Origin of the sequence: Thermithiobacillus tepidarius DSM 3134 (genome assembly GCF_000423825.1) — a bacterium.
In the GTDB taxonomy this organism is placed as follows: Bacteria; Pseudomonadota; Gammaproteobacteria; order Acidithiobacillales; family Thermithiobacillaceae; genus Thermithiobacillus; species Thermithiobacillus tepidarius.
Map to the genome: position 1 here is coordinate 1 of NZ_AUIS01000015.1, position 57000 is coordinate 57000.

The 57000-nt window shown below is 67.9% G+C and carries 50 protein-coding genes and 1 CRISPR repeat array (1 of these 51 only partly in view); of the genes, 31 read left to right on the forward strand and 19 right to left on the reverse strand.

Going from position 1 to position 57000, the window contains the following annotated elements; translation table 11 throughout:
* The 7 genes from G579_RS0108625 to G579_RS0108655 all read left to right on the forward strand — a co-directional run.
* A partial coding sequence (locus G579_RS0108625; RefSeq protein WP_028989864.1) for an IS5 family transposase occupies window positions 1-316 on the forward strand: 316 nt, incomplete at its 5' end.
* A 43-nt stretch (window positions 317-359) separates the two neighbouring features.
* The gene (locus G579_RS0108630; RefSeq protein WP_051181253.1) at window positions 360-1655 is read left to right on the forward strand and encodes a carbohydrate porin; all 1296 of its coding nucleotides are present in this window, start codon (window positions 360-362) and stop codon (window positions 1653-1655) included.
* Between the two features lie 53 nt (window positions 1656-1708).
* The gene (locus G579_RS0108635; protein WP_028989866.1) at window positions 1709-3682 is read left to right on the forward strand and encodes a hypothetical protein; all 1974 of its coding nucleotides are present in this window, start codon (window positions 1709-1711) and stop codon (window positions 3680-3682) included.
* Window positions 3683-4042: 360 nt separating this feature from the next.
* Window positions 4043-4408, forward strand: coding sequence for a DUF2325 domain-containing protein (locus tag G579_RS16715; protein WP_051181254.1), 366 nt, complete (start codon window positions 4043-4045; stop codon window positions 4406-4408).
* Window positions 4378-4917: an FMN-binding protein gene (locus G579_RS0108645; protein ID WP_028989867.1), complete on the forward strand. Its 540-nt coding sequence runs from the start codon at window positions 4378-4380 to the stop codon at window positions 4915-4917. The genes G579_RS16715 and G579_RS0108645 overlap by 31 nt, the downstream gene beginning before the upstream one ends.
* Window positions 4914-5654 (forward strand): PepSY domain-containing protein, encoded by a 741-nt coding sequence (locus tag G579_RS0108650; RefSeq protein ID WP_028989868.1) that lies wholly within the window; start codon window positions 4914-4916, stop codon window positions 5652-5654. The genes G579_RS0108645 and G579_RS0108650 overlap by 4 nt, the downstream gene beginning before the upstream one ends.
* Window positions 5651-6562, forward strand: a complete 912-nt coding sequence (locus G579_RS0108655; protein WP_028989869.1) for a lysophospholipid acyltransferase family protein — start codon at window positions 5651-5653, stop codon at window positions 6560-6562. The genes G579_RS0108650 and G579_RS0108655 overlap by 4 nt, the downstream gene beginning before the upstream one ends.
* A gap of 85 nt (window positions 6563-6647) precedes the next feature.
* Here the strand turns inward: G579_RS0108655 and adeC are convergent, their stop codons facing one another.
* From adeC to G579_RS0108670, 3 genes are read right to left on the reverse strand one after another with little or no spacing between them, the layout of a single operon-like run.
* Window positions 6648-8099 carry an AdeC/AdeK/OprM family multidrug efflux complex outer membrane factor gene (adeC, locus tag G579_RS0108660; protein ID WP_028989870.1) on the reverse strand — a complete coding sequence of 484 codons (1452 nt, stop codon included), beginning with the start codon at window positions 8097-8099 and terminating at the stop codon, window positions 6648-6650.
* Window positions 8096-11242, reverse strand: coding sequence for an efflux RND transporter permease subunit (locus tag G579_RS0108665; protein WP_028989871.1), 3147 nt, complete (start codon window positions 11240-11242; stop codon window positions 8096-8098). The genes adeC and G579_RS0108665 overlap by 4 nt, the downstream gene beginning before the upstream one ends.
* 15 nt (window positions 11243-11257) lie before the next feature.
* Entirely contained in the window at window positions 11258-12463 is a 1206-nt protein-coding gene (locus G579_RS0108670) for an efflux RND transporter periplasmic adaptor subunit (RefSeq protein ID WP_028989872.1), read from the reverse strand.
* Window positions 12464-13262: 799 nt separating this feature from the next.
* Between G579_RS0108670 and cas9 the strand changes: the two genes are divergently transcribed.
* Genes cas9 through cas2 form a run of 3 tightly spaced genes read left to right on the forward strand, consistent with a single transcriptional unit; the run spans window position 13263 to window position 17725 of the window.
* Entirely contained in the window at window positions 13263-16451 is a 3189-nt protein-coding gene (cas9, locus tag G579_RS0108675) for a type II CRISPR RNA-guided endonuclease Cas9 (protein ID WP_028989873.1), read from the forward strand.
* Between the two features lie 4 nt (window positions 16452-16455).
* Window positions 16456-17400, forward strand: a complete 945-nt coding sequence (cas1, locus tag G579_RS16720) for a type II CRISPR-associated endonuclease Cas1 (RefSeq protein ID WP_038019099.1) — start codon at window positions 16456-16458, stop codon at window positions 17398-17400.
* A 16-nt stretch (window positions 17401-17416) separates the two neighbouring features.
* Window positions 17417-17725, forward strand: coding sequence for a CRISPR-associated endonuclease Cas2 (gene cas2, locus G579_RS0108685; protein ID WP_028989874.1), 309 nt, complete (start codon window positions 17417-17419; stop codon window positions 17723-17725).
* Window positions 17726-17787: 62 nt separating this feature from the next.
* A CRISPR array of direct repeats spans window positions 17788-18219; the repeat unit is 36 nt; unit sequence ATTGTAGCTTTCCGGGGTGAGAGAGGGAACTACAAC.
* A gap of 29 nt (window positions 18220-18248) precedes the next feature.
* Here the strand turns inward: cas2 and G579_RS0108690 are convergent.
* The 11 genes from G579_RS0108690 to def all read right to left on the reverse strand — a co-directional run bounded on the left by G579_RS0108690 (window position 18249) and on the right by def (window position 30338).
* A complete protein-coding gene (locus G579_RS0108690) occupies window positions 18249-18815 on the reverse strand; it encodes a class I SAM-dependent methyltransferase (RefSeq protein WP_028989875.1) in 567 nt (188 codons plus the stop codon).
* A gap of 96 nt (window positions 18816-18911) precedes the next feature.
* Window positions 18912-19439, reverse strand: a complete 528-nt coding sequence (moaB, locus tag G579_RS0108695; protein ID WP_028989876.1) for a molybdenum cofactor biosynthesis protein B — start codon at window positions 19437-19439, stop codon at window positions 18912-18914.
* 44 nt (window positions 19440-19483) lie between these two features.
* Window positions 19484-20941: a TrkH family potassium uptake protein gene (locus G579_RS0108700; RefSeq protein ID WP_028989877.1), complete on the reverse strand. Its 1458-nt coding sequence runs from the start codon at window positions 20939-20941 to the stop codon at window positions 19484-19486.
* An 8-nt stretch (window positions 20942-20949) separates the two neighbouring features.
* Window positions 20950-22326 carry a Trk system potassium transporter TrkA gene (gene trkA, locus G579_RS0108705; protein ID WP_028989878.1) on the reverse strand — a complete coding sequence of 459 codons (1377 nt, stop codon included), beginning with the start codon at window positions 22324-22326 and terminating at the stop codon, window positions 20950-20952.
* A gap of 85 nt (window positions 22327-22411) precedes the next feature.
* A complete protein-coding gene (locus tag G579_RS0108710; protein WP_230973828.1) occupies window positions 22412-23800 on the reverse strand; it encodes a sigma-54-dependent transcriptional regulator in 1389 nt (462 codons plus the stop codon).
* Complete coding sequence (locus tag G579_RS16725) at window positions 23797-26100, reverse strand: sensor histidine kinase (RefSeq protein WP_051181259.1); 2304 nt, start codon at window positions 26098-26100, stop codon at window positions 23797-23799. Before G579_RS16725 ends, G579_RS0108710 begins: the two co-directional genes overlap by 4 nt.
* Complete coding sequence (locus G579_RS19175; protein WP_028989880.1) at window positions 26073-26627, reverse strand: DUF4390 domain-containing protein; 555 nt, start codon at window positions 26625-26627, stop codon at window positions 26073-26075. The genes G579_RS16725 and G579_RS19175 overlap by 28 nt, the downstream gene beginning before the upstream one ends.
* Window positions 26624-27916: a 16S rRNA (cytosine(967)-C(5))-methyltransferase RsmB gene (rsmB, locus tag G579_RS0108725; protein ID WP_028989881.1), complete on the reverse strand. Its 1293-nt coding sequence runs from the start codon at window positions 27914-27916 to the stop codon at window positions 26624-26626. The genes G579_RS19175 and rsmB overlap by 4 nt, the downstream gene beginning before the upstream one ends.
* A gap of 56 nt (window positions 27917-27972) precedes the next feature.
* Window positions 27973-28845 (reverse strand): zinc metalloprotease HtpX, encoded by an 873-nt coding sequence (htpX, locus tag G579_RS0108730; protein WP_211218695.1) that lies wholly within the window; start codon window positions 28843-28845, stop codon window positions 27973-27975.
* Between the two features lie 13 nt (window positions 28846-28858).
* The gene (gene fmt, locus G579_RS0108735) at window positions 28859-29830 is read right to left on the reverse strand and encodes a methionyl-tRNA formyltransferase (RefSeq protein WP_028989883.1); all 972 of its coding nucleotides are present in this window, start codon (window positions 29828-29830) and stop codon (window positions 28859-28861) included.
* Between the two features lie 4 nt (window positions 29831-29834).
* Window positions 29835-30338: a peptide deformylase gene (gene def, locus G579_RS0108740; protein ID WP_028989884.1), complete on the reverse strand. Its 504-nt coding sequence runs from the start codon at window positions 30336-30338 to the stop codon at window positions 29835-29837.
* Window positions 30339-30475: 137 nt separating this feature from the next.
* Between def and G579_RS0108745 the strand changes: the two genes are divergently transcribed.
* From G579_RS0108745 to topA, 7 genes are all read left to right on the forward strand, one after another.
* The gene (locus G579_RS0108745; protein ID WP_230973829.1) at window positions 30476-31168 is read left to right on the forward strand and encodes an ABC transporter ATP-binding protein; all 693 of its coding nucleotides are present in this window, start codon (window positions 30476-30478) and stop codon (window positions 31166-31168) included.
* Entirely contained in the window at window positions 31165-33696 is a 2532-nt protein-coding gene (locus G579_RS0108750) for an FtsX-like permease family protein (RefSeq protein WP_038019107.1), read from the forward strand. The genes G579_RS0108745 and G579_RS0108750 overlap by 4 nt, the downstream gene beginning before the upstream one ends.
* Window positions 33696-34790: a lipocalin-like domain-containing protein gene (locus tag G579_RS0108755; protein WP_051181261.1), complete on the forward strand. Its 1095-nt coding sequence runs from the start codon at window positions 33696-33698 to the stop codon at window positions 34788-34790. Before G579_RS0108750 ends, G579_RS0108755 begins: the two co-directional genes overlap by 1 nt.
* A 97-nt stretch (window positions 34791-34887) precedes the next feature.
* Window positions 34888-35955 carry a LysM peptidoglycan-binding domain-containing protein gene (locus G579_RS16730; protein ID WP_051181264.1) on the forward strand — a complete coding sequence of 356 codons (1068 nt, stop codon included), beginning with the start codon at window positions 34888-34890 and terminating at the stop codon, window positions 35953-35955.
* A 5-nt stretch (window positions 35956-35960) separates the two neighbouring features.
* Window positions 35961-37070, forward strand: a complete 1110-nt coding sequence (gene dprA / locus G579_RS0108765) for a DNA-processing protein DprA (protein ID WP_028989888.1) — start codon at window positions 35961-35963, stop codon at window positions 37068-37070.
* A 92-nt stretch (window positions 37071-37162) separates the two neighbouring features.
* Window positions 37163-37642 (forward strand): DUF494 family protein, encoded by a 480-nt coding sequence (locus G579_RS0108775; RefSeq protein WP_028989889.1) that lies wholly within the window; start codon window positions 37163-37165, stop codon window positions 37640-37642.
* A gap of 72 nt (window positions 37643-37714) precedes the next feature.
* On the forward strand, window positions 37715-40228 hold the full coding sequence (gene topA / locus G579_RS0108780; protein WP_028989890.1) for a type I DNA topoisomerase: 2514 nt from the start codon (window positions 37715-37717) through the stop codon (window positions 40226-40228).
* Window positions 40229-40512: 284 nt separating this feature from the next.
* On the opposite strand, the gene G579_RS0108785 is transcribed toward topA, so the two are convergent.
* Entirely contained in the window at window positions 40513-42045 is a 1533-nt protein-coding gene (locus tag G579_RS0108785) for a SulP family inorganic anion transporter (RefSeq protein ID WP_028989891.1), read from the reverse strand.
* An 856-nt stretch (window positions 42046-42901) separates the two neighbouring features.
* On the opposite strand from G579_RS0108785, the gene G579_RS0108790 reads away from it, so the two are divergent.
* From G579_RS0108790 to G579_RS0108810, 5 genes are all read left to right on the forward strand, one after another.
* Window positions 42902-43600, forward strand: coding sequence for a pirin family protein (locus tag G579_RS0108790; RefSeq protein ID WP_028989892.1), 699 nt, complete (start codon window positions 42902-42904; stop codon window positions 43598-43600).
* Window positions 43601-43621: 21 nt separating this feature from the next.
* On the forward strand, window positions 43622-44251 hold the full coding sequence (locus G579_RS0108795; protein WP_028989893.1) for an FMN-dependent NADH-azoreductase: 630 nt from the start codon (window positions 43622-43624) through the stop codon (window positions 44249-44251).
* A gap of 699 nt (window positions 44252-44950) precedes the next feature.
* Entirely contained in the window at window positions 44951-45919 is a 969-nt protein-coding gene (locus G579_RS0108800) for a glutathione S-transferase family protein (protein WP_038019111.1), read from the forward strand.
* Between the two features lie 45 nt (window positions 45920-45964).
* Window positions 45965-46948: a DedA family protein/thiosulfate sulfurtransferase GlpE gene (locus G579_RS16735; RefSeq protein ID WP_051181266.1), complete on the forward strand. Its 984-nt coding sequence runs from the start codon at window positions 45965-45967 to the stop codon at window positions 46946-46948.
* A 66-nt stretch (window positions 46949-47014) separates the two neighbouring features.
* A complete protein-coding gene (locus tag G579_RS0108810; protein WP_211218696.1) occupies window positions 47015-47398 on the forward strand; it encodes a PaaI family thioesterase in 384 nt (127 codons plus the stop codon).
* A gap of 411 nt (window positions 47399-47809) precedes the next feature.
* Here G579_RS0108810 and G579_RS19605 read toward each other — a convergent pair whose 3' ends face one another.
* Together G579_RS19605 and G579_RS16745 are read right to left on the reverse strand one after the other, a co-directional pair.
* Window positions 47810-48289: a phosphate-starvation-inducible PsiE family protein gene (locus G579_RS19605; protein WP_211218697.1), complete on the reverse strand. Its 480-nt coding sequence runs from the start codon at window positions 48287-48289 to the stop codon at window positions 47810-47812.
* 109 nt (window positions 48290-48398) lie between these two features.
* A complete protein-coding gene (locus G579_RS16745; protein ID WP_081662686.1) occupies window positions 48399-48794 on the reverse strand; it encodes a winged helix-turn-helix transcriptional regulator in 396 nt (131 codons plus the stop codon).
* A gap of 324 nt (window positions 48795-49118) precedes the next feature.
* On the opposite strand from G579_RS16745, the gene G579_RS0108825 reads away from it, so the two are divergent.
* From G579_RS0108825 to G579_RS0108835, 3 genes are read left to right on the forward strand one after another with little or no spacing between them, the layout of a single operon-like run.
* Window positions 49119-50228, forward strand: coding sequence for an S-(hydroxymethyl)glutathione dehydrogenase/class III alcohol dehydrogenase (locus G579_RS0108825; RefSeq protein ID WP_028989896.1), 1110 nt, complete (start codon window positions 49119-49121; stop codon window positions 50226-50228).
* A 9-nt stretch (window positions 50229-50237) separates the two neighbouring features.
* Complete coding sequence (gene fghA, locus G579_RS0108830) at window positions 50238-51086, forward strand: S-formylglutathione hydrolase (RefSeq protein WP_028989897.1); 849 nt, start codon at window positions 50238-50240, stop codon at window positions 51084-51086.
* 15 nt (window positions 51087-51101) lie between these two features.
* Complete coding sequence (locus G579_RS0108835) at window positions 51102-51857, forward strand: SDR family oxidoreductase (RefSeq protein ID WP_028989898.1); 756 nt, start codon at window positions 51102-51104, stop codon at window positions 51855-51857.
* Window positions 51858-51991: 134 nt separating this feature from the next.
* Here the strand turns inward: G579_RS0108835 and G579_RS0108840 are convergent, their stop codons facing one another.
* The gene (locus G579_RS0108840; RefSeq protein WP_230973830.1) at window positions 51992-52651 is read right to left on the reverse strand and encodes a cupin domain-containing protein; all 660 of its coding nucleotides are present in this window, start codon (window positions 52649-52651) and stop codon (window positions 51992-51994) included.
* A gap of 88 nt (window positions 52652-52739) precedes the next feature.
* Here G579_RS0108840 and G579_RS0108845 point away from each other — a divergent pair, with 88 nt between their 5' ends.
* The 3 genes from G579_RS0108845 to G579_RS0108855 all read left to right on the forward strand — a co-directional run bounded on the left by G579_RS0108845 (window position 52740) and on the right by G579_RS0108855 (window position 54156).
* Window positions 52740-52952, forward strand: coding sequence for an outer membrane protein (locus G579_RS0108845; RefSeq protein WP_028989900.1), 213 nt, complete (start codon window positions 52740-52742; stop codon window positions 52950-52952).
* A gap of 127 nt (window positions 52953-53079) precedes the next feature.
* Window positions 53080-53520, forward strand: a complete 441-nt coding sequence (locus G579_RS18280) for a hypothetical protein (RefSeq protein ID WP_051181270.1) — start codon at window positions 53080-53082, stop codon at window positions 53518-53520.
* A 117-nt stretch (window positions 53521-53637) separates the two neighbouring features.
* Entirely contained in the window at window positions 53638-54156 is a 519-nt protein-coding gene (locus G579_RS0108855) for a DUF1104 domain-containing protein (RefSeq protein WP_028989901.1), read from the forward strand.
* A gap of 252 nt (window positions 54157-54408) precedes the next feature.
* Here the strand turns inward: G579_RS0108855 and dusB are convergent, their stop codons facing one another.
* Window positions 54409-55380, reverse strand: coding sequence for a tRNA dihydrouridine synthase DusB (gene dusB / locus G579_RS0108860; RefSeq protein ID WP_028989902.1), 972 nt, complete (start codon window positions 55378-55380; stop codon window positions 54409-54411).
* A gap of 182 nt (window positions 55381-55562) precedes the next feature.
* Here dusB and G579_RS0108865 point away from each other — a divergent pair, with 182 nt between their 5' ends.
* From G579_RS0108865 to parS, 3 genes are all read left to right on the forward strand, one after another.
* Window positions 55563-55967, forward strand: a complete 405-nt coding sequence (locus G579_RS0108865) for an MbcA/ParS/Xre antitoxin family protein (RefSeq protein WP_028989903.1) — start codon at window positions 55563-55565, stop codon at window positions 55965-55967.
* On the forward strand, window positions 55964-56653 hold the full coding sequence (locus G579_RS0108870; protein WP_081662687.1) for an RES family NAD+ phosphorylase: 690 nt from the start codon (window positions 55964-55966) through the stop codon (window positions 56651-56653). The genes G579_RS0108865 and G579_RS0108870 overlap by 4 nt, the downstream gene beginning before the upstream one ends.
* Window positions 56654-56756: 103 nt before the next feature.
* Window positions 56757-57000, forward strand: the 5' portion of a protein-coding gene (gene parS / locus G579_RS16755; protein WP_051181272.1) for a type II RES/Xre toxin-antitoxin system antitoxin. 197 nt of this gene lie beyond the right edge of the window; only the first 244 of its 441 coding nucleotides appear in the window; it begins with the start codon at window positions 56757-56759; its stop codon lies beyond the right edge, outside the window.

Below are 57000 nucleotides of genomic sequence, written 5' to 3' on the forward strand. Positions count from 1 at the left end.
GGTCGCCGACATCGAACAGGCCGCAGCACTGATCCAGGATCAGCCGGCCGAATTCATCGTGGCCGACAAGGGCTACGATTCGGATGCCTTCGTCGAAACAATTACGACGCAGGGCGGTCAGGCGGTAATCCCGCCGCGTTCCAACCGACTCAACCCCCGCTCGTTCGACCGGCATATCTACAAGAGCCGCAATCTGATCGAGCGTTTCTTCGCTCGCATCAAGCAATTCAGACGCATCGCCACGCGTTACGACAAGCTCGCCCACTCCTTCCTGTCGTTCGTCCATCTGGCTTGTTCCATCGTCTGGTTGGCTTGATTGAGAACAGACCCTAATAACTTTTTCATGTGAGGAAATGCTAATGAAGAAACGTGCCATTGTGGCCGCCATCGGCCTGGCGCTCGGCAGCCAAGGCGCGCTGGCGGCCGATGCCAGCGTGGAGCAGAAGATCGAGATCCTGCAGCAGGAAATCGAAGCCCTGAAGGCCCAGCTCAACACCAGCGCCCAGCCCGCCGCCGGCGCGCCGGCCGCACAGCCGCAAGCTGCCGCTGCCGCTGCCGGCACCGGCCCGAGCCTGCCCGGCCATGCCGCCGGAGACTACTGGGAGCCGCGCCTGCAGCAAAGCCGCACCGTCATCGGCGGCTACGGCGAGATCAACTACAACAATTACCGCGACTCCAGCAAGAACGACGTCCTTGACCTGAAGCGCTTCATCCTCTTCTTCGGCCACAACTTCAACGACTGGATCAGCCTGCGCTCCGAGCTCGAAGTGGAGCACGCCTTCGTCGAGGGCGGCGAGGACAGCGGCGAGGTGGCCATGGAGCAGGCCTACCTGAACTTCCATTTCAGCGACCGCTTCAACCTGCGCACCGGCTTGCAGCTCATGCCCCTGGGCTTCCTGAACGAGACCCACGAGCCGCCCACCTACTACGGCGTGGAACGCAACGAGGTGGAAACCCGCATCATTCCCTCCACCTGGCGCGAATTGGCCGTCGGCCTGCAGGGCGAGGCGGTGCCGGGGCTGGAGTACAACGTGGGCGTGAGTACCGCGCCCGACGCCAGCAAGTTCGGCAATCCCGCCAACGGCTTCCGCTCCATGCGCCAAAGCGGCGGCCAGGCCAACGCCAACGAGTTCGCTGTCTACGGCGCCCTCAACTACCGCGGCCTGCCGGGCCTGCTGGTGGGCGGCGGCGTGTTCACCGGCAACACCGGCGGCCGCAAGGACGCGGCCGGCAACTCGCTCGTCGGCGGCGACGCCCGCCTGACCCTGTGGGATCTGCATGCCCAGTACAACTGGCAGAACCTGCAGGTGCGCGCGCTCTACGCCCGCGGCACGCTGGACGATGCCGGCGCCATCTCCGCCGCTACGGCGAGCACCGCGCCCAAGGCCTTCTACGGCTGGTACGTCGAGCCGGCCTACACCGTGTGGCGCAAGGGCGACATGCGCCTGACCCCCTTCGCCCGCTACGAGCGCTACAACACCCAGGACGAAGTGGCGGCGGGCCTCGTGGCCGATCCCAAGAACGACGAGCGGGTGCTCACCTATGGGGCGAGCCTCTACCCGACCCGCAACGTGGTCTTCAAGGCCGATTACCAGGACTTCGACAAGGACGACGCCAAGGACCGCTTCAACCTGGGCGTGGGCTACATGTTCTGAGCGCCGCGGCAGGGGCCGGCCATGCCGGCCCTTTGCTTTCCAAGGATAATCCGATGCCTGCCACACACGCACTTCGCCTTTCCCTGCTCGCCGCCCTCGGCGGGCTGACGCTGGGCGGCTGCCAGACGGACGGGACCGACCTCTGGAACGGCGGCGGCCAGGACCAAACGCCCCTCGCGGCCGCCACGGGCCTGAGCGGCGCCTACGTCTCGCTGGCGAGCTTCAGCAATCCCCAGCCCAACATCCCCGCCCAGTGCTACATAGAAACCTCGGGCGGCACGCAGAATGCCTGCGTTTACTGCCACACCAACGGCTTGGCCGAAGCCAATCCGCCCCTGGGCAACAACAACGCCCAAGGCGACTTGCAGGTCGCCTACAGCTTCGCGCCCGGCCTGAGCGTGAATCATTGGGAAAACACCCTCTTCCCGGAAAAGCTGCGGGCCATGGCCGCGAGCCTCGGCGTGAATCCGGACGCCTGGGACATGCAGGCCTACATCCGCCAGGACAATTGGTCGGAGGCCTATCAGGCGCGCGGCGCGGCCCTGGCCTGGAATGCCGGCAACGGCGCCCTGCGGCTCTTCCCCGCCCTTGATCCCGCCGACCTGCCCGCCCGGACGGACGGCTTTGTGCGCAGCAACGACCCGCAGCACGGCTACTTCCATGACGGCCAAGGCTGGAACACCGGCTGGCGGGCCCTCAACTTCATGCCCTACGGCATCTTCACGCCCATGACCGGCAGCGTGTCCGGCGTCTACATCCGGCTGCCGCAGCGCTTCATGCAGCGCGCCGACGGCAGCTACGACCTGACCGTCTACCAGCAGAATCTCGATCTGCTGGAGCGGGCCATCCAGAACCGCCTGGCCGGCGGCGATCCCGGCCACTACTACGGCGCCGCCGCGGACGTGGCCGTGCGCCCGGGCCTGTATCCCCTCGGCACCGAATTCGCGCATCCGCTGCATTACGTGGACGTGGCCGCCGACGGCAGCGATCCCGTGGTCAGCCGCTTTCCCGGCACCCGTGCCCAGCGGGTCAAGGAAATCCGCTACATGTACAAGTGGCAGGACTTCGATCCCGCCCGGGCCCCGGCGGGCGGCGCCGAGGAGGAGGAAGGGCCGGGCAGCGTGCTCGTCAACGCGGAGCAGGGCTGGATCGACAACGGCGCCGGCTGGGTGCTGGCCGGCTACATCGAAAACGCAGCGGGCCGCCTGCGGCCGCAGACTGCCGAGGAGCTCATGCAGTGCTTCGGCTGCCACAGCGGCCGGGGTCAGGGCGGCGGCTTCAAGTCCGGCGTCGGCAACACGGTGGACAGCACCTGGGCCTTTCCGCGCAAGTTCGCCGGCAGCCTGGGCTGGCAGGAGATGAATTACCTGGGCTACCGCCACGATCCCGCGGCCGCGACGAGCGCCACTCCCGGCATTGCCGGCCTCGGCGATCCCTTCAACCGCGGCAAGGGCAAGGGCGAGTTCCGTTATTTCCTGGATACGGTGGTGGGCGCCAGTCTCTATGGCGACATGCCGACACCCATCGAGCAGTACCTGAGCGCGCGCATCCGCGCGGCCAACGGCTACAGCGCCGACTGGCCGGCACTGGACGCCAGCGATCCGGAACGTTTGCTGGCGGCCCAGCGGCTGCGCCAGCAGCTCATGCGCGAGCTCACGGCGCGCGGGGAGCATCTCGATGGCAGCCGCCATATCGCCGGCGCGCTGCTCTATCCGCCGCAGGAAGCGGCCCTGGCCGGCGCCGCCCGCTACCGGCAGGTGGTGGCCACCCAGCGCTATACCCTGGGCAAGGACGTCTTCGCGGCCACGCCGTTCACCTATCGCTACTACCGCCCGGCGCGCTACGCCTACACCCATGCCGATGGCAGGCCCTATGCCCAGGGCGAGATCATCACCGACCGGCCGGTGGATGCCGGCGGCGCCGGCCAGGTGCCCACCTTGATTGCTCTGGCGACGGAGGCGGAAGGCGGTACCTTCAATACCGACTACCAGCCTTTCCTGGCCTATCCGAGCCGGTTCGAACCGTAGCAGGCATCGCCAAGGCGGCTGGGGCACCCAGCCGCGAAAACACTGGATCGGAGCGGCGGCTTGCGGACCGGGCAGGGCCGACGATCGCATCGCGAGCCAGCTCGCTCCTGCATCCAAGCGTCGCGCCGTGCTGCGCGGCACAACGCCGCGGCGGCCGCCATGTTTCCCGCCTGCCGAAACGAGCTGGCTCGCGATCCCGGTGAGTGGGATCGGCATCCATGCGTCGGGGCGCGCGGATCAGGCGTAGCGAGGAAATGGATTTCCGGCAGGACCACGGGGCGCCGCAGTCAACCTGCATGCATGCGCCCCGTTATTTGACTCACAACTGATAATGCTTATCATTCATTTAAGGAGATCGCCATGCACGCTGTCCTTGTCGGCGCCGACCAGCTCGGCAACATCCCGAAGGTGCTGCAGCGCTTCGGCATTCGCATCGAGGCGCACATCAGCGGCCGCGACCCGGCGCATCAGCGCAAGCTGCCGGGGCTGCCGCGCCGCGCCAACCTGGTGGTACTCTTTACCGACTTTCTGGGCCATAATGTGATGCGCCATTACCGGCAGCTGGCCCAGCGCGCGGGCGTGCCGGTGCTGGCCTGCCGGCGCTCGGCCGCCTGCCTGGAGCAGGAGCTGCAATGCGCCCTGGGCCGCGTGCCGCGCGCCCGCTCCGACAACGCGAACGGAAACCAAGATCTGCCATGCGCCCATTGCCCGCATCGTACCCGCTGATCCTGCTGCTTTTGCTGGGCCTTCTGGCCGCCCTGCCGGCCCGGGCCGGCAGCCAGGTGTATCTCAGCCCCGAGCAGTTCCTGAGCGAGACCTTCGGCGGCAGCGTGCCGAAGCCCGCCGTGCTGTGGATCACCCGGCCCATGCAGGCGGAGCTCGCCGGCATCCTGGGCCATCCGCCCAGCCAGTTGCGCCAGCGCTACTGGAGCGACGGTCAAAAGACCGCCTGGATCCTGGAGGAGATCGGCAAGGAGGAGCCCATCACCGCCGGCTTCGTGGTGGGGCCGGATGGGCGCATCACGACCAGCCGCGTGCTCATCTATCGGGAATCGCGCGGCATGGAAGTGCGCTATCCCGCCTTTCTTCGCCAGTTCAACGGCGCCGGCCTGAAGGCGGATCGGCACCTGGACCGCCAAGTGGACGGCATCAGCGGCGCCACCCTGTCGGTCTGGGCCATGGAGCGCATGGCGCGCGCCGCGCTCTATCTGACTCAGCAAACCCGCGCCAAATGAATGCCCGCTTCAAGTGGCTGCGCCTGACCCGCCACTGGCATGCCCGCCTGGGCGTGCTGGCGGCCGTGTTCTTTCTGATCCTCGTGATCACGGGCGTGGCCCTGAATCACACCGAGACGCTCCAGCTCGACCAGCGGCGGGTGCAGGCCGCCTGGCTGCTGGACTGGTACGGCCTGCAGGCGCAGACGCCGCAGCAGGGCTTCGTTTTCAGCGACGGCTACTTCGCCTGGCAGGCGGGCACCTGGGTGCTGGATGGCCGCGTGTTGGGCCGCGATCTGCCCGCGCCGGTGGGGGCGGTGCAGGCGGACGGCATCCGCTACCTTGCCGACGCCCACGGCCTGAGCCTCTATCAGCGCGACGGCCAGCGGGTGGACCGCCTGGACGCCACCACGCTGCCGGCCACCCCGATCCAGGCCCTGGGCCTCGGCGGCACGGCAGTGATCATCCGCACGCCGCGGGGCGATTTCGCCAGCAGCAATGGCGGCCTCGACTGGACCGCTTGGCGGGACGGGACGGTGCAGTGGAGCCGCCCGGCGCCCCTGCCGGCCGGCCAGCGCGCGCAAGTGCGGCAACTGCTGGCGCCCAGCCTGCCGCTGGAGCAGGTGCTGCTGGACCTGCACAGCGGCCGCCTTTTCGGCCGCTTCGGCCCCTACCTGATGGATCTCGCCGCGCTCGTCCTGCTGGGGCTGAGCCTGAGCGGCGCCTGGATCTACTGGCAAAGCATCCGCCGCCCGTGAGCGAAGCGACCGTTTCCCGCCGCCACCGTCTGGAAGCGGGGCTGGCCCGGCTGGTGCTGGCCGTATCCGCGCGCCTGCCCGCCGCCCTGCGCAGCCGCCTGGGCCGCGGCCTCGGCCATCTGGTGCGCGTGACCCTGCGCCGCCCGCGCCGGATCGCCGCGCGCAACCTGGCGCTGTGCTTTCCGGCGCTAGACGGCGCAGCGCGCGCTGCGTTGCTGCGCGAGCACTTCTGCCAATTGGGCGAGGCGGCCCTGGAGCTGGGTTTCCTGTGGCGCGGCGCACGCGATGACTTCGAAAGGCGGGTGCAGGTGGAGGGCATGGAGCACTGGCACGCCGCCCGCGCGCAAGGCAAGGGGGTGATCTTTCTGAGCGCCCATCTCGGCAGCTGGGAAAGCTGCGTGCTCTACGGCAGCCTGCTGGGCCGTTTCTCCGCCCTGTACATGCCGGTCCACAATCCGGCCTTCAACCGCTTGATGGTGCAGGGCCGCGAACGCTTCGGCACGCAGTTGATCCCCAAGGACCGCGGCCTGCGTCCGCTCCTGTCCGCCCTCAAGCGCGGCGAAACGGTCGGCATGCTGGCCGATCAGAACGTGGACCCCAGCGAAGGCGTCTTCGCGCCGCTCTTCGGCATCCCGGCCAGCACCAGCTACACGGTCGCCCGCCTCAGCCGGCGCACCGGCGCGCCGGTGATCAACGCCTTCTGCTACCGGCTGCCCCATGGCCGGGGCTTCCGCCTGGTCTTCCGGCCCATGCCGACGGACTACCCCAGCGGCGACGACGTCCGCGACGCCGCCACCATGAACGCCATCCTGGAAGCGGCCATCCGCGAGGCGCCGGCGCAGTACTGGTGGGTGCACCGGCGCTTCAAGGATCAGCCGGCGGGCCAGCCGGATCTGTATGCGGATTGAGCTCGGACGCTGTCCATAGCCGCAGCACAGTTGATCGCGGGCAAGCCCGCGCCTACGGGCAGGCGCGGGCTTGCCGCGCCGGCCGTCAGCCGGCCGGCGCGGCGCTGGCCTGGGTATGCTCGAACCACCCGCCGCCCAGGGCTTTGTAAAGGTTGACCTGGCCCACCAGCTGGTTCAAGCGGACGTTGAGCAGGCCCTGCTGCGCGTTGTACAGGGAGCGCTGCGCGTCGAGCACCGTGAGATAATTGTCGACGCCCTGCCGATAGCGCAGCTGCGCCAGCCGGTAGTAATCCTGGCTGCTCTTGACCAGATCCTCCTGCGCCTGCAGCTGGCTGGCGTAGGTCGCGCGGGCGGCCAAGCCGTCGGCCACCTCGCGGAAGGCCGCCTGGATCGCCCGCTCGTAGCGGACCACGTTGATGTCCTTCTGAATGCGGGCGACGTCCAGGCTGGCGCGCAGGCTGCCGGCGGTGAAGATGGGCAGGCTGATGCGCGGCGCGAAGGTCCAGTAGCCGGAATTGTCGCCAAAGAGACCGGACAGCTCGCGGCTGGCGGTGCCGGCGCTGGCGGTGAGGCTGATGCGCGGGAAAAAGGCCGCGCGCGCCGCGCCGATGTTGGCGTTGGCCGCTTTCAAGGCGTACTCCGCCTGCAGGATGTCAGGCCGCTGCTGCAGCACCTCGGCCGGCAATCCGGCCGGCAAGGGACGCAGCAGGCCATCCTGGGCGAGATCGCGCCCGGGCGGCAGATCGGCCGGCAACGGCGCGCCGAGCAGCAGGGTCAGCGCGTTCTCGTCCTCGGCCACCTGGCGGGTGTACTGCGCCAGGTTTGCCCGCGCGGCCTCCAGCGCCGTCTGCGACTGGCGCACGTCCAGGCCGGAGGCTACCCCGGCCTGGAAGCTCTTCTCGGTCAGCTCGTAGGATTGCTGATAGGCGGCCAGGGTGTCGCGGGTCACCTGCAGCAGTTGCTGGTCGGCCTGCCAGGTCAGATAGGCGTTGGCCACCGCCGCAATCAGACTGATCTGCGCACTGCGGCGGGCCTCCAGCGTGGCGAAGTAGTTCTGCAGGGCCGCCGCCTCCAGGCTGCGCACGCGGCCGAAGAAGTCCAGCTCATAGGCGGTGAGGCCGAGAGTGGCGGTGTACTGGTTGTAAGTGATGCCGCGACCGCTTATAAACGGCGAAAAACTTGCCGGAATATGCTGGCGCTGGCCCTGGGCATCGGCGCTGACCGCGGGAAAAAGCTCGGCGCGCTGGATGCGGTAGGTCGATTGGTAGAGCTGGACGTTCAGGGCCGCCTCGCGCAAGTCGCGATTGTTCTCAAGGGCGATCTGGATCAGGCGCTGCAGGCGCGGATCGGTGAAGAACTCGCGCCAGCCCAGCTGGGCCGCCGGCACGCCGCCGGCGTCCGCTGCCGATGCCTCATAGGCCGGCCCCTGCGGCCAGGTCTGGCTGACCGGCGCCGAAGGCCGCTCGTAGCTCGGGATCATGGAGCAGCCGGACAACGCCAGGGCGGCCAGGCTCATGGACAGTGCGATTTTCTTCATGCCCCTTCCCCTTCATGCTTTGCGGCTGCGGCCCGACGCGCCTTGCGGTGATCGACGCGCCGGGTGACCAGCACGAAGAACAGCGGAATCCAGAAAATCGCCAGGAAGGTGGCGGTCAGCATGCCGCCCACCACGCCGGTGCCGATGTCGCGCTGGCTGCCGGCGCCAGCGCCGGTGGCGACGGCGAGCGGCAACACGCCGAGCACGAAGGCCATGGAGGTCATGATGATCGGCCGCAGCCGCAGCCTCGCGGCCTCGACCGCCGACTCGAACAGGCTCTTGCCCTGCTTTTCATGCAGCACCTTGGCGAACTCCACGATCAGGATGGCGTTCTTGGCGGTCAGGCCCATGGTGATCAAAAGGGCGATCTGCAGGTAGATGTCGTTGGACAGCCCGCGCAGCCAGGCGGCCAGGAACACGCCGAGCACGCCCAGCGGCACCGCCAGCATCACCGCGAAGGGGATCGCCCAGCTTTCATAGAGCGCGGCCAGGCTCAGGAAGATCACCAGCAGGGACAGCCCGTAGAGCAGCGGTGCCTGCGAGCCGCTCATGCGCTCTTCATAGGACACGCCGGTCCACGCGACCTTCAAGCCCTGCGGCAGTTGGCTGGCGATCTGCAGCACCCGCTCCATGGCCTGGCCGGTGCTGAAGCCCGGCGCCGGCTCGCCCATGATCTCGACCGCGGGAAAGCCGTTGAAGCGTTCCAGCTTGGGCGAGCCGTAACCCCATTCGCCGCGCACCAGGCTGGCCAGGGACACCATCTGTCCCTGCTCGTTGCGGACGTACCACTTGTTGAAATCCTCGGGATTCATGCGCGCGTCCGCCTGGCCCTGCACATAGACGCGCTTGACCCGGCCGCGATCGATGAAGTCGTTGATGTAGCTCGACCCCCAGGCGGTGGACAAGGTCTGGTTCAGATCCGCTTCCGAGACGCCGAAGGTACGCAGCTTTTCATCGTCGATGAGCAGCCGGTACTGCGGTTCGTCATTCAGGCCATTGGGACGCACGCGCACCAGATCCGGGCTTTGCGAGGCCTGCATCAGGAACTGGTTGCGCGCCGCCATCAGGGCATCGTGGCCCAGGCCGCCCTGATCCTGCAGGTAGAAATCGAAGCCCGTGGCGTTGCCGAGCTCCAGCACCGCCGGCGGAACCACTGCGAAGACCATGGCGTCCTTGATGCTGTGCAACGCTTTCATGGCGCGCTCGGCGATGGCGGCGGCGCCGTTCTCCGCACCCGGGCGCTCCTCCCAGGCCTTGAGCTGGACGAAGCCCATGCCGGCGCTTTGCCCGCGTCCCGAGAAATTGAAGCCGCTCACGGTGAAGATGCCCTTCAACGACTTCGCCTCGTTTTTCATGAAGTACTCGCGCATCTGGTCCAGCACCGCCTGGGTGCGCTCCGCGGTGGAGCCGGGCGGCGTCGTCACCTGGGCGAAGATCACGCCCTGGTCCTCCGGCGGCAGGAAGGCCGAGGGGACGCGGTGGTACAGGAGCGCCACGGCGCCCACGATGACCAGGTAGAAAGCCATGAAAATGGCCCGGTGGCGCAGGATGCCGGCCACGCTGCGCTCATAGCGGTCCACGCCGTGATGGAACTGGCGGTTGAACCAGCCGAAAAAGCCCCGCTTCTCCTGATGCTCGGCATCGCTGGGACGCAGCAGGGTCGCCGACAGCGCGGGCGTGAAGATCAGGGCCACCAGCACCGACAGCACCATGGCCGAGACGATGGTGATGGAGAACTGCCGGTAGATGGTGCCGGCGGAGCCGCCGAAAAAGGCCATGGGCAGGAAGACCGCCGACAGCACCACGCCGATGCCTACCAGGGCGCCCTGGATCTGGCCCATGGACTTGCGGGTGGCCTCGCGCGCCGAGAGCTTCTCCTCGTGCATTACCCGCTCGACGTTTTCCACCACGACGATGGCATCGTCCACCAGCAGGCCGATGGCGAGCACCATGGCGAACATGGTCAGGGTGTTGATGGTGTAGCCGAAGGCCGCCAGCACGCCGAAGGTCCCCAGGAGCACCACCGGCACGGCGATGGTGGGGATCAGAGTCGCCCGGAAACTCTGCAGGAACAGGAACATCACCAGGAAGACCAGCACGATGGCCTCGGCCAGGGTCTTGACCACCTCGTGGATCGAGGCGCTCACCACCGGCGTGGTGTCATAGGGAATGACGATCTTTGCGCCCGGCGGCAGCGACGGCTCCAGGCTGGCGATGGTGGCGCGCACCGCCTTGGCGGTGTCCAGGGCGTTGGCGCCGGTGGCCAGGCGCAGGGCCATGCCGGACGAGGGCATGCCGTTGTATTGCGCGTTGATGGCGTAGCTCTCGCCGCCCAGGCTCACCTCGGCGACGTCCCGCAGGCGCACCTGCGAGCCGTCGGGATTCACCTTCAGGAGGATCTTGCCGAACTCCTCCGGGGTGCTCAGCAGTGTCTTGCCGATGACGGTGGCGTTGAGCTGCTGGCCCGGCATGGCCGGCAGGCCGCCGAGCTGGCCGGACGCGATCTGCACGTTCTGCGCCCGGATGGCCGCGGCCACGTCGCTGACCGTCAGCTGATAGTTGTCGAGCTTGGCCGGATCCAGCCAGATGCGCATGGCGTACTGGGTGCCGAAGACCTGAAAGTCGCCCACGCCGGGCGTCCGGGCAAGCGGATCGCGCAGGGTTGAGGCCACGTAGTCGGACAGATCCTGGCGGTCCATGCTGCCGTCGGTCGAGACCAAGCCGATCACCATGAAGAAATTGCGCTGGTATTTGGCCACGCGCAACCCCTGCTGCTGCACCGCCTGCGGCAGCATCGGCAAGGCCAGCTGCAGCTTATTCTGCACCTGCACCTGGGCGATGTCGGGGTCCGTGCCCTGCTCGAAGGTGACCAGGATGTTCATGCTGCCGTCGGAATTGCTTTCCGAGGAGATGTAGCGCAGCCCGTCGAGCCCGTTCATCTGCTGCTCGATGACCTGCACCACCGTATCCTGGACGGTCTGCGCCGAAGCGCCGGGATAGGTCACGCTGATGGAAATGGCCGGCGGCGCGATGTTGGGATACTGGTTGATCGGCAGGTTCAGGACGGCGAGGGTGCCGCCCAACATGATCAGAATGGCGATCACCCAGGCAAAGATGGGCCGGTCGATGAAAAAGTTCGACATGAGGAAATTGCTCCCTTATTGGGCGCTGCGGGCCATGGACGCGGCCGGGCCGGCCTGTCCCGGCGCCGCCGGTCCGCCCACGTTGGTCGCCGGCTTGACCCGGACCACGTCACCGGGATGGATGAACTGCAAGCCTTCCGTGATCAACTGATCACCGGGCTTCAGACCCTCGCTGACCAGCCACATGTTGCCCACGGTGCGCTCGGTCTTGAGCACGCGCTGCTCCACCTTGTTGCCGGGGCCGACCACCAGCGCGGTGGGCTCGCCCTTGGGATTGCGGGTAACGCCCTGCTGCGGCGCCAGAATGGCCTGCTCGCGCACGCCCTCCTGCAGGCGGGCGCGCACGAACATGCCGGGCAGCAGCAGGCGGTCGGGATTGGGGAAGACCGCGCGCAGCGCCACCGAGCCCGTGCTTGGATCGACGGTGACTTCGGTGATCTCCATCTTGCCGTCCTGGGCGTACTCGCTGCCGTCCTCCAGGACCAGCCGGACCTTGGCCGCGCTGCCGCTGGCGCGCTGCAATTGGCCGCTTTCCAGCTCGCGGCGCAGGCGCAGCAGTTCGGTGGCGGGCTGGGAGATGTCCACGTAGATGGGATCGAGCTGGGTGACGGTGGTCAGTGCCGTGGGCTGATCCGCGGTGACCAAGGCGCCCTCCGTGACCAGCGAGCGGCCGATGCGCCCGCCGATCGGCGCCGTCACGCGCGTGTAGCCGAGATTGATCTTCGCGCTCTGCACCGCGGCGCGGGCCTCGCTGATGGCGGCCTCGTTCTGGCGCAAGGTGGCCTGCGCGTCGTCGTATTCCTGCCGGCTGATGGCATTGACGTCCACCAGCTGCCGGTAGCGCTCCACCTTGAGCTTGTTGGATGCCAGCGTGGCCTCGGCGCGCGCCAGCGCCGCCTGGGCGCTCTTCAGCGTCGCCTCGAAGGGAGCCGGGGCGATTTGATAAAGCGGCTGGCCGGCCTTGACCTCGCTGCTTTCATGGAACAGCCGCCGCTGCAGGATGCCGCCCACCTGCGGCCGCACCTCGGCAATGCGATAGGCCACGGTGCGACCGGGCAGCTCCGTGCTCAGCGTCACCGTCTGCGGCACGATCCGGACCACGCCGACTTCCGGCTGCATCTTCGGCGGCCCGGCGGGCTTGTCGTCCTTGCCGCAGGCGGTAAGCGTGAGCGCTCCCAGGAAAAGCAGGGCGGGAGTGAGGTGTGCCGACTGGATTCGCATAGGGTCGTCCTTGCTGAAAGGGGCCGATAACTGCTTGCACGGGGCCGCGCAAGCACGAGAATGACGAAAAGCCCGACAACGGGCCAAGCGAAGCCTGGCCGCACCTCGCCCGACCTGCGGCCGGGGAACGCGCCCAGGTCCTAGGACAACAAACCTTCCAGGTTTTCTCCTGCCGGGCTACAACTCGACTAAAAGGCGTTGACTGGCCGGCATGCCCGGCAGGTAATTCAGTACTTGGTCATTTTCAGATGCGCCATTTTAGTTAGCAAGCTAACTTTTGTAAAGGGGTGACTCTGGACAGAGTCTAATCGACGCCAGACCAAAGCGTGAGCCCGCCTGCCGTAAAATCGGCTTGCCTCCCTTCGGCAAAGTTGGGCCGCTGGAGCAGCTTCAGTTAAAAATCAGATGCGTGAGGAGCGACTTTGATCCGCAGGAGTTATACGTAATGGGCCGCGAACACCTCTATACGCGCTGCTCTCACCAGCCTCTAAGCGCGGCAACAGAACATGGAGGCCAACGGGGCAGGAATCAAGGGAATATCGAGCGCGCGCGTTTGCTCGCGCCAAGACGGGGGCCGGCAAAAGGCATGGACGGAGCGTGCCAAAGCCATGCGCAGGGCTTCTTCCTGCCCTTGCAAGTTTCAGAACTGGGGGCTATTAGAGCACTATCCCCGGAAAGCAAAAGACCCGACATGCTTGCGCAGAGGTCGGGTCGGGTTCGGTTCTAAGACCTTATTGTAGCAACGGCTCTCACCCCGGAAAGCTACAATGTTTCCTAGCATAGTTTACGAGAAATCCACATGCAAGCTCCATCCAAGGCTGAATACACACTCGGGCTGGACATCGGCATGGCCTCAGTCGGTGCCGCGCTGCTCACGAATGATCGCATCCTTGCTTTGCACGTCCGCGCCTTCGACAAGGCCGAAACCGCCAAGGAAGGTGAATCGCTCAACGCCATCCGCCGCGCGGCGCGCCTGACCCGGCGACGCCTCCGACGCCGCGCCCATCGCCTCTTGCGCCTGCGCCGCCTGTTTAAGGGCATGGGCTTGCTCGACAGCCAAGATCCTGCCGCCCTTTTCACCGGGAAATCGCCCTGGGTATTGCGCAGCGAAGGACTGGATCGGCGGCTCACATCTCCGGAGTGGGCCGCTGTCCTCTACCACATCGTCAAACACCGGGGTTTTCACTCCAGCCGCAAGAGCGAGGCCAAAGCCGATGAACAAATCGGCCAAATGCTCAGTGGCGTCAACCGCATCAAAGAGCTGCTGGCAAACACGGGATTGCGCACTGTCGGCGAATTGGCTGCCAAGCATGAGGCGTTTGCCGAGGCCAAGCGCAACAAGGGCGGCGCCTACACCCACACCTTCGCCCGCGCGGACCTCGCCGCCGAACTGAGCTTGCTTTTCGCGGCGCAACGGCGCTTCGGTAATCGGCATGCTGACGCCACCTTCGAGAGCGCCGTCCGCGACCTGCTCATGGCACGCCGGCCGGCTTTGTCGGGCGAGCGCCTGCTCAAGATGGTGGGCAAGTGTACCTTCGAGCCCACAGAGTTCCGCGCCCCCAAGGCCAGCCATAGCGCCGAACGCTTCGTCTGGCTGACCCGGCTCAACAACCTGCGCGTCAGCGGCTTGGGCGAAACGCGCCCGCTCACCGATAGTGAGCGGGCAACGCTGATGGAATTGCCCTTCGCGCAGGCGAAGTTGACTTATAAACAAGCGCGCAAGCTGCTCGGCTTGGCTGAGCATGAGCGCTTCGCCGGTCTCGACTATCGCGATAAGGATCCGGAAAACGCCACACTCTTCGAAGCCAAGGCCTTTCATGCGTTGCGCAAATCATATGAGGAGGCGGGCCTGAAGGCGCTCTGGCAGCGTGACGCCCTGGATCCCGAGCGGCTGAACACCTTGGCCCATGCCCAAACCGTGTTCAAGGAGGACGGCGAGGCCCGTGCATGGCTGGCCGGGCAAGGCGTGGAGCCGGAAATCATCGAGGCCGTGCTCAACGTCGCCTTCAGCGACTTTGTCCGGCTGTCGGTCAAAGCCCTCCGCCGGATCATTCCGCATATGGAAACCGGACTGCGCTACGACGAAGCCGTGCGGGCGGCCGGCTATGTGCACCATAGTCAGCTTCCCGGGAGCAAGAGGGCCTTGACCATCCCGCGCATCAGCAAGGACGATTTTCCCAATCCCGTGGTCTACCGGGCACTCAATCAAGCGCGCAAGCTGGTCAATGCCATCGTGCGTGAATACGGGCCGCCCGTACGCGTGCACATCGAGCTCGCCCGCGATCTCAGCAAGTCATTCGACGAACGCAAAAGGATCGAGCGCGAGCAGAAGAGTTTCCGTGAAAACAAGCAAAAAGATATCGCGGACTTCGTCGAGCGCTTTGGCGTCACTCCGAAGGGAGCAGACCTCGTCAAATGGCGGCTGTACCGCGAGCAAAATGCCCAGTGCGCATACAGTCAGAAGGCCTTCGACCTCGATCGCCTGTTCGAGGACGGCTACGCCGAGATCGACCACATCCTGCCCTACTCGCGTAGTTTCGACGACGGTATGAGCAACAAGGTGCTGGTGCACACAGCGGAAAACCGCAACAAGGGCAATCAGACGCCTTATGAATACCTAGACGGCCAAAGTGACAGCGAACGCTGGCGCCGCTTCGTTGCTTGGATCATGGGCAACAAGGCTTACCGGCAAGCGAAGCGCCAGCGCCTGCTGCGCAAGGACTTTGGCGAAGCGGCCGCTCGCGAATTCCGCGAGCGCCATCTCACCGATACCCGCTACATCGCCCGAAGCTTCAAGCGCTTGGTGGAAAGGCACTTGCAATTGGCGGGAGATACGAGCAACACGCGTTGCATGATCCTCTCCGGCCAGCTCACGGCCTTCCTGCGCGCCCGCTGGGGATTGCTCAAGGTGCGCGAGAATGGCGATCTGCACCATGCCCTTGATGCCGCGGTGGTGGCCGCGTGCAGCCAGGCGATGGTCAAGCGGCTGTCGGATTATTCCCGGCGCGGGGAGCTGGAGCAGGTGCGCAAAGGTTACATCGATCCAGAAACAGGGGAAGTCCTGGATCTCGCCGCCCTGCGCCGGCTGGAAGCACAGTTTCCCACGCCTTGGTCCCACTTCCGCGATGAGCTGCTGGCTTGGCTGTCCGCCGACCCGGCAACCCGCTTGGCCCGCTTGCCCAATTACCCGGCGAAACAAGCCCAACGCGCACGTCCCGTTCGCGTCTCCCGGGCACCCACCCGCCGTGGCACCGGACAGGCTCACCAGGAAACCATCCGCTCAGCCAAACGGCTTGGCAACGGGGTGAGCACGGTCAAGACGCCGCTGCAAAATCTCAAGCTGAAGGACATCGAAAAAATCGCCGGCTTTGATGACCCGCGCAACGCTACATTGCTCGAGGCCATCCGCCAACGTCTGGAACAGCACGGCGACGACGGTAAAAAAGCCTTTAAGGAACCCCTCTACAAACCCGGCAAGCCCGCCCCCGTGATCCGTTCCGTCAAGCTCATGGAAACGCAGAAAAGCGGCCTGGCCGTACGTGGCGGCGTCGCCAACAACGGCAACATGCTGCGGGTGGATATCTTCACCGATGGAAAACGCTTTCATGCTGTCCCATTGTACGTGGCCGATGCCATCAAGGCGGAATTGCCCAAGCGAGCGGTGGTGGCTTACAAACCGGAAGCGGAGTGGACCGTGATGGATGACAAGTACGCCTTCCTCTTCAGCCTCCACCCGAATGACTGGGTGGTGGTTACATTGAAGGGTGCAGGCCAACCGCTGGCGGGTTATTTCGCGGGCCTGGACCGTTCCACGGGTGCAATCTCACTGTGGACGCACGATAGGAACCAAACCGTCGCCAAAGACGGCCTCATCAGAGGAATCGGCATCAAGACCGCGCTGGCCATCGAGAAATTCCACGTGGACATGCTCGGCCGGCTGCACCGGGTACGGCAGGAAACCCGTCAACGCCTGAGGCGCGCGGGCTGAAGCCATGGCGTGGCGCAGCATCGTCATTACCCAGCCGTCCCGCCTGCGGCTTGCGCAGCGCGCCTTGCTGGTCGAGCAGGACGAGGGCACCGTGCGCGTGCCGCTGGAGGACATCTCGGTACTCGTGATCGACCAACCCCAGGTCAATCTGACCGCCCAACTGCTGTCCGCCTGCGCGGCCCGACAGATCGCCGTCGTCACGGTGGGAGATGATCACCACCCCAACGGCGTGCTGCTGCCCCATCTGCCCCACAGCCGGGCGCTCAAGGTCATGCGCGCCCAACTGGACATGAGCCAGCCGCGCCGCAAACGGCTCTGGCAACACATCGTCCAGCGCAAGATACACAATCAAGCGGCAGTGTTGGACCGGCATGACCCGATTGCAGCCCACCGCCTGCGTCAGCTTGCACGCGATGTGCGCTCCGGCGACACGGGCCACGCCGAATCCCAAGCCGCCCAGCTTTACTTCCGCAGCTTGTTCGGACCGGGCTTCAGCCGCAATCACGCGTGTTTACACAATGCCGCACTCAACTACGGCTACAGCATCATCCGCTCCGCCTTGGCGCGCCACCTGGTCGCCTACGGCTTCCTGACCGCCTTCGGCCTGCATCATCGCAGCGAACAGAACGCCTTCAACTTGGCTGACGACCTGATCGAACCCTTCCGCCCCATTCTGGATGCCCATGTGCTACGCAGCTACCCGCCGGGCTGCGAAGAGCACGACCTGACCCGCGACGACAAAGCCTATTTGGTGAGCGTGCTGCATGAGGACGTGGCGCTGCACCGCGCCGACGGCTTGGCGGGCAAAAGCACTTTGCTTGCCGCCGCCGAAGCCAGCGTGATCAGCCTCGGTCAGCGCCTCGAAGACGACGCAACGCAACTCACGCTGCCGGGACCGCTCCCGACCGTCGAGCCCGGCTGGTCATCGAGCTGCGAGGACCATGAGTAAGGAGACCCGCCGCTTCATGCGCCTGCTGGTGTTTTTCGACCTGCCGACCCTCACCCGCGCCGAGAAGCGCGCTTACACGCTCTTTCGTCGTTTTCTGCTGCAGGACGGCTACGATATGATCCAATGGTCGGTCTATGGGCGCGTGGTGAACGGATTCGACGACATGGAGACGCACATCAAGCGCCTATCCGCCAATCTGCCTCCCGAAGGATCGGTGCGTTGCCTGCAGATCAGCGAAAAGCAGTTTGCCCAAATGAAGCTTCTGGTTGGCCTGCCCAAAATTCAGGAAAAGAAGGTCAATGCCGCTCAACTGCTACTGCTATGAGCCGAAAATTCATCGGCAAAAACCCGCTTCTGCCAAGGCAGGAGCGGGTTTCCGAGAAGGGCATTGTAGCTTTCCGGGGTGAGAGAGGGAACTACAACCGACCCGGGCAGTGGGGCGGCGCTCGCGCCATTGTAGCTTTCCGGGGTGAGAGAGGGAACTACAACGCGCGACGAGGTTGTTGCGCAGATAACGCAATTGTAGCTTTCCGGGGTGAGAGAGGGAACTACAACTCGCTGGCCAGCTCGGTCACCGGCGCCGGTATTGTAGCTTTCCGGGGTGAGAGAGGGAACTACAACCTACTGCAGATTACGATGTCACATTGCGCCATTGTAGCTTTCCGGGGTGAGAGAGGGAACTACAACGCCAGCGGTCAAGGCGAGCTACGAGGCCGCATTGTAGCTTTCCGGGGTGAGAGAGGGAACTACAACCGTGCTGGCTTTCGTCGCCGCGCCTTCGTTATTGTAGCTTTCCGGGGTGAGAGAGGGAACTACAACCCCGCAAAAGGGCGTCGCTGTGTTTTTTATCAGCAACTGCTCGGCGCTCGCGCCACCACCCAGGCCCGATCTCCCTCCTCACCGCAGTGCAGCAGCTCCAGTCCCTCGCACAGGGCTACCAGCTCCCCCGCCCGCAGCCGGAAGGCTTCGCTGATCGGTCCGCGCTCGCGGCGTGGTCCCAGCCAGGTTTCGTAGAAGAGCAGGCCGCCCGGGCGCAGGGCGGCCGTGAGCGCGGGGAAGAGGGGGCGGTGCAGGAAGTTGCTGATGACGATGGCGCCGAAGCTGCCCGGCGCGGGCGGGTCGCGGGTGACGTCGCGGCAGGCGGTGGCGATGGCCAGGCCTTCGGCCTGCGCCGCCCGCGCCAGCGCCGCCAGGGCGCTGTCGGCGTAGTCCCAGGCGTGGGTGTGCAAACCGCGCCGAGCCAGGAAGAGGGCGTTGCCGCCGCGCCCGCAGGCGAGGTCCAGGGCCGTGCCGTGGGCCGGCAGCAGGTGGGCGTGATGCCGCAGCACGGCACAGGCCTGCGCCGGCTCGTCGGCATTTTCGCTGTAGCAGGCCTGCCAGCGGCTGCGGCGTTCGGTTTCGTTTTCTTCGCTCATGCGCCGGGATCTCCGTGGTCAAAAGAACGAGGCGCTGCTTGGCGCAGACAGCGGATTGCGAGCCAGCTCGCTCCTACGCCACTGGGGCAGCCCGCCTCACTTTTCGTCGCGGATGCGCGGCAGCAGCTCGGCCAGGTTGCAGGGGCGGTGGCGGATGTCGAGCTGCGGCAGGATGATCTCTTCCACGCCCAGGCGGCAGGCGCCGGTGGAGCCGGGCAGGAGGAAGACGATGGTGCCGTCGCAGATGGCCGCTTCGGCGCGGGACTGGATGGTGCTGGTGCCGATCTCGGCATAGGAGAGCTGGCGGAACAGCTCGCCGAAGCCGGGAATCGGCTTGCTGACCAGGGGCAGGAGGGCCTCGGGGGTGATGTCGCGGCCGGTGACGCCGGTGCCGCCGGTGCTGACGATCACGTCCACGCCGGGATCCTGGATCCAGTCGCTGAAGGCTTGGCGCAGGGTCATCAGGTCGTCGGGCACGATGCGCCGGGCGGCGACGTGGTGGCCGGCCCTCGCCACCAGCTCGGCGATGGCGTCACCGGATTTGTCCGTTTCCGGCGTGCGGGTGTCGGAGACGGTGAGCACGGCCACGCTCAGGGACAGAAACGCGCGTTGAGTGTCGATCATGGCAGGTCCTTGGCTGGGGTGGATGCGCCAAGCATGCCATATTCCTAGTAGCGCCAAAAGGCGCGGGTGAAGAGCACCAGGAAGGTGTAGATTTCCAGGCGGCCCAGGAACATAGTGAAGGTCAGGATCCACTTGGCCAGGTCGGACAGGCCGCCGTAGTTGCTGGCGGGGCCGACCTGATTCAGGCCCGGGCCCATGTTGTTGATGTGGGCGATCACCGCGCTCATGGCGCTGATGAAGTCGACGCCGGCGGCGCTGAGGGCCAGGGTGGCGACGGCCATGCTGGTGACATACAGAAAGAAGAAGCCCCAGATGGCGGTGATGATGGGCTCCTCCACCCGCCGGCCGCCGAACTTGACGAGGTCCAGGGCGTCGGGATGGATCAGGCGCTTCATCTCGCGCAGCCCCTGCTTGAGCAGCAGGATGGCGCGCACCATCTTGATGCCGCCGCCGGTGGAACCCGCGCTGGCGGCAAAGCAGCTGAGCACCAGCATGAGCAGGGGCACGAAGATGGGCCAGAGATTGTAGTCGGTGGTGGCGAAGCCGGTGGTGCTGGCGATGGAGATCACGTTGAAGCTGGCGAAGCGCAGCGCGCTCAGCAGGTCCGGATAGGTGCCGCGCGCCCACAGATAGAGGGCGGCCAGCACGACGGCGCTCAACATCACGCCCACAGTGCCCAGGGTTTCCGGATCGCGCCAGTAGGGCAGCAGGCTCTTGCGCCGCAAGGCGATGAAGTGGGTGGCGAAATTGATGCTCGCCAGCACCATGAAGACCATCAGGATGAACTCGATCAGCGGCGAGTGGAAGTAGGCGATGCTGGCGTCGTGGGTGGAAAAGCCACCGGTGGAGAGGGCGGAGAAGCTGTGATTGACGGCATCGAAAGGACTCATGCCCGCCCACCACAGGGCCGCGGCGCAAAGTGCGGTGAGCCCGGCGTAGATGAACCACAGCGCCTTGGCGGTGCTGGTGATGCGCGGGGTGAGGGCGGTGTCCTTCATGGGTCCCGGCGTCTCCGCCTTGAAGATCTGGCGACCGCCGACGCCCAGCAAGGGCAGGATGGCCACCGCCAGCACGATGATGCCCATGCCGCCGATCCAGTGCAGCAGGTGGCGCCAAAAGTTGATGGCGTGCGGCAATTCATCCAGGCCCGAGAACACCGTCGAGCCGGTGGTGGTCAGGCCGGAGGTGGTCTCGTACATGGCGTCGGTGAAGCTCGAGGTGACGCCGCTCAGCAGCAGCGGCAGGGTGCTCGCCAGCGGCAGCAGGACCCAGGCGGCGCCGACGATGAGAAAGCCGTCGCGGTTGCGCAGCTCGCGCTTGGCGCGGCGCACGGGAAACCAGAACAGGGCGCCCACGAGAAAGGTGATGACGTAGGAGTCGAGGAAGGCCAGGGTGCCGCCGTCGCCGTAGTACCAGGCCACCGCCTCGGGCAGCAGCATGAACTGGGCGAAAATCATCAGGAGCAGGGCCAGCACCCGTTGCACTTCGCGGATTTGGATCATCCCTGCCTCTAGAAGAAAGTGAAGCCGACCTGGAAGAGCTTTTCCACCTCGCGCACGCGCCGCTTGTCGATGACGAAAACGATGACGTGGTCCTCCGCCTCGACGACCGTGTCGTGGTGGGCGATCAGCACCTCGTTGCCGCGCACCAGGGCGGCGATGTTGACGCCCGGCGGCAGGCGGATTTCCTCCAGGCGTCGGCCGACGACCTTGGAGGTGCTGCGGTCGCCGTGGGCAACGATGTCCAGCACCTCCGCCGCACCGTAGCGCAGGCTGTGCACGGCGGCCACGTCGCCGGCGCGCACGTGGGCGAGCACGGAGCCGATGGTGGCCCAGTGCGGGCTGACCGCCACGTCGATGCCGGTGCTCTGCACCAGATCAGCGTAGGCGGCGCGGTTGATCAGGGAAAAGGTCCGCCGCGCGCCCAAGCGCTTGGCCAGCATGGCCGACAGGATGTTGGCCTCGTCGTCATTGGTGACGGCGATGAAGAGGTCGGTCTCGCGGATGCCCTCCTGGTTCAGCAATCCCTCGTCCGCTGCGTCGCCGCGCAGCACCAGACTGCGCCGCAGCTGCTCGGCGGCATAGAGGGTGCGCTTGGGATTGTGATCGATGACCTTGACCGCCAGGGAACGCTCCTCCAGCGCCTTGGCCAGGCGCAGGCCGATGTTGCCGCCGCCGGCGATGAGGATGCGCTTGTAGTCCGGCTCGCGGATGCCCAGCTCGCCCATGACCGCGCGGATATCCTCGCTGCGGGCGATGAAGAACACCTCGTCGCCGGGCTCGATGACCGTGTTGCCCTCGGGATTGATGGCGCGGGTGCGCCGGTAGATGGCGGCGACCCGGGTATCCACATGCGGCATGTGCCGACGCAGGTCGCGGATGGCGTGACCGATCAGGGGACCGCCGGGCACGGCCTTGACGCCCACTAGGCTGACCCGCCCTTCCGCGAAGGACTGCACGCGCATGGCGCCGGGGTATTCCACTAGGCGCAGGATGTATTCGGTGACCAGCGCCTCGGGGCTGATGAGCACGTCCACCGGGAAGGTCTTGGCATCGAAGAGATTGCGGTGGCTCCAGTACTCCGGGGCCCGGATGCGGGCGATCTTGGTGGGGGTGTGGAAGAGGGCGTTGGCCACTTCGCAGGCGACGATGTTGGTTTCGTCGCTGCTGGTGACGGCGAGGAGCAGGTCGGCATCCGTGGCGCCCGCCTGCTCCAGCACCGAGGGAAAGGCGGCGTGGCCGGTCACGGTCTGGATGTCCAGGCGGTCGCGCAGCGCGGCGAGCAGGTCCGCGTTGGCGTCCACCACGGTGATATCGTTGTTTTCCGTGGCCAGGCTTTCCGCCACGGAAGAACCCACCTGGCCGGCACCCAGGATGATGATTTTCATGTATCGCTATGACCCGTGAAAAGTGAAAGCCGGGGCGTGAACGGCCGCCCCTTTCACGAATCGCCGTCCCTGCCCCTCCGCCCGCTCAATAGGGAATGCCCAGGCTCTTCAATTTGCGGTAAAGATGGGTGCGTTCCAGGCCCACGGCCTCGGCGGTGCGCGCAATATTACCCCCGTTGCGCGCTAAATGGTACTCGATGAAGGCGCGCTCGAACTTGTCGCGGGCCACCTTCAGCGTGCCGCTGAACTCGTCGGCCTCCATATCGCTGATGGCGGCGCGGTTGTCCAGGCCGAGGGCGCGCTCCACCTCTTCGCCGCTGACCTCCGGACCCTCGGACAGGATGAGCAGGCGCTCCACCAGGTTCTGCAGCTCGCGCACGTTGCCGGGCCAGGGATAGTGGGACATCACCTCCAGGGCCGCCGGGCTGAAGCGCCGCGGGCTCAGGCCGTCGCGCTCGCCGTAGAAGCGCACGAACTCCGCCACCAGCAGCGGAATGTCCTGGCGCCGCTCCGCCAGCGCGGGGACGCGCAGGGGCACCACGTTGAGGCGGTAGTAGAGATCCTCGCGGAAGCGGCCCGCCTGCATTTCGGCGCGCAGGTCGCGGCAGGTGGCCGCCACCACGCGCACGTCGACCTGCACCGGCACCATGCCGCCCACCCGGCGCAGGCGGCCCTCCTGCAGGGCGGACAACAGCCGCGCCTGGGTTTCCAGGTCCATGTCCGCGATTTCGTCGATGAAGAGCGTGCCGCGATGCGCCTGCTCCAGCCGGCCGCTGTGCACCTGCCCCTCCTGCTCGCTGCCGAAGAGCTCCACAGCGATGTTGGGCTGAGTGATGGCCGCCGCCTTCAGATCCACGAAGGGGCCCTTGGCGCGGCGGCTGTGGGCGTGCAGATAGCGGGCGGCCACCTCCTTGCCGCTGCCGGGCGGGCCGCTCAGCAGCACCCAGGAGTCGCTCTGGGCGACGCGCTCCAGTTGCTGGCGCAGATGAGCCGCCGCCAGGCTGTCGCCGCTGGGGGCGCTCACCGGCCGCGCCTGGCGCTTGAGGTCCACGTTTTCCTGGCGCAGGCGCGCGGCTTCCAGGGCATGGTCGATGGTGAGCAGGGTCTTGTCCAGGGACAGGGGCTTTTCGATGAAGTCGTAGGCGCCGAGCTTGGTGGCCTCCACTGCCGTCTCCACCGTGCCGTGGCCGGACATCATCACCACCGGCGGCTCCAGGCCGCGGGCGGCCCAGCGCTTGAGCAGGGAGATGCCGTCCTCGCCGGGCATCCAGATGTCCAGGAGCACCAGGTCCACCCGCTGCTCCCGGCGCACCGCCTCGGCCTCGGCGGCGGAGGCGGCCAGCAGGACCTGATAGCCCTCGTCCTCCAGGATTTCCTTGAGGGATTCGCGAATGTCCGGCTCGTCGTCCACGATCAGGATGCGGGCGAGCACTTCGTCGCTGCGCCGGTCTTCCATAGCGGGTTCCATGTTCATGCCACTCCCTTGTGCAGGATGCGGGCGGGCAGGGTGATCACGATGCGCGCCCCGCCCGTGGGTCGGTTGTCGGCGGTGATCTGGCCGCCGTGCTCCTCCACCATCTTTTTGACAATGGCCAAGCCCAGGCCCGTGCCCCGGGGCTTGCTGGTCACGTAGGGCTCGAAGACGCGCTCCAGCAGCTCGGGCGGGAAGCCGGGGCCGTCGTCGGCCACGGTCAGCTGCACGCGCAGCTCGCCGTTGCCGCCGCCCTGGGCGCGCGTCCTGATCTCGATGCGGTGGCCCTCGGACAGGGCGTCCAGGGCATTGCGCAGCAGATTGTGCAGCACCTGCCGCAGGCGGCCGGCGTCGGCCTCCACCAGGGGCAGGGTCGGGTCCAGGTCGGTTTCGATGTAGATGCCTTTGGCGGCGGCATCCCCGGCGATCGGCAGGCTCGCCGGCGTGATCAAATGCTGCCCCTGCTCCCGGTACAGTTCCAGGGTCTCGTTGATCAGCGCATTCAGGTCCAAGGGCCGGATGCGCAGCTGCGGCTGGCGCGCGTACTCGGAAAAGGCGTCCACCATGACCTTGAGGGTTTCCACCTGATTGATGATGGTGCGGGTGGCGCGGTCCAGGGGTTCGCCGGCCGCGCCGAGCTGCGCCAGATATTTGCGCCGCAGCCGCTCGGCGGAGAGTTGGATGGGGGTGAGCGGGTTCTTGATCTCGTGGGCCAGGCGCCTGGCCACCTCGCTCCAGGCCGCGCTGCGCTGCGCCTGGATCAGGGTGGTGATGTCGTCGAAGACCAGCACGAAGCCGGCCGGGCCGTGAACCGCGGGCGCACTCTCCTGCTCCTCGACGGGCCGCGCCGGGGGCAGGGGGGCGCCGCGCAGGAGCAGGGTCTGCTTGCCCAGCACCCGGTCCAGCACCAGCTCCTGCTGGCAGTCCCGTTCCGGATGCGCCAGGCAGTTCTGCAGCCAACCGAAGAAGGGCGACAATTCCGGATGGCGGGCGATCAGCTCCGCCGCCGACAGGCCGAGCTCCTCGTCGAAGGGAATGCGCAGGATGTGGGCGGCGGCGGCATTGATCACCGCCAGCCTGCCCTCGGCGTTGAAGGTCATCACGCCGGTGGACAGGTGCGCCAGGATGGTCTCCACGAAGGCGCGGCGCTCCTCGGCCTGGGCCTGGGCCTGGGCGGCGCTGCGCTGGGCCTGGGCCAGCTGGCGGGTCATGCTGTTGAAGGAGTGCACCAGGATGCCCATCTCATCGTGGCCGGCGCCGGGCAGCACCGGCGCGAACTCGCCGCGCGCCACGGCGCGGGTGCCCGCCGCCAGATGGCCGATGGGCGCCGCCAGGCGCCGCGACAGGAACAGGCTCAGCCACAGGGCGGTCAGGCCGGTCACCAGCAGGACGCTGGTGAGGCTGAGCTTGAAAGCGGTCTTCATGGGATCGCGCATGAGCTCCAGCCGCTGATAGCGCTTGTAGGCCAGCTGCACGCTGTCGGCGGCGGCGGTGAGCTGGCGCGGCAGGGGATTGACCACGTACAGGAGACGGCGCGGCGGCGCCAGCCGGGTGCTGGCCACCGGCACCAGGACCTTGATCACGAGATCGCCGCGGGCATTGGGCTCCACCACGGCGTAGGGCCGGCTGCCGCGGGCGACGGCCAGCATGTCGCCGGTGGGCAGGGCGGGCGCCAGGGTCAGGCTGTCGCTGCTGGTGCCGATAATGCGGCCGTCCTCCTCCAGCAGGGTGGCCTCCGCCAGCCGGAACTGGGCGCGCATGCGCATGAGGGTGGCCAGGGGCTTGTCCTCGCCCTGCTCCTCCAGCGCCCGGGCAATGCTCTGCGCCGCGCCCAGGGTATCGAGGCGGCTTTGCTCGATGCTGCTGCGCGCCACGCTGAGGGCCTGATCCAGGGCATCGCGCACCTCCACGCTGAACCAGGAGTCGATGCCGCGGTTCAGGAAGAGCCAGGAGAAGCCGAACACGGCCGCCGCCGGCGTGACCGTGAGCACGGCGATGATCAGCACCAGACGCGCCGCCAGGCGGGTGCCCAGGATGCCGGCGCGCCACTGCCGCCACAGCACGAAAATGTTGAAGAGAATGAGGGCAAAGAGCAGCACTACGGCGGCGCCGTTGCCGATCAGTAGGGGAATGAAGAGATCCCCGTAATCGCGGCCCTGGCTGGCGATGTAGGTGAAGGTCAGCGAGGCGCCCAGGGCCAGGAGCAGGATCACCACCCCCCAACCACTGGCGAAGCCGCCGCCCAACCGTCCCACCCCGAGGGTGGAAAGGCGGCTCACGGGCGCAGTGCGACGCTCTTCCATGGGCTGTCCATCCCCCAGTCGGAGGTCATGGCGCTCAGGCGCAGGGCCAGCGGCAGGACGGAATTGTCCAGGCGGATGCGCACGTACACCTCATAGGATTCGTTGGGGCTCAACAGGACCTCGTCCACCAAAGGCAAATCCCGCACCCGCTCCAGATAGGCCAGCGCCTGGGGCCAACCGGCGAAGATGCGGCGCGCGCCGGTGCTCGGTTCATCCACCAGATACAGGCGCGTCAGCGGGTGATACTGCACGTAGCGCACCTGGCGCACCAGCGCGATGGTGTCGCCCCAGATGAGCGGACGCGGCTGCTCCACCTTGGCCTCGGTCACCAGCGCCAGGGTGACGCCGCGATCCAGCAGCTCGCGCAGGCGCGGCGAGGTTTGCAGATTGAAGCGGGCGCTCACGTAGTATACCTCGTCCTGCTTGCTGACCTGCACGCTGTCCACCTGGAAATTGGCGGCGACGGCGGGCAGGGGCAGGAGCAGGGCAAACAGGAGCAGGATCCCGATGGGCCAGCGGACGGTCACGCGGCCTCCTTTTCGAGCACCGCGTAGAAAAAGCCATCCATGCCGTCGGCGCCGGGCAACACCTGCCCCGTCCCCGGCAACGCCAGGCAGCGGGCATCGGCATGGCTGGCGCAGAAGGCGGCGATCTGCTCGGCATTCTCCGTAGGCAGCACGCTGCAGGTGGCGTAGACGAAGCGCCCGCCGGGCCGGAGCAGGGGCCAGAGGGCCGCCAGCAGCGCCCGCTGCCGGGCCGCCAGCGCCGGGATGTCCCCGGCGCGGCGCAGCAGCTTGATGTCCGGATGGCGGCGGATCACGCCGGTGGCCGAGCAGGGGGCATCCAGCAGGATGCGATCGAAGGGCACGCCGTCCCACCAGGCGTCCGGCTGCGCGGCATCGGCGGCGATCAGGCGGGCTGCCGGCAGGCCGAGGCGCTGCAGGTTTTCGCGGATCTGTCCCAGGCGCCGCGCGGAGATGTCCACCGCCCACAGGTCAAGGTCCGCCAGTTCCAAGAGGTGCGCGGTCTTGCCACCGGGGGCGGCGCAGGCGTCCAGCACGCGCTCGCCCGGCTGAGGGTTCACCAATGGAGCTGCTAACTGGGCCGCGCCGTCCTGCACCGAAACCCAGCCCTCGCGCCAGCCCGGCAAGCTTTCCACCGCGACCGGGGCGTCCAGCACCACGCCCGCCGCCGTCCGCGCCTGGCCTTGGGCCGCGAAGCCGGCTGCGGCCAGGTGCGCCAGATAGGCTTCGCGGGCCAGCCGGCGGCGGTTGACGCGCAGCACCAGCGGCGGATGGGCGTTGTTGGCCGCCAGCACGGCCGGCCAGTCCTCGGGATAGGCCGTCTGCAGCGCCTCGACCAGCCATTGCGGGTGCGAGCTGGCCACCGCCGGCCCCATGCCGTCCAGGCGCGCGTCCAGCGCCGCGCGCTCGCGCAGGTAGCGGCGCAGCACGGCGTTCACCAGGCCGCGCGCCCAATCCTTGTCCAGCTGGGCGGCCAGGGCGACGGCCTCGTTGACGCTGGCCGGCGCGGGCGCGCGCGACGCCTGCAGCTCGTAGAGGGCGACCAGGAGCAGGGCCTTGAGATCCTGATCGCGCGCCTTGAGCGGCTTGTCCAGCAGCAGGTCCAGCAAGGCCTCCAGCCGCTGCGCCCAACGCGTGGCATTGTAGGCGAGCCACTGGGCCTGGCGCTGATCGCGGGCGGACAAGCCCTGCAGCTGCAGGGCGTCATCCAGGGATCGGCCCGCCCACACCTGCTGCAGGGCCAGGGCCGCGCGCAGCCGGGCCGAGGCGGGCGGAGCGGAAGACGTTGCCACGGGTCGTGCGGAGTCCTGCCGGGCGGGCTTCAGCGGGCGCCGGGCCGGGGGCAAGCTCACGCCACCCCCATGTCCCGGGCGATGTAATGCAGTCGCTCGATGCGTTCGCCGGTATTGGGATGGGTTGCAAACAGCCGCATGATGTCCTCGCCGCGCAGCGGGTTGACGATCATCATCTGCGCCGTGGTCGGATGCGCCTCGGCGCCGGCGAGCGGCACCTGGTGGGCGGCCTGCTCGATCTTTTCCAGCGCCGCGGCCAGGGCCAGCGGATCGCCGGAAATCTCCGCCCCGCCGCGGTCGGCGCCGAACTCGCGGGTGCGGGACACGGCCATCTGGATCAGCATGGCCGCCACCGGGGCCAGGATGATCACCAGCATGGCGCTGAACACGCCCAGCACGCCGTTGTTCTCGCGCTGCTGGCCGCCGAAGAGCATGGACAACTGGCCGAACTGGGCCAGGGCGGCAATGGCGCCGGCCACCGTGGCCGCCAGGGTGGAAATCAGGATGTCGCGGTGGCGGACGTGGGCCAGCTCGTGCGCCAGCACGCCGCGCAGCTCACGCGCGCTCAGGAGGCGCAGGATGCCGCTGGTGACCGCCACCGCCGCGTGCTGGGGATTGCGGCCGGTGGCGAAGGCGTTGGGCGCGTCATCGGGAATGATGTAGACCCGCGGCATGGGCAGGCCGGCCCGCTCGGACAGCTCGCGCACGACGCGGTAGAGCTGCGGCGCGCCGTGCTCGTCCACCTCCTGGGCGTTGTACATGCGCAGCACCATGCGATCCGAGGACCAGTAGGCCCACAGGTTGGTGCCGGCGGCGAAGAGCAGGGCGATCAGCATGCCGGTCTGGCCGCCCAGGGCACCGCCGACCAGCATGAAGAGCGCGGTCAACGCGGCCATCAGGAGCGTCGTCTTAAACCAGTTGCTCAGCATGGTTGCCTCCTGCTCAAGCGGAAGGGGCGGCCGGACTGCCCAAAAGCTCGCCCGGTTCCGGACGGTAGCCGTTGATGAAATCGCCGATCTCCACCGGCGCCTTGCCGGGCATCTGCACCTTCTGCAGGGCCAGGGCGCCGTCGCCGGTGGCCACCCAGAGATTGCCGGCGTCCGCGCGCATGATGGTGCCGGGCAGCGCCGCGGGCAGGCCGGTGGGCGGGATCGGCCGGGCCTCCCAGATGCGCAGCGTCTTGCCGCGGAAGCGGGTTTCCGCCACCGGATAGGGATTGAAGGCGCGCACCAGGCGGTCCAGATCCGCCGCGGCGAGCTGCCAGTCCAGCAAGGCTTCCGCCTTCTTCAGCTTGGGCGCGTAGGTGGCGCGCTCGTGATCCTGCGGCTCCGGATGCAGCCGGCCGTCCCACAGCCGGTCCAGGGCCTCGCGCAGCGCCTCGGCGCCGAGCTGCATGAGCTTGTCGTGCAGGCTGCCGCCGGTCTCCCGCTCCTCGATGGGCAGGCGCCGCACCCACAGCACGGGCCCGCTGTCCAGCCCCCGCTCCATCTGCATGATGCTGATGCCGGTCTCCGTCTCGCCCTGCTCGATGGCGCGCTGGATCGGCGCCGCCCCGCGGTAGCGGGGCAGCAGGCTGGCGTGGATGTTGATGGCGCCCAGGCGCGGAATGTCCAGGACCGCCTGCGGCAGCAGCAGGCCGTAGGCCACCACCACCATCAGATCCGGCTGCAGCGCCCGCAACTGCGCCTGCACCGCGGCATCCCGCAGCGTGGTCGGCTGCAGCACGGGCAGCCCGTGGGCCACCGCCGTGCGCTTGACCGGGCTCTCGGCGACGGCGCGACCGCGCCCGGCCGGGCGATCCGGCTGCGTCAGCACGGCCACCACCTCCTCCGGGCCGCGCAGCAGGATCTGCAGCGGCGGCACGGCGAACTCGGGGGTGCCGGCGAAAATGACGCGCCTGCCGCCCGCGGCCATGGACCTAGCCCGCCTGCCGCTGACGCTTGGTCAGCTTCTTGCGGATGAGATTCTGCTTCAGGCGCGACAGGTGCTCCACGAAGATGCGCCCGTGCAGATGGTCGATCTCGTGCTGCAGGCACACGGCCAGCAGGCCATCGGCCTCCAGCTCCAGCGGCTTGCCCTGCAGGTCCTGGGCGCGTACCTTGATCCGCTCGGCCCGTTGCACGAGTTCGTAGACGCCGGGCACGGACAGGCAGCCTTCCTTCATCTCCTCGATGCCATGGGCCTCGATGATTTCCGGGTTGACCAGGGTCAGCAGTTCGTTGCGGTTTTCGGAGATATCCACCACGATCAGCTGCTGGCCCGCGGCCACCTGCGGCGCGGCCAGGCCGATGCCGGGCGCGTCGTACATGGTTTCGGCCATGTCGTCGGCCAGCCGCAGGATATCCTTATTGACCCGAACGATGGGCGTGGCCGGGCGGTTCAGGCGCGGATCCGGGTATTCCAATATATCGAGCAATGCCATTTTTTCGGTCTCGCAATGCAGAATGATCGTGCCGGCCGCATCCCGGCCAAGGCACAGTTTCAACTTAGATTCGCATAGAATAGTTTTTGCTTCAAAGTTTAGCCTATTTGGCGCCGCTTTTTCAGGACCTTTCGGGAGTGCTTCGCTTGCTGTCCATCCATCAGTTGTGCAAAGCCTACGGCGGCCCCCAGGGGCGGCCAGTGCTGCGCGACGTCGATCTGACGCTGGCGGCCGGTGACTATGTGGCCATCATGGGCGAAAGCGGCACCGGCAAGTCCACCCTGCTCAACCTCATTGCCGGCCTGGACACCCCCGACGCCGGCCGCATCCTGCTGGCCGGCCGGGAGCTGACCGGCATGGGCGAGGCGGAGCGCACGCGCCTGCGGCGGCGCAGCATGGGCTTCGTGTTCCAGGCCTTCCACCTGCTGCCCCATCTCACCGTCGCCCAGAACGTGGCCCTGCCGCTGGCCCTGAACCAGGTGCCGGCCAGCCGGCGCCGGGCGCGGGTGCAGGCCCTGCTCGCCGCGGTCGGCCTGGCGGCGCGCGCCGACAGCTATCCGCGCGAACTGTCCGGCGGGCAGATGCAGCGCGTGGCGGTGGCCCGCGCCCTGGTGCACGAGCCGCAGCTGCTGCTGGCCGACGAACCCACCGGCAACCTGGACCAGGACAGCGCCGCCCAGGTGCTGGAGCTGCTGCGCCGGCAGGTGCGGGAGCACGGCTGCACCGCCATCCTCGTCACCCATTCGCGCAGCGCCGCCGCCAGCGCCGACCGCGTGTACCGGCTCGATGCCGAGGGCCTGCACCTCCAGGCCCCCGCCAGGACGCCATGAATCCGCGTGAGGCGCTGTCCGGCTGGGCGCTGCTGTGGCAGGCGGCGGTGCTGGGCTCCCTGCGCCGCAATCTCGGGCGCGCCGCTCTGAGCGTGCTGGGCATCGCCTTCGGCGTGGCGCTGGGGGTCGCCGTGACCCTCATCAACGGCGCGGCGGTGAACGAGTTCAGCCAAGCGGTGCGCAGCCTGTCGGGGGAGGCGGACCTGGTCCTGCGCGGGCCGCGCGCGGGCTTCCCCGAAAGCCTCTATCCGCAACTGGCCCGCGACCCGCAGGTGGCCCTGGCCAGCCCGGCGGTGGAGGTGGAGGCCACGCTGCCGGGGCGCGACGCCACCCTCAAGCTCGTCGGCCTGGACCCGTTCCGCGCCCTGCGCCTGCAGCCCATGCTGCTGGCCCCGGCCGGCATGGACGAGGATGATCTGCTGGCGCCCGACGTGGTCTTCCTGAGTCAGGAGGCGGCCCGCTGGCTCGACGTGCGGCCGGGCGACCGGCTGGTCATCCAGGTGGGACTTCGCGCGCGGACGCTGCGGGTCGGCGGCCTGCTGCCGGCGGCCGGGCCGCGCCAGCGCCTCGGGGTGATGGACATCGCCGGCGCGCAGTGGTTCCTGGGGCGGGTCGGCCGGCTCGACCGCGTCGACCTGCGCCTGCGGCCCGGCGTGGACCCGGCCGCCTTCCAGGCGCGCTGGCAGTCGCGCCTGCCGGCCGGTTTGACGCTCGCTCCGCCCCAGGCCGCCGGCCAGCGCGCCGAGAATCTGTCGCGCGCCTATCGGGTGAACCTCACCGTGCTGTCCCTGGTGGCGCTCTTCACCGGCGCCTTCCTGGTCTTCTCCACCCTGGCCATGGCCGTGCTGCGCCGGCGCGCGCAACTGGCCCTGCTGCGCGTGCTCGGGGTGACGCCGCGCGGCCTGGTGCTGCTCCTCCTCGGCGAGGGCCTGCTCATCGGCCTCGTCGGCGCGGCCCTCGGCCTCGCCCTCGGCGTGGGCCTGGCCGCCGCCGGCCTGCAGCTCCTGGGCGGTGACCTGGGCGGCGGCTACTTCCAGGGCGTGCGCCCGCAATTGCAGCCGGACGCGGGCACTCTGTTCATCTTCTTCGCCTTGGGCGTGGGCGTCGCCCTCCTTGGCGCCCTGGCCCCGGCCCTGGAGATGGCCCGCACGGCGCCGGCCCCGGCGCTTCGGGGCGGCGACGTGGAACGCGCCCTGGGGCGCCTGCACCGGGCTTGGCCGGGCCTGCTGCTGCTCGGCCTCGGCCTGCTCGCCACCCGCGCCCCGCCGGTGCGCGATCTGCCGCTCTTCGGCTATCTCGCCATCGCCCTGATGCTCGTCGGGGTGGTGCTGCTGATGCCCACCCTGCTCGGCGGGATCACCCGCCGCCTGCCGCTGCCCGTCGCCGCGCCGGCGCAGATCGCCGTGGCCCAGTTGCGCGGCGCGCCGGGGCAGGCGGCTGTGGCGGTGGCCGCCATCGTGGTCAGCTTCAGCCTGATGGTATCCATGGCCATCATGGTGGCCTCCTTCCGCCAGTCGGTGGACGACTGGCTCGGCCAGGTGCTGCCCGCCGACCTCTACCTGCGCGCCAACCAGACCCTGGGCTCGGCCTTCTTCGCGCCGGCGGACCAGGCCGTCATCCGCGCCACGCCCGGGGTGCGCGAGGTGCAGTTCCTGCGTGCCCAGGACCTGCTGCTGGCCCCCGACAAGCCGGCGGTGGCGCTGCTGGCCCGCGATCTCGATCCCGCGCGGATCGGCGCGCATCTGCCGCTGCTCGACGGTCCGCTGGCGCCGCCGGCGGGCGGTCCGCCGCCCGTGTGGATCTCGGAGGCGGTGCAGGACCTCTACGGCTACCGTCCCGGCCAGATCGTCCACCTGCCCATCGCCGGCCGGCAACACGCCTTTTTCGTGGCCGGCGTGTGGCGCGACTACGCGCGCCAGTGGGGCGCGATCGTGCTGGAGCGGCCGCTCTACCGGCGCCTGAGCGGCGACGACGGCGCCAGCGATGCGGCCATCTGGCTCACGCCCGGGGCGACGCCGCAGGGGGTGATCGCGGCCCTGCGCGCGCGCCTGCCCCTGGGGCGGCAGGTGGAGATGCGGGTGCCGACCGAGATCCGCCAGATCAGCCTGGCCATCTTCGACCGCAGCTTCGCCGTCACCTACGTGCTGGAGGTGGTGGCCATCCTCATCGGCCTCTTCGGCATCAGCAACAGCTTCAGCGCCCAGGTGCTGGCGCGGCGCGGCGAGTTCGGCATGCTGCGCCATCTGGGCATGGACCGGCGCCAGATCGGCGCCATGCTGGCCACCGAGGCGGGCATCGTCGGCGCGCTGGGCGTGGGCGTCGGCCTGCTGCTCGGCTGGGTGATCAGCCTGATCCTGATCTTCGTGGTCAACCGCCAGTCCTTCCACTGGAGCATGGACCTGCACCTGCCCGGGCCGCTGCTGGCGGGTCTGGCCGGGCTGCTGGTGCTGGCCGCCACCCTGACCGCCGTGGGGAGCGCGCGCCAGGTCATGGGCCGGGACATCGTGCGCGCGGTGCGGGAGGAATGATGGCGTCCGGCCGCCGCCCCGCGAAGCGCAGCCGGCGGCTGGCCGTACTCGTCTTGCTGCTGCCGCTGGCCATGGCCGCCCAGGCGGCGCCGGTGCATTACCCGCCGGTGCTGCCCGGCGCGGCCCTGCGCTTTCCGGCCGACCAGGGCAGCCATCCGGCCTTCCGCACCGAGTGGTGGTATGTCACCGGCCGCCTGGAAAGCGACGCGGGCCCGCTCGGCTTCCAGATCACCTTCTTCCGCAGCCGCCCGTCCCGGGACTGGCCCAATCCCAGCGCCTTCGCGCCGCGCCAACTGCTCTTCGCCCACGCCGCCCTGGCCGACCCGCGTCAGAGCCGGCTGCTGCACGACGAGCGCGCCGCCCGCACCGGCTTCGGTCTGGCCGAAGCCCTGGCGGGCCGCACGGCGGTCTGGATCGACGATTGGTCCCTGCAGCAGACGGGCGCCGGCTATCGCGCCCGCATTCCGGCCAAGGACTTCACCCTGGAGCTCACCCTGACCCCCAGTCAGCCCATCCTGCTGCAGGGCGACGCCGGCTTCAGCCAGAAGAGCCCCGAGCGCCTGGACGCCAGCTATTACTACAGCCAGCCGCAGCTGCGCGTCACCGGCACCGTGCTGCGCCAGGGCCGGCGGCTGCCGGTGCAGGGGCGGGCCTGGCTCGACCACGAGTGGTCCAGCCGCGTCCTGCACCGCGAGGCGAGCGGCTGGGACTGGCTGGGCCTCAATCTGGACGACGGCGGGGCGCTGATGCTCTTTCGCATCCGTGATGCCCGGGGCGGCGTCCTCTGGGCCGGCGGCACCCACCGGGACGCCGCCGGCCGCCGCCGCAGCTTCCGGCCCGACGAGATCCGCATGACGCCCGTCACCCACTGGACCTCGCCGCGCACCCGGGTGCGCTACCCCGTGGCCTGGGACGTGCGCGTTCCCGGCCTGCAATTCCGCCTGCAACCGCTCATGGCCGATCAGGAGCTGGACGCCCGCGCCAGCACCGGCACCATCTACTGGGAGGGCGCGGTGGATGCCGTGCAGGACGGCCGCCGCCTCGGCCAGGGCTATCTGGAGCTGACCGGCTACGGCCAGCGCCTGCGCATGTAGGGCATGTGTTTTCGGGAAAATGTGCTAATTTGGGACAATAAGCCGGGAGCCGCGCGCGGCTCCTACAAAGCAGATAAAAACACCACAAAGGACTGTCATGCTGCGCCACCTGAAGCCCCTTGCCCTGGCTAGCCTGAGCCTGGCCCTGCTTGCCCCCGCCCCGACCCCCGCCGCCCCCCGCGACGGCGGCGACCGGCTCCGCATGGTGCCGGGCCGTCACCTGCCTTATGAATACGTGGTGAAAAAGGGCGACACCCTCTGGGACATCGCCGCCCGTTTTCTGAAGAATCCCTGGCAATGGCCGGAGATCTGGGAGCGCAACTCCTACATCACCAACCCGGATCTCATCTATCCCGGCGACCTGCTGGTCTTCGACCAGCGCGACGGCATGCTCAAGCTCAAGGTGGTGCGTGCCGGCCCGCAGGCGCGCGCGCTGCCCCTGGAAGCCATCCCCACCGTGCGCGCCGAGCTGATCCTGCCCTTCCTCAACCGCCCCGGCATCGCCACCGACGAGGAGCTCAAGCACCTGCCCTACGTGCTGGCCAGCAAGGACGCGCGAGTCATCTTCGGCCAGCATGACGTGGTCTATGCCCGCGGCTTCGACGCCGATGCCGCTCAGCGCTACGACGTGGTGCGCCTGGGACCCGAGCTGGTCGACCCAGGCAGCCGGCGGGTGCTGGGCCACCGGCTGGATCACCTGGGCGTGGCCGAGGTGCTGGACGACGGCCCGGTACGGCGCCTGCGCATCGTCGAGGCTTACCAGGAAATCCGCCCCGGCGACCGGCTTCTGCCGCAGCCGGCCAGGACCGGGCTGCACTTCATGCCGCGGGCGCCGGCGCAGGCGGTCAACGGTGTCCTCTTCGCGGCGGAGCAGAGCGTCAACGAGCTGGGGCAGGGCGCGGTCGGCATCATCAACCTGGGCACCCAGGCGGGCGTGGAGCCGGGCCAGGTGCTCACCGTCTACCGCAGCGGCCGCCGGATCGACGACCCGGTCACCGGCAAGCCCGTGGTCCTGCCCGAAGAGGCCATCGGCACCGTCATGGTGTTCCGGCCCTTTGCCCGGGTGAGCTACGTGCTGGTCATGGACAGCATCCAGGCCATCCGCCTCGGCGACAGCGTGCGCAGCCCGGCGGCGGGCGAGCGGCAAGCCCGACTGGAGCGCTAAGCCTCATGGCCTTGGCCGACTGGCTCGCCTTCAACCGCCTGCCCGGGGTGGGACAGCGCGGCCGGCTGGCGCTGCTGGCCCAGTTCGACGAGCCGGCACGGCTTTTTGCGGCGGGCAGCGGCGCCTGGCGGGCGGCCGGGCTGGGCGGCAAGACGCTGGAGGCCCTGCAGGGCGGTCCGGCGGCCCTGCTGACCGAGGACGATCGCGCCTGGCTGGCGCAGGCCGACACCGAGGTGCTCACCTGGAACGATCCGGACTATCCGCCGCTGCTGCGCGAAGTGCCGGACGCCCCGGTGGTGCTGTATCTGCGCGGCCGGCGCGAGCTGCTCGGCAGTCCCATGCTGGGCGTGGTGGGCAGCCGCAGCCCCACGCCGAGCGGCGCGGCCACGGCCCAGGCCTTTGCCGAGCACCTGAGCCTGGCGGGCCTGAGCATCGTCAGCGGCCTGGCCGCCGGCATCGATGCCGCCGCCCACCGCGGCGCCCTGGCCGGCTCGGGCCGCACCATCGCGGTCATGGGCACCGGTCCGGATCGCATCTATCCGCGCCAGCACCATGAACTGGCCCGGCAGATCGCCGCCACCGGCCTGCTGATCAGCGACTACCCGCCGGGCACGCCGGTGCGGGCCAGCCAATTTCCCCAGCGCAACCGCATCATCAGCGGGTTGAGCTACGGCGTGCTGGTGGTGGAGGCGGCCCTGCAGAGCGGCTCGCTCATCACCGCCCGCTTGGCGGCGGAGCAGGGGCGCGAGGTCTTCGCCATCCCCGGCTCCATCCACTCGCCCCTGAGCCGCGGGCCGCACAAGCTGCTGCGCGAAGGCGCCAAGCTGGTGGAGACCGCCCAGGACGTCCTGGAGGAGCTCGGCCCCCTGCACGGGGCCCTGCAGGCCGCCGTCGGGAACGGCCCGGCCGCTGCGGCCACGGCGGCGCCGACGGACCCGGAACAAGCACAACTGCTGGGGGTCTTAGCTTATGATCCTCAGCCCTTTGATCTGATCGTCAAGCACAGTGGATTGACGCCCGACAGGGTTTCCGCCATGCTTCTAAACATGGAGTTGGACGGTTGGGTCGCCAGCTGCCCCGGAGGGCGCTACTGCCGTGTGCCACGGGGCGCCTAGAGCTTGCTCCCCTTGGGGAGCAAGGCCATGCCACACCTTCTTTGCTTCACCTTGTCGCACCGCAGCATAGACTCAACCTGGAGGGTCCGCACATGAAAGAGAACGTCCTGGATATCCTAATGTATCTCTTCGAGAATTATATGGACGAAGACGAGGCGGACGCCCCCGATCAGGAGAGCATCGAGGCGGAGCTCCACGCGGCGGGCTTCCCGCAGTCGGACATCAACAAGGCCCTGACCTGGATCGAGGGCCTGGCGGAAATGCAGAGTGCGCCCATGCGCCTGGGCCAGAACACGGGCTTTGCCCTGCGTCACTACAGCTCCGTGGAAAACCGCAAGCTGGGCCTGGAATGCCAGGGTTTCCTCATTTTCCTGGAGCAGACCGGGGTCATCGACCAGCACCTGCGCGAGACCATCATCGATCGCGTCATGGCGCTGGATAGCGACGAAATCGATCTGGAGCAGCTCAAATGGGTCATCCTCATGGTGCTGTTCAACCAGCCCGGCCGCGAGGAGGCCTACGTCTGGATGGAAGAGTTGATCTTCGATGAGTCGCGCGGCTATCTGCACTGAATCCGCTTTTCTTCCTTTCAACGGCGGCCGCTCTCCGGATCGGCCGCCGTTCTGCATTGCAGGGTAGCAACCATGAGCAAACGTCTGGTGGTGGTCGAATCGCCGGCCAAAGCCAAAACCATCAACAAGTATCTGGGGCCGGACTACAAGGTGCTGGCCTCCTACGGCCATGTGCGCGATCTGGTGCCCAAGGAAGGGGCGGTCGATCCGGCGCACGATTTCGCCATGCGCTACGAGATCATCGACAAGAACAAGCGTCACGTGGACGAGATCGCCAAGGCGCTGCGCGCGGCCGACGAGCTGCTGCTCGCCACCGACCCGGATCGCGAGGGCGAGGCCATTTCCTGGCATCTGGCCGAGCTGCTGAAGGACAAGGGCCTGCTCAAGAGCAAGCCGGTGCAGCGGGTGGTCTTCCATGAAATCACCAAGAACGCCATCCAGCAGGCCATCCAGCAGCCGCGCGCCATCTCCCAGGAGCTGGTCAACGCCCAGCAGGCGCGCCGCGCGCTCGACTACCTGGTGGGCTTCAACCTGTCGCCGCTGCTGTGGCGCAAGGTGCGCCCCGGGCTGTCCGCCGGCCGCGTGCAAAGCGCCGCCCTGCGTCTGATCGTCGAGCGCGAGCAGGAGATCGAGGCCTTCCAGACGCGCGAGTACTGGACCATCGAGGCGGACCTGCGCCACGCCGGCCAGGACTTCGAGGCCCGGCTGATCCAATGGGACGGCAAGAAGCTGGAGCAGTTCGACATTGCCGACGCGGACCGCGCCGAAATGATCCGCCAGCGGCTGGAGGCCGATTGCAAGCGCGCGCCGCTGCGCGTGCTCAAGGTGGAAAAGAAGCAGCGCAGCCGCCAGCCGGCCGCGCCCTTCACCACCTCCACCCTGCAGCAGGAGGCGGCGCGCAAGCTGGGTTTCTCCGCCAGCCGCACCATGCGCGTGGCCCAGCAGCTCTATGAGGGCGTCAGCCTGGCCGAGGGCGCCGTGGGCCTCATCACCTACATGCGTACCGACGCCGTCAACCTGGCCCAGGAAGCGATCGGCGAGATCCGCGCCCTGATCCAGCGCCGCTACGGCGCCGACTACCTGCCCGACAGCCCGCGCGTCTACAAGACCAAGGCCAAGAACGCCCAGGAGGCCCACGAGGCGATCCGCCCCACCAGCGTCCAGCGGTTGCCCGAGGAACTGCGCGGCCAGCTGGCGCCGGATCAGTGGAAGCTCTACGAACTCATCTGGAAGCGCACCGTCGCCTGCCAGATGGCGCCGGCCAGGATCGACACCGTGGCCGTGGACCTCGGCACGGATGCGGACTGGCTGCTGCGCGCCAACGGCTCCAGCATCGCCTTCCCGGGCTTCATCAGCGTCTACCAGGAGGGCGTGGACGACGTGGCCGAGGAGGGCGGCCGCATCCTGCCGCCGCTGCAGGAAGGCGACCGGCCGGCGCTGCGGGCCATCCGTCCCGAGCAGCACTTCACCGAACCGCCGCCCCGCTACTCGGAAGCGACCCTGGTCAAGACCCTTGAGGCCTACGGCATCGGCCGGCCCTCCACCTACGCCAGCATCATTCAGACCCTGCTCAACCGCGAGTACGTGGAGCTGCTGCAGAAGCGCTTCCATCCCACCGACGTGGGCCGCGTCGTCAACAAATTCCTGGTGGAGCACTTCGACCGCTACGTGGATTACGGCTTCACCGCGCAGATGGAGGACGACCTGGACGCCGTCTCGCGCGGCGAGAAGGACTGGGTGCCGCTCATGCGCGAGTTCTGGGACCCCTTCCACCAACGGGTGGAGGAGAAAGCCCAGAGCGTGAGCCGGGCGGAGGTGACGAGCGAGGTGATCGAGGAGGCCTGCCCCAAGTGCGGCAAGCCGCTGGCCATCAAGCTCGGCAAGCGCGGGCGCTTCATCTCCTGCACCGGCTACCCGGAGTGCGACTACGCCCGGCCGCTGCTGAGCGAGGTGCAGGCCGAACCCGAGCCGGTCGGCCGCGACTGCCCCGACTGCGGCAAGCCGCTGCTCTACAAGCTGGGGCGCTACGGCAAGTTCATCTCCTGCAGCGGCTACCCCGAGTGCAAGCACATCGAGCCGCTGGAAAAACCCCAGGGCACCGGCGTCGCCTGCCCCGCCTGCGGCAAGGGCGAGCTGCAGGCCAAGAAAAGCCGCTACGGCAAAGTCTTTTACTCCTGCAGCACCTACCCGGCGTGCAGCTACGCCGTCTGGGATCCGCCGCTGGCCGAGCCCTGCCCCAAATGCGGCGGCAAGATCCTGACCCTGAAGACCACCAAGCGCTGGGGCGAGGAGAAGGTCTGCCCGGACCGGAGCTGCGGCTACCGGGTGCCGGCCGACGCCACGCCCGAGCAGATCGCCGCCGCCGTGGCCAAGCCGCGGCCGGTGCTCCCGGCAGAGGCAGCCGAAGGCGGCAAGGGCCAAGGCAAAGCCGCCGGCAAGGCCGTCCGCGCGGGTACCAAAACCGGCACGAAAGCCGTTGCCAAAACCGCGAAGGCAACCCCCAAAAAGGCGGCGGGCAAACGTAGCACGGCCGCAGGCAAGGCGCCGCGCGGCCGCAAGACCGGCGGGACCGCCTCCGCCGGCTGACGGCCACCAGCCTGCACCTCGCCGGCCAGCCCCCGGACTCTCCCGGGGGCTTTTTCGTATTCCACGTGGACACAGCAGCCAAACCGCGCGATGCGCCGGCACCCACCTGAACACACTGTGGCAAAGGGTGCACATTGGCAGGCAGCATCGGCGGCGCAACGCCCAACGCCCGGCCAGCCAGCGCCGGATGCAAGCACCATGAGGAAGAGTCGCTGCGCTTCGGGACCAGCGAAAGAACACTCCATGGCGACGCCGTGGACGCGGAGGACGGCGCTCCGTTCCGCTTAAGCAGGCTTGTCGCTGCTCACGGCATAACGTGGGTCTTCGAGAATGTTTACCTCCACCAGATCGCCCGCCTTAGCCAGCAACTGCCGACACTCGTGGCTCAGGTGGCGCAGATGCAAGGTTTTATCGGCCTTTCCGTAGCGCTCGGCCAGGGAATCGATAGCTTCGATGCCGGAATGGTCGGCTACGCGCGCATGCCGGAAATCAATGATTACATTCCGGGGATCGTTGCGTGGGTCGAAGAGCTCGTGGAAATGCTGCACCGAACCAAAGAACAGCGTGCCGTGCAACTCGTAAATCTTGCTACCCTGCCCGTCGACGGTGGCCTTGGCCCGGATGCGTTTGGCGTGCTCCCAAGCGAAGACCAGCGCGGAAACGATCACGCCGGTGATCACGGCGATGGCAAGATCGGTTAGCACGGTCACCACGGCCACCAGTAGGCCCACGAAAATGTCGGCGCGCGGCACACGGCAAAAGAGGCGCAGGCTGCCCCACTCGAAGGTACCGATGACCACCATGAACATGACACCCACCAAGGCAGCCAGCGGAATCATTTCGATCAGATCCGAGGCCAGCACGACGAAAGCCAGCAGGAAAAGGGCGGCCACGATACCCGACAGCCGGCCACGGCCGCCGGACTCCACGTTGATCATGCTCTGGCCGACCATGGCGCAGCCGCCCATGCCGCCGAAAAAGCCGGTGACCGTGTTAGCCACGCCCTGGCCAATACAAACACGGTTGCCATCACCACGGGTCTCGGTCAGCTCGTCGATCAGGGTCATGGTGAGCAGGGACTCGATCAGGCCGATGGCAGCCAGCACCAGGGAATAGGGCAGGATGATCCACAGCGTTTCCAGCTCAAGCGGCACCATGGGAATATGAAAAGCTGGCAGGCCGCCGGCGATGGAGGCCAGGTCACCCACCGTGCGGGTGTCGAGCTGCAGGCCAAGGACCAGAAGAGTGACGGCGGCGATGGCAGCCAGCGAGGCGGGCACGGCGCGCGTCAGGCGCGGCAGGAAATAAGCAATGGCCATGGTTAGCGCCACCAGTGCCAGCATCAATCCCAGCTCCGCGCCGTGCATCCAGACCTTGCTGCCGTCGGCGCCGGGCACCTTGAACTGCTCCAGCTGCGCCAGGAAGATCACGATTGCCAAGCCGTTGACAAAGCCCAGGAACACCGGATAGGGCACCATGCGGATGAATCTGCCGATCTTGAGAAAGCCGGCCAGGATCTGAAAGAGACCCATGAGCACCACGGTAGCGAACAGATATTCCACCCCGTGCTGAGCTACCAACGCCACCATGACCACCGCCAGGGCACCCGTGGCACCCGAGATCATGCCGGGACGCCCGCCCATGGCGGCGGTGATCAGACCGACCAGAAAGGCGGCGTAGAGGCCGACCAGCGGATGTACTCCCGCGATCAGGGCAAAGGCCACGGCTTCCGGCACCAATGCCAGCGCAACGGTGAGACCAGACAGGATTTCGGACTTCAGATTGATGGGCGAGTTTTTGCTTATCAGATCAAACATGCTTCTCTCCTGCTCGTTTTCTCATGTCGTAAACGGCGGCAACCGCGCGTCCAGCATCGTGGCTTGAAGACGGATTCGGCCGTCCGGACCGGCGGCAGGCCCGCCTTGGCGAGTGATGGCGCCTGCGGCCTTGCCGAGGGGTTCCGCGTGCGCAATGAGCTCGGGGAGTCATGCTGAAACTGCATTCTTTTTCTCCTTGTCAATGCCGCTGGGCCGCGGAACGCGTCGACGATCAGACGCACGGGGCCGCGATGCGGCCCATGGTGCTCTGGTGCGGGGCCCAGACTATCTCAAGGCTGTGGTGTTGCCGATGAGTCGAAAAGCAGGGCGCCAGCGCAGAATGCTTGCGCCCGCCCGGATGCGGGGCCGCTCGCTCAGGAGCAGCAGAGGAAAAGGATGGATGGTCTACATGTCGCAGCGCAGTATACCAGCCGGGAGAGGCAGAGACAAAGCCCGGAACTGCTCGTTGCGCGCGTTAGCGTACAGGAGGGCGGCGCGTAGTCCAGCAAGGATCCCTGCCATGGCGTCAGACTGGCACGCCTCGTCTGGCATGCCGGCGCCCCGGGCCACGGATTGCGCCGGCCAGCACCCGCCACCGGCTTGATGGACCTGGCCGCCCAGCACCCACGCCCCCCGGTTCCACGTGGAACACAAACACCGCGACCCGGCCGGAACATCGACTTTGCGAGATCTCAGAGCGACGACGGCACCCCCGCATCGCCCAGCCCATGGATTCAAAAATTTTGAGCCACTTTGCCAAAAACCTTCGCTATCAGTTACCTAATCCCCCTCGTATCATAACCCCTATCGATCAACCGCAGTGAACATCCTGGAAAGCTCCAGCAAGGAGGGCATCATGATCACCCTGCGCAAGGCCCATGAGCGCGGCCGCTCCCAGCATGGCTGGCTGGACAGCCGCCACAGCTTTTCCTTTGCCGGCTACCATGATCCCGCGCACATGGGCGTCTCCCGGCTGCGCGTCATCAACGACGACCGCGTGGCGCCGGGGGCCGGCTTCGGGGCCCATCCGCACCGCGACATGGAGATCATCAGCTACGTGCTGGAAGGTGCGCTGGAGCACAAGGACAGCCTGGGCAACGGCTCGGTGATCCGGCCCGGCGACGTGCAGCGCATGAGCGCGGGGCGCGGCGTGGTCCACAGCGAGTTCAACGCCTCCCAAAGCGAGCCGGTGCATTTCCTGCAGATCTGGATCGAGCCGGATCGCCGCGGCATCGAACCTGGTTACGAACAGAAGCGCTTTGCCGATGCCGACAAGCGCGGCCGCTTCCGCCTGCTGGCCTCGCCCGATGGGCGCGACGGCTCCGTCCGCATCCACCAGGACGCCCGCCTCTACGCGACCGTGCTGGCGGCCGGCGAAGCGGCTGAACTCGAAGCCGCGCCGGGCCGTCAGATCTACCTGCACGTGGCCCGCGGCACGGTGGAGAAAGACGGCGTGCACTTGGCGGCCGGCGACGGCGCCGCCATCCGCGAGGAAACCCGCATCCGCCTCATCGCCCGCGAGCCGGCCGAAGTGCTGCTTTTCGATCTGCCCTGAATTTTGATTGGAGGACTACGCATGGCCAAACTGCTGTACATCGAAGCTTCCCCGCGCAAGGCGCGCTCCCACTCCATCGCCGTGGCCGAGGCTTTCCTCGCCGACTATCGTCAAGCCAACCCGCAAGACGAGATCGAGAGCTGGGATCTATGGTCCATGGACCTGCCGGACCTCGACGAGGACGCCATCGCCGCCCGCTACGCCATCGCCCGCGGCCTGGCCCACACGCCGGAGCAGGCGGCGGCCTGGCAGCGCATCACCGACTTCTTCGCGCGCTTTGCCGGGGCCGACAAGTACCTGATCAGCGTGCCCATGTGGAATTTCGGCGTGCCCTACAAGCTCAAGCACCTGGTCGACGTCGTCACCCAGCCCGGCCTGGCCTTCCGCTTCACCCCCGGCGAAGGCTACCAGGGCTTGGTCACCGGCAAGCCCGCCACCGTGATCCACGCCCGCGGCGGCGCCTACGGCGCGGGCACCGGCGCCGAGGGCTTCGATTTCCAGAAGCCCTACGTGGAAAACTGGCTGCGCTTCATCGGCTTCACCGACGTCCGCAGCATCCTGGTGGAACCCACCCTGGCCCAACCCGAAACCGCCGCCAACGCCCGCGAGCAGGCGCTGGAGGAGGCGAGGGCGGTGGCGGTCGGGTTTTAGGGGTGAATCGTGGCGGGTGAGCGGCAGGCAAAGATACCCTGCGGCAAAGCAACCCGCTGGCCAGCCAAGAGCAGCCCACAGGCTTGCCGGCGGGCGCTGTGCCCAGCTTGACGGGCTGGCATCCTGGCTTGTCGGCGCGGGCTGGCCGGCGATCCGCTGTACAGATTGGCCAGCAATCGCGAGTGAGCTCGTTCCTACGGCTGGAGAGGGCAGTGCGGCCCAAGGGTAATGGCCGGGCACCCACCCTATCGGCCCTCATCCTGCCCGCGCCCGGCGGGAGCGGGCATGCCGGGCGGCTGCGATGCCGTGCCCACCCCTGGCGAGCCGGCATCTCAGGCTGTAGGAGCGGGCTTGCCCGCGATCGGGTTGATCGAGCGGCACCGTTATCGCGAGCCAGCTCGCTCCTACAGCCAGCGGCGGCAGCGGGGTTAGGGGTTGCCTTTGCTGTCCCATCCCCTTGCCGCGCCGGGGCGGCGGGAGGAGAGCGAGCGCCTGTCTGAGCGCAGCGAACGGCAAAACAAGCGCAGCGAGAGCGAACGCAGTGAGCGGCAAAGCCGGTTGCCGCCGGGCACCCCCCGGCACCCAACTTCAGCCGCAAGCGCAGCCCAGGCTACAACCCCGCCCCCGAACCCACTCCCCCCAAAAATTGCCCAACTAGACTCTCACCATCGCAACCCCGGAAAGACAGAGAGGATCCTCATGGCTGGTTATCTCCTGAACGGCGTCTGGCAGGAAGGCTGGTACGACACCCAGGCCACCGGCGGCGCCTTCGTGCGCCCGCCCAGCGCCTTCCACCATACCGTCACCGCCGACGGCAACAGCGGCTTCAAGGCCGAAGCGGGCCGCTACCATCTCTACGTGTCCCTGGCCTGCCCCTGGGCGCACCGCGCCCTCATTTTCCGCAAGCTCAAAAAGCTGGAGGACGTGATCTCCATCTCCATCGTCGATCCGGTCATGTCGGCCCAGGGCTGGGCCTTCAGCGAGCGGGCCGGCTGCATTCCGGACAGCGAGGGCGGCGCCCACTACCTGCACCAGGTCTACACCCGGGCGCAGCCCGACTACACCGGCCGCGTCACCGTGCCGGTGCTCTGGGACCGGCAGCGCTGCACCATCGTCAGCAACGAATCGGCCGAGATCATCCGCATGCTGAACAGCGCCTTCGATGCCTTCACCGATGTGCGCACCGACTTCTACCCGGCGCCGTTGCGCGCCGAGATCGACGCCGTCAACGCCTTCGTCTACGACAACGTCAACAACGGCGTCTACCGCTGCGGCTTCGCCACCGAGCAGGGTGCCTACGAGGCGGCCTTCGACCAGCTCTTCGGCGCGCTGGATCAGCTGGAGGCGCGTCTCGCCGCAGGCCGCTATCTGCTCGGCAGCCGGCTCACCGAGGCGGACTGGCGCCTTTTCACCACCCTGGTGCGCTTCGACGCCGTCTACTACAGCCACTTCAAGTGCAACCTGCGCCGCCTGGCCGACTACCCGAATCTCTCCAATTATCTGCGCGACCTCTATCAGGTGCCGGGCGTGGCCGAGACGGTGAATCTGGAGCACATCAAGCGCCACTATTACGAGAGCCACCGGCACATCAATCCCACCGGCATCATCCCCAAGGGGCCGCTGCTCGACTTCACCGCGCCCCATGACCGTGCTCGCTTCGGGCCGTGACTTTGTCTGGAAATGGACGGAGAATAGGCGGGGAGGGAGGTCTCGATGCAGGCGCTGTATGAGCTGATCATTCATTATGGGCTGGCACTGGTCTTCGCCAACGTGCTGCTGACCCAGCTCGGCCTGCCGCTGCCCGCCATTCCCACCCTGATCGTCACCGGCGCCCTGGCCGCCGCGGGGCAGCTCTTCGCGCCGGCGGTTTTCGCCGTCGCCCTCACGGCCGCCGTGCTGGCCGACTGTTTCTGGTTCGCCGCCGGCCGGCGCTACGGCTATCACGTGCTGCGCCTGCTCTGCCGTATCTCCCTGTCGCCCGATTCCTGCGTGCGCCAGACCGAGAACACCTTCGAGCGCTGGGGCACCGGCACCATCGTCATCGCCAAGTTCATCCCCGGCCTCGCCACCATCGCGCCGCCCCTGGCCGGCGCGCTGCGCGTCCGCCCGACGGCCTTCCTGCTTTTCGACGGCCTCGGCAGCGCCTTGTGGGTGGGCGCGGGGATCGGCGCCGGGCTCGTCCTCCATGCCCAGATCGACGAGGCCGCCGAATACCTAGCCACCCTGGGCACCGTGGCTCTGGATCTGCTGGGTGCGCTGCTTTTTGCCTTCATCGGCATCAAATGGTGGCAGCGGCGCCGCTTCTACGAGACCCTGCGCATGGCGCGAATCAGCGTGGACGAGCTTCAGCGCCTGCTGCAGCAGGGCGCGGAGCCGGTCATCCTGGACGTGCGTTCGGCCGGCGCCCGCAAGCTGGACCCGCGCCGCATCCCAGGCGCCCTGGCGGTGGATCCGGCGGCGCTGGACGATGCGCTGGCGCAGCTCTCGCCAGCGCGCGAGGTCGTCTTGTACTGCACCTGCCCCAACGAAGCCTCCGCCGCCCGTGTCGCCCGCGCCCTCATGGACCGTGGTATCCAGCGGGTGCGCCCGCTGGCAGGCGGCCTGGACGCCTGGTTCAATGCCGGGCTGGCGGGCGAGGAGGGGAGGTCGGAGACATCCGATCTCGCGCTCGCGCCGCCCGGGAACGATCTGGCCTGAAGCCGCGCTTCCTTCCGGCGCATTTTTCGGAGCGGAGAGTTGATCATGGAAAAACGGGAGCTCGATGTGTCGCTTCCCTTTCTCGAGCACATGGGCGCGCGGCTCGTCGATCTCGGCGAGGGCCGCGCCCGCGTGGGCCTGGACATCGAAGCCTGGCACCTGCAGCACCTGGGCTTCGTGCATGGCGGGGTGATCTCGACGCTCTCGGACAACACGGGGTGGTACGCCGCCATGTCGAAGCTGCCCGCCGGCCGCACGAGCGTCACCACGGAGATCAAGATCAACTACCTGAAGCCGGCGCAAGGGCGCTATCTCGAAGCGCGCGCCCGGGTCCTCAGGCGCGGCAAGACGCTGGCATTCGTGGTCGTGGAGGTGTACTGCGACGAGCAGATGATCGCCTACGCCACCGGCAGCTACGCGATCCTCGAAGCAGCCCGCTTCTCCCGCTGATGCCTGCGGATCATCGAAGCATAGGAATCGCACGAACATCGCGGCGGCGCAGCCCAAGGGCAAGGCCCGGGCGCCCGCCCTATCGGCCCGCTCCCGGCGGGAGCGGGCATGCCGGGCGGTTGCGGCGCCGCGCCAGGCCTGGCGGGTTGGCATCCTGACTCGCAGGGGCGAGCTTGCTCGCGATCCGCTGTATCGATAGGCCAGCCATCGCGGGCCAGCCCGCTCCTACGTTCCTTGTGCGCGCAGGCCCGCCGGCGCGCCACGCAGAGCGGGACAACGGGGGCTCTTCTTTTGGTTACTTTTCTTGGGCAAGCAAGAAAAGTAACTTGCCGCCGGGCAACCCCCGACACCCAACTCCCCGCAGGCCAGCCCGCCCAACCCTGGAGCCTCGCCCGCTCAGCCCATCGCCCATTACTCATCCCCCGCCACCGGCATCACCTCCTCCGGCCCGCTCATGCGCTGTCCCCAGCGCACCAGCAGATACATCAGCCCGAGCAGCACCGCCGCGCCGATCCACAGGGCCACTTCCTTGATCGAGGGCACCACCTCCTGCACCGGCATGACGATGAAGCGGCGCAGCACCACCACCATGGCCACCTCGATGAAAGTGGTCACTTCCAGCTTGCCGCCGCGCAGATAGCGGATCTCCGAGGTGATCAGCGCGCTGACGATCCACAGCACCATGAGAGTGCCGAGGGCGTGCAGGAAGCCGTGCACCAGGTTATGCGAGCGCAGCGCCTCGTAGACGTCGTCGAAGAAAAGCCAGGTGAACATCAGCACCGTGACCGCCAGGGCCAGGCCGATGATGAGGTGGGCAAAGCCGTTCAGCCACACCATCGAGCGGATGGTGAGCGCATTGAGGGCCGCCATGGGATCGGGGAAGCGACTCATTTTCATGGGCGACGGTGGAGTTGTTGTGCTTCAGGAGTGATGCCGTCGACCTTGCCACAAGGAACACCGTGCCGCAAGGGCCGAGCGGCGCGCGTCCGCGTGCACGGCGTCACTGGGCGCCGCGCACCCCGCCAGCCGGCAGCGGCACCGGACCGCAGGCGGCGGGGGAGGGAGAGGCGGCCGGCTGTCCTACCGCCTCCAATTGCCGCATGCCCCAGTCATGCATGGCCATGAGGATCGGCCACAGGCTCTCGCCCAGGGGCGTGAGCGAGTATTCGACCCGGGGCGGCACCTCGGGGTAGACCTGACGGTTCACGATGCCGTGCTCCTCCATCTCCCGCAGCTGCTGGGTGAGCATCTTCTGGGTGATGCCATGAATGGCGCGGCGCAATTCGGAAAAGCGCTTGGTCCCGGTGAAGAGCTCCTGCAGGATCAGCACCTTCCAGCGCCCGCCGACCACCCGCAGGGTGACGTCGACGGCGCAGTACTCTCCTTCCTTAGGCATGAATGGTCCCCTTGCAAAGCACCGGCATGGCAGCCGCCGCGGCCCGCCGAATTTCAGCGCGTGCCCATGGTCAAAAATCCCCGACCCGCGCGGAGCCGGGGTATGGCAGTCCCCCTTTTTGGGCCTTTATCGTGTTCGCGTGACGGCCCAAAACTTACCCAAAAGTAACTGGGTATCCTGAAGGTAGTTATATTACAAAAAAGTGCATACTTCACAAGACCCGGCATATGCTCTACAAGAACCTTCATCCGGCGCCGGCCACCTGCCGACGCCGTCCACTGTTCCCGGGGCCATGCGCCCCGCACGCGAGACAAGGAGACGCCCATGGACGTACGCGCCGCCGTGGCTTTTGAAGCCGGCAAGCCGCTCAGCATTGAAACGGTACACCTGGAAGGTCCGAAAGCCGGCGAGGTGCTGGTCGAGATCAAGGCCACCGGGGTATGCCACACCGATGCCTACACCCTGTCTGGCGCGGACCCGGAAGGGCTCTTTCCGGCCATCCTCGGCCACGAGGGCGCCGGCGTGGTGGTCGAAGTCGGGCCGGGGGTCCGGTCCGTCAAGCCCGGCGACCACGTCATTCCGCTCTACACGCCCGAGTGCCGCGAGTGCGAGTACTGCCTGAACCCGAAAACCAACCTGTGCCAGGCCATCCGCCCGACCCAGGGACGCGGCGTCATGCCCGACGGCACCAGCCGCTTCTCCCTGGATGGCCGCATGATCCACCACTACATGGGCACCTCCACCTTCGCCAACTACACGGTGCTGCCCGAGATCGCCGTGGCCAAGATCCGCGAGGACGCACCCTTCGACAAAGTCTGCTACATCGGCTGCGGCGTCACCACCGGCCTCGGCGCAGTGATCTACACCGCCAAGGTGGAGCCGGGCAGCAAGGTGGTGGTCTTCGGCCTGGGCGGCATCGGCCTCAACGTGATCCAGGGCGCGCGCATGGTCGGCGCCGACATGATCGTGGGCGTGGACATCAACCCGGCCAAGCGCGCCATGGCCGAGAAGTTCGGCATGACCCACTTCGTCAATCCCAACGAGGTGGAAGGGGACCTGGTGCCCTACCTGGTGGACCTGACCCGCGGCGGCGCCGACTACAGCTTCGAGTGCGTGGGCAACGTCAAGCTCATGCGCCAGGCGCTGGAGTGCTGCCACAAGGGCTGGGGCACCAGCGTCATCATCGGCGTGGCCGGCGCCGGCGAGGAGATCAGCACCCGCCCGTTCCAGCTCGTCACCGGGCGCAACTGGCGCGGCTCGGCCTTCGGCGGCGCCCGCGGCCGCACCGACGTGCCCAAGATCGTGGACTGGTACATGGAGGGCAAGATCAATATCGACGACATGATCACCCATGTCATGCCCTTGGAACGCATCAACGATGCCTTCGACCTCATGCACCGGGGCGAGTCCATCCGCAGCGTCATCACGTTCTAGGAGGGGCGCATGAGCACCGCACTGGAACTGCTGGCCGAGCACAAAAGCTTCGGCGGGGTGGTGCGCTACTGCCGCCACCCCTCGCAAAGCTGCAACGCGCCCATGCGCTTTGCCGTCTACCTGCCGCCGCAGGCGACGGCCGGGCCGGTGCCGGTGCTCTACTATCTGGCCGGCCTGACCTGCACCGAAGAGACCTTCATGATCAAGGCCGGCGCCCAGCGCTACGCCGCCGAGCACGGCATCCTGCTGGTCGCCCCCGACACCAGTCCGCGCCACACCGGCATCCCCGGCGAGGATGATGACTGGGACTTCGGCAGCGGCGCCGGCTTCTACCTGGATGCCAGCGCCGCCCCCTGGTCCGCCCACTACCGCATGTACAGCTACGTCACCGACGAACTGCCCGCCCTCGTCGCCGAGCACTTCCCGGCCGATCCGGTGCGCCAGAGCATCTTCGGCCACTCCATGGGCGGCCACGGCGCCCTCGTCTGCGCCCTGAAAAACCCGGGGCGCTACCGCTCCGTTTCCGCCTTCGCGCCCATCGGCGCGCCCATGCACAGCCCCTGGGGCGAGAAGGCGTTTTCCGGCTATCTCGGCGCCGACCGGGACGCCTGGCGCGCCTGGGACGCCAGCGAGCTGGTGCGCGGCACCCAACTGCCCACGCCGATCCTGATCGACCAGGGCACCGCCGACCAGTTCCTGGAGACCCAGCTCAAGCCGGAACGCTTCGAAGCCGCCTGCCAGGCCGCCGGCCAGGCGCTGATCCTGCGCCGCCAGCCGGGCTACGACCATAGTTACTACTTCATCGCCAGCTTCATGGAAGAGCATATGCGGTTCCACGTGGAACACCTGACGGCCTGAGCCAAGGAGGGAATCATGACGCAACTGTCCGGCAAGCGCGCCTGGGTCACCGGCGCATCGAGCGGCATCGGCGAGGCAACCGCGCGGGTCCTGGCCGCCGCCGGGGCGGAGGTGGTGCTGTCGGCCCGGCGCGAAAAGCGCCTGCAGACGCTGGCCCAGGCCATCCAGGAGGCCGGCGGCCAGGCCGTCATCAAGCCGGTGGACGTCGCCGACCGCCAGGCCATGGCGCGGCTGGGCGAGGAGCTGGAGGACCTGGGCGGGGTGGACATCCTCATCAACAACGCCGGCCTGATGCCGCTGTCGCCCATGCTCGAGGGCCGCGTCGACGAGTGGGAGCGCATGATCGACGTCAACGTCAAGGGCCTGCTCTACGCCATCCACGCCGTGCTGCCCGGCATGGCGCGGCGCCGGCGCGGCCACATCGTCAACCTGGGCTCCGTGGCCGGGCGCGTGACCTTCCCCGGCGGCGCCGTCTACTGCGGCACCAAGTTCGCCGTGCGCGCCATCTCCGACACCCTGCGCAAGGAGGGCACGCATTACGGCCTGCGGGTCACGGACATCCAGCCGGGCGCGGTGGCCACCGAGCTGCCGCAGTCCATCGGCAGCGCCGACGTGCGCCAGGCGGTGACCGGGCCCGGCGGCTTCTACGCCCCGGAGGCGGAGATCCTGCAGGCCGAGGACATCGCCAACGCCATTTTCTACGCCGTCACCCAGCCGCCCCACGTGGACGTCAGCGAACTGCTGATCCGCCCGCAACGCCAGGAGACCTGAGCGAAACCGCCTCCGGCGAACGGCAACCCGCCGGAGGCATCCGAATCGCCTGTCCCAGGCCGACCGCTGTTGAAGGCCAGCTTGAACGACAGTCGCTGCGCCTGGCCATGCTCAAGCCGGCTTGAACAGGCCGCCTAGAGCCCGCCCACCTTCACGTAGATGATGCAGCCCTCGCGCGAAAAGGGCGTGTGCACGCTCATGTGCGGGTTGCGCAGCCAGGTGCCGGCTGGGTAGCTGCCCAGCTCGTCCTCGAACACGCCCTCCAGCACCAGGATCTCCTCGCCGCCCGGATGGACGTGGCGGTGAAACTCGGTGCCCGGCGCCCAGCGCACCAGCGCCACGTTCTCCGGAAAGCCGGCCTGGCTGTAGAGCGGCTTGACCGACAGGCCCGGCGCCACGCCCGGCAGCCAGTCGAGCGCCTGGGTATCCAGGCACACCTGCTGGCGTTCGGGTCCGTCGTGCTGGCGCAGCTTGACGAAGAGGGTGCAGCCGTCGCGGGTGAAGGGCGCGTGGCGGGTGCCGGGTGGATTCAACAGGTAGGTGCCGGCCGGGTAGTCGCCATGCTCGTCGGAAAAGACGCCGTCGAGCACCAGGATCTCCTCGCCGGCCGGGTGGGCGTGCGCCGGAAAGGCCGCGCCCGCGTCATAGCGGACGATGGAGGTGGCCCGCCCCGACTCGCCGCCCAGACGGTCCAGGCGCCGCCGCTGGACGCCCGGGCTCGGGCTCGGCTCCCAGGGCAGCGCGTGGGTGTCGAGCACCACGCGCTCCAGCAGGTTGGCATGCAGATCTTCCACGTTAATCCTCCGCCTCGAAATGCCGGTGCCGGCAAGCACCACACCTTACGCCGATCCCCGCCGCCCGCCAAGCGCCCTTGAGCGCGTCATGACGCTGCGGGACAGCCACAGCCAGGACGGCGCCCAACACGGCGGCGGCATCGAGGTGGCGGTCAGTCGGCACTTCCACATGCGCCTGGACTACACTTACAGCAACTACGACAAGTACACCCTGGTGGTGCCGCCGACCCCGGGCGGCGCCGCCAACACCTACGACAACAGCTACGGCTCGGTGCGGCTGGGCCTGAGCTACCAGTTCTGAGCCGCAGGCCGGAGGAACCGCGGGAACGCGGCCCGGCTCCAAATGCCGGGCGCCGCCTGCGGACGCCTTCCACTCGCGAGACCTGGCGGCGGCCTTCAAGCCGCCGCTCCACTCACAGGAGGATCCTATGCCACGCCATGCTTTCCGCCTGCTTGCCCCCTTCAGCCTGGCCGCCCTCGGCCTGCTGGGCACCGCCTGCGCCGTCTACCCGCCGCCACCGCCGCCCGGCTACGGCCCGCCGGCCGTGGCGCTGGCCGCGCCGCCGCTCATGGTCTGGGTGCCCGAACTGGGCCTCTACGTGGCCTACCGCACGCCGTACCGCATCTTCTTCTACGGCGGCAGCTATTACTACTACGTCCAGGGCGCCTGGTACGCCGGCCCCGGCTACAACGGCCCCTGGAATCGAGTGGCCGCCGCCCAGTTGCCGCCGCCCCTGCTGCGCTACCGGGACGAAAACTGGAACCGCTACCAGGTCGAGGCGGAGCAGCGCTACCAGCAGGGTGGCTTCGATCCGCAGCACCAGCCCTTCACCGGCGCGCCCGGACGCGGCGGCCGGGGACGCCGCTGAGCCGTCCAAGGCATCATCCCTAAGCTGGGATCTGTCAACGCTTTTTTATCCACAGCCGTTGATCATGTAAGGGCCGCCCGCGGCGGCCCGCATAACAACCAGTGCACGGAGAACCCCATGAAAAAGACCGCTTTGCTGACCCTGATGCTGGGCTCCACCCTGGCGCTGTCCACGGCCTGGGCCGCGGACTACCGCAGCATGTCCACGGAAGAGCTCGCCAACATGCGCGGCCAGGTGCAAACCCTGCCGCAGACCGAACGCAACGCTTTCCAGCAGGAATGGCAGAACCGCGTGCGCAGCATGAGCCAGGAGGAACAGCGCCGTTATCTGAACTTCGGCGGCTATTCCACCGACGAGATGGCGCGCATGCGCGCCCGCATGCTCGACGCCCCCGCGGCCGAGCGCAACGCCTTCCAGCAGGAATGGCAGCAGCGCCTGCGCAGCATGACTCCCGAAGAGCAGCAGAAATACCTGGGCCGCCCGCAGAACGCGACCCCGGGCCAGGGGGGCATGATGCCGGGCCCGGGCAACATGGCGCCGGGGCAAGGCGGCATGATGCAGCCGGGCAGCGGCGGCTTCCAGGGTCCCGGCATGGGCGGAGGCATGGGCAGCGGCCCGCGCGGCGGGCGCCGCTGAGCCGCCGGCCCTGAATCTTTCCGTCAGAGCCTTCCCCTTACACCCCCGCGCGACCGCCGCTTTAGGCGGGCGGAACAACAATCGCGAGCAAGCCCGCTCCTGCGGGCGGCTGCGGCATCGGGGCCACGCCTGGACGGCGGAATCCAAATTGGCCCGTCAATTGCGACGGGGCACTCGACCGCAGGAGCGGGCTTGCTCACGATCAACCCCGCTTGCTTGCCGCCCTGCTCCATGGGAAGCGGGAAAACCGATTCACGCCGCCATCAACCGCTCGAAATAGGCCTCGGCCAGGGCCAACTGCTCCCGCGCCGTCTCCACGCGCAGCACCACCTCCCGAAAACCGCCCGCATCGCCCTGGGCCTGGCTGTACCAGGACAGGTGCTTGCGCGCCACGCGCACGCCGGTGTGCTCGCCGTAGAAGGCGTACAGGTCCTCCAGATGCGCGAGCAGGATGGCGCGGACCTCGGCGGGAGCGGGGGAGGGCAGCTGTTCGCCGGTGGCGAGATAGTGGGCGATCTCGCGGAAGACCCACGGCCGCCCCTGGGCGGCACGGCCGATCATCACCGCGTCGGCGCCGGTGTAACCGAGCACCTGCCGGGCCTGCTCGGGGGTGGTGATGTCGCCGTTGGCGATCACCGGCATCCGCACCGCCTGCTTGATGGCGCGGATGGTGTCGTACTCCGCCGCGCCCCGGTAGGCGCAGGCGCGCGTGCGCCCGTGCACCGCCAGCGACTGGATGCCGGCCGCCTCGGCGATGCGCGCGATGGCGACGCCGTTGCGGCTCGCCGGGTCCCAGCCGGTGCGGATCTTCAGGGTCACCGGCACGTCCACCGCCGCCACCACCGCCTCCAGGATGCGCCCCACCAGCGCCTCGTCGCGCAGCAGCGCCGAGCCCGCCATCACGTTGCAGACCTTCTTGGCCGGGCAGCCCATGTTGATGTCGATGACCTGCGCTCCCTGGTCCGCGTTGAAGCGCGCCGCCTCGGCCAGCATGGCCGGATCGGCCCCGGCGATCTGCACGATGCGCGGCCCCGGCTCCCCGGCGTGGTCCAGGCGCCGGCGCGTCTTTTCGCTGTGCCACAGATGGGCCTGCGACGTCACCATCTCCGACACCGCCATTCCGGCGCCCAGCCGCCGGCACAGCGCGCGAAACGGCCGGTCCGTCACGCCCGCCATGGGCGCCAGCACCACGGGGGTATCGATGCGATAGGGGCCGATCTGCATGCCGAAGCCTCAGAAAAACACAGGGTGGCTCATCATAGCCGCAAGTGCTTGTTCGATAAAGGCGGTGCCGGGCTTGGCACTGTTCGGCATCCCGCTTCGCGCCCGCGGCCGCGGAACTTGCCCGAGCAAATTTGTACTATATAATCTAAAAGATACAAATACATGAAAGCGGAGGGTCCCCCATGCCCACGGCTCCACACGCCTCGCCCGCCGACCGCAAGCGCCTGAGCGACGCCGCCCTGCGCGCCTTCTTCGACATCGCCGAGCACTGGCGCCTGTCCCGCCAGGAAGCCATGACCCTGCTGGGCATCGACGCGACCTCCACCTACGCCAACTGGAAGGCGGGGCGGGCCGGCGCGCTGCCGCGCGATACCCTGGAGCGCATCTCCTACCTGCTCGGCATCCACAAGTCCCTGCGCATCCTCTTTGCCCGGCATCCCGAGTCCGTCTACGCCTGGGTGCGCAAGCCCAACGACGCGCCGCTCTTCGGCGGACGCTCGGCCCTGGAGCGCATGCTCTCGGGGCAGGTGAGCGATCTCTTCCTGGTGCGCCAGTACCTCGACGCCCAACGCGGCGGCTGGACGTGAGCGCCGAGTGGGAGGCGCTCGCGCCGATCCCGGTCGGGCCCCTGCGCACTTACCGGCTGGTGCCCACCGCCCACCCGGCCATCGACCTCTTCGCCGATCTGGAGCACGTCAGCCCAGCGGAGTGGGATCTGCTCTACGAGCTGGAAGCCCTGACCAACCCGCGCATGCGCGACGCGCGCGGCGAGATCGTCCTGGTGCCCAAGGACGAGCGCGTCTACGGCGAGGGCGCCTCCTATGTCATGGCCGCCTTCACCCACCTTAACCCGCGCGGCAGCCGCTTCAGCGACGGCAGCTTCGGCGTCTACTACTGCGCCGAAGCCGAGGAGACCGCCGTGCGCGAAGTCGCCTTCCACGCTGCCCGCTTTCTCGCCAGCACCAGCGAGCCGGCGCAGACCCTGGCCATGCGCAGCATCGGCGCCACCCTGGCGGGCAGCGCCTACGACCTCCTCGATCAGCCCTGGCCCTGGCTGCGCGGCGAGGACTACGCCCCCTGCCAAGCCCTGGCCCGCCACGCGCGGGGCCGGGTGGACCTGCTGCGCTACGACAGCGTGCGCCACCCCGGCCACGCCGCCTTCGCCGTCTTCCGCCCCAAGGCCCTGCGCCAGGCGCAGCACCTCAAATACGTGGAACTCTACTGGAACGGCCAGCGCTTCACCCACGCCGCCGACATCAGCCTGGAGCTGTGAGAAGGGCCGGCGCCAGCCAAGCCCGCAGCCCCAGCAACCCATCTTTCTCTTTTGACATTTGTCTAATATAATAAAGACAAATATCACCCAAAGGAGACGTGCCATGTTCGATGAACGCAGCATCAGCGTGCTCCTGGGCGGTGTCCGCGTTTTCGGCCGGGAAATTGACAACCCGCTGGAGTTCGCCGACCGCATCCACGCCGGCTTTCCGCGCGCGGCCCTCGACGCCATCAAGCACCTGATCCAGCTCAATGACAGCGAGGCCTCGGAACTCATCGGCGTCAACGCCCGCACCCTGGCCCGCTGGCGCGGGGATCCGGAAAAGCCCCTATCGCCGCTGGCCAGCG

Bases quoted from the DNA above. Each gene is read 5' to 3' on its own strand.
- G579_RS0108630 (WP_051181253.1), top strand. From the start codon at position 360: ATGAAGAAACGTGCCATTGTGGCCGCCATCGGCCTGGCGCTCGGCAGC.
- G579_RS0108635 (WP_028989866.1), top strand. From the start codon at position 1,709: ATGCCTGCCACACACGCACTTCGCCTTTCCCTGCTCGCCGCCCTCGGC.
- G579_RS16715 (WP_051181254.1), top strand. From the start codon at position 4,043: ATGCACGCTGTCCTTGTCGGCGCCGACCAGCTCGGCAACATCCCGAAG.
- G579_RS0108645 (WP_028989867.1), top strand. From the start codon at position 4,378: ATGCGCCCATTGCCCGCATCGTACCCGCTGATCCTGCTGCTTTTGCTG.
- G579_RS0108650 (WP_028989868.1), top strand. From the start codon at position 4,914: ATGAATGCCCGCTTCAAGTGGCTGCGCCTGACCCGCCACTGGCATGCC.
- adeC (WP_028989870.1), bottom strand. From the start codon at position 8,099: ATGAAGAAAATCGCACTGTCCATGAGCCTGGCCGCCCTGGCGTTGTCC.
- G579_RS0108665 (WP_028989871.1), bottom strand. From the start codon at position 11,242: ATGTCGAACTTTTTCATCGACCGGCCCATCTTTGCCTGGGTGATCGCC.
- G579_RS0108670 (WP_028989872.1), bottom strand. From the start codon at position 12,463: ATGCGAATCCAGTCGGCACACCTCACTCCCGCCCTGCTTTTCCTGGGA.
- cas9 (WP_028989873.1), top strand. From the start codon at position 13,263: ATGCAAGCTCCATCCAAGGCTGAATACACACTCGGGCTGGACATCGGC.
- cas1 (WP_038019099.1), top strand. From the start codon at position 16,456: ATGGCGTGGCGCAGCATCGTCATTACCCAGCCGTCCCGCCTGCGGCTT.
- cas2 (WP_028989874.1), top strand. From the start codon at position 17,417: ATGCGCCTGCTGGTGTTTTTCGACCTGCCGACCCTCACCCGCGCCGAG.
- G579_RS0108690 (WP_028989875.1), bottom strand. From the start codon at position 18,815: ATGAGCGAAGAAAACGAAACCGAACGCCGCAGCCGCTGGCAGGCCTGC.
- moaB (WP_028989876.1), bottom strand. From the start codon at position 19,439: ATGATCGACACTCAACGCGCGTTTCTGTCCCTGAGCGTGGCCGTGCTC.
- G579_RS0108700 (WP_028989877.1), bottom strand. From the start codon at position 20,941: ATGATCCAAATCCGCGAAGTGCAACGGGTGCTGGCCCTGCTCCTGATG.
- trkA (WP_028989878.1), bottom strand. From the start codon at position 22,326: ATGAAAATCATCATCCTGGGTGCCGGCCAGGTGGGTTCTTCCGTGGCG.
- G579_RS0108710 (WP_230973828.1), bottom strand. From the start codon at position 23,800: ATGAACATGGAACCCGCTATGGAAGACCGGCGCAGCGACGAAGTGCTC.
- G579_RS16725 (WP_051181259.1), bottom strand. From the start codon at position 26,100: ATGGAAGAGCGTCGCACTGCGCCCGTGAGCCGCCTTTCCACCCTCGGG.
- htpX (WP_211218695.1), bottom strand. From the start codon at position 28,845: ATGCTGAGCAACTGGTTTAAGACGACGCTCCTGATGGCCGCGTTGACC.
- fmt (WP_028989883.1), bottom strand. From the start codon at position 29,830: ATGGCCGCGGGCGGCAGGCGCGTCATTTTCGCCGGCACCCCCGAGTTC.
- def (WP_028989884.1), bottom strand. From the start codon at position 30,338: ATGGCATTGCTCGATATATTGGAATACCCGGATCCGCGCCTGAACCGC.
- G579_RS0108750 (WP_038019107.1), top strand. From the start codon at position 31,165: ATGAATCCGCGTGAGGCGCTGTCCGGCTGGGCGCTGCTGTGGCAGGCG.
- G579_RS0108755 (WP_051181261.1), top strand. From the start codon at position 33,696: ATGGCGTCCGGCCGCCGCCCCGCGAAGCGCAGCCGGCGGCTGGCCGTA.
- G579_RS16730 (WP_051181264.1), top strand. From the start codon at position 34,888: ATGCTGCGCCACCTGAAGCCCCTTGCCCTGGCTAGCCTGAGCCTGGCC.
- dprA (WP_028989888.1), top strand. From the start codon at position 35,961: ATGGCCTTGGCCGACTGGCTCGCCTTCAACCGCCTGCCCGGGGTGGGA.
- G579_RS0108775 (WP_028989889.1), top strand. From the start codon at position 37,163: ATGAAAGAGAACGTCCTGGATATCCTAATGTATCTCTTCGAGAATTAT.
- topA (WP_028989890.1), top strand. From the start codon at position 37,715: ATGAGCAAACGTCTGGTGGTGGTCGAATCGCCGGCCAAAGCCAAAACC.
- G579_RS0108785 (WP_028989891.1), bottom strand. From the start codon at position 42,045: ATGTTTGATCTGATAAGCAAAAACTCGCCCATCAATCTGAAGTCCGAA.
- G579_RS0108790 (WP_028989892.1), top strand. From the start codon at position 42,902: ATGATCACCCTGCGCAAGGCCCATGAGCGCGGCCGCTCCCAGCATGGC.
- G579_RS0108795 (WP_028989893.1), top strand. From the start codon at position 43,622: ATGGCCAAACTGCTGTACATCGAAGCTTCCCCGCGCAAGGCGCGCTCC.
- G579_RS0108800 (WP_038019111.1), top strand. From the start codon at position 44,951: ATGGCTGGTTATCTCCTGAACGGCGTCTGGCAGGAAGGCTGGTACGAC.
- G579_RS16735 (WP_051181266.1), top strand. From the start codon at position 45,965: ATGCAGGCGCTGTATGAGCTGATCATTCATTATGGGCTGGCACTGGTC.
- G579_RS19605 (WP_211218697.1), bottom strand. From the start codon at position 48,289: ATGAGTCGCTTCCCCGATCCCATGGCGGCCCTCAATGCGCTCACCATC.
- G579_RS16745 (WP_081662686.1), bottom strand. From the start codon at position 48,794: ATGCCTAAGGAAGGAGAGTACTGCGCCGTCGACGTCACCCTGCGGGTG.
- G579_RS0108825 (WP_028989896.1), top strand. From the start codon at position 49,119: ATGGACGTACGCGCCGCCGTGGCTTTTGAAGCCGGCAAGCCGCTCAGC.
- fghA (WP_028989897.1), top strand. From the start codon at position 50,238: ATGAGCACCGCACTGGAACTGCTGGCCGAGCACAAAAGCTTCGGCGGG.
- G579_RS0108835 (WP_028989898.1), top strand. From the start codon at position 51,102: ATGACGCAACTGTCCGGCAAGCGCGCCTGGGTCACCGGCGCATCGAGC.
- G579_RS0108845 (WP_028989900.1), top strand. From the start codon at position 52,740: ATGACGCTGCGGGACAGCCACAGCCAGGACGGCGCCCAACACGGCGGC.
- G579_RS18280 (WP_051181270.1), top strand. From the start codon at position 53,080: ATGCCACGCCATGCTTTCCGCCTGCTTGCCCCCTTCAGCCTGGCCGCC.
- G579_RS0108855 (WP_028989901.1), top strand. From the start codon at position 53,638: ATGAAAAAGACCGCTTTGCTGACCCTGATGCTGGGCTCCACCCTGGCG.
- dusB (WP_028989902.1), bottom strand. From the start codon at position 55,380: ATGCAGATCGGCCCCTATCGCATCGATACCCCCGTGGTGCTGGCGCCC.
- G579_RS0108865 (WP_028989903.1), top strand. From the start codon at position 55,563: ATGCCCACGGCTCCACACGCCTCGCCCGCCGACCGCAAGCGCCTGAGC.